53 protein-coding genes and 3 pseudogenes (1 of these 56 only partly in view) are annotated in these 57,354 nt (G+C 65.5%); 25 read left to right on the forward strand and 31 right to left on the reverse strand.

All coding sequences use genetic code 11. The annotated features are described in order from the left end of the window. The first annotated feature begins 443 nt into the window (after window positions 1-443). From ACLMAL_RS32620 to ACLMAL_RS32640, 5 genes are all read left to right on the forward strand, one after another. Window positions 444-827 carry a DUF488 domain-containing protein gene (locus ACLMAL_RS32620; protein WP_412002583.1) on the forward strand — a complete coding sequence of 128 codons (384 nt, stop codon included), beginning with the start codon at window positions 444-446 and terminating at the stop codon, window positions 825-827. Window positions 828-1,058: 231 nt separating this feature from the next. Beyond that, a complete protein-coding gene (locus ACLMAL_RS32625) occupies window positions 1,059-2,582 on the forward strand; it encodes a PucR family transcriptional regulator (protein ID WP_412002584.1) in 1,524 nt (507 codons plus the stop codon). A gap of 349 nt (window positions 2,583-2,931) precedes the next feature. Continuing rightward, a complete protein-coding gene (locus ACLMAL_RS32630) occupies window positions 2,932-3,414 on the forward strand; it encodes a GreA/GreB family elongation factor (protein WP_412002585.1) in 483 nt (160 codons plus the stop codon). Window positions 3,415-3,433: 19 nt separating this feature from the next. After that, a complete protein-coding gene (locus ACLMAL_RS32635) occupies window positions 3,434-4,021 on the forward strand; it encodes a CBS domain-containing protein (RefSeq protein ID WP_412002586.1) in 588 nt (195 codons plus the stop codon). A 708-nt stretch (window positions 4,022-4,729) separates the two neighbouring features. After that, a complete protein-coding gene (locus ACLMAL_RS32640; protein ID WP_412002587.1) occupies window positions 4,730-5,137 on the forward strand; it encodes a hypothetical protein in 408 nt (135 codons plus the stop codon). Window positions 5,138-5,608: 471 nt separating this feature from the next. On the opposite strand, the gene ACLMAL_RS32645 is transcribed toward ACLMAL_RS32640, so the two are convergent. Then, window positions 5,609-5,857 (reverse strand): hypothetical protein, encoded by a 249-nt coding sequence (locus ACLMAL_RS32645; RefSeq protein ID WP_412002588.1) that lies wholly within the window; start codon window positions 5,855-5,857, stop codon window positions 5,609-5,611. Between the two features lie 59 nt (window positions 5,858-5,916). Between ACLMAL_RS32645 and ACLMAL_RS32650 the strand changes: the two are divergent. Beyond that, a pseudogene (locus ACLMAL_RS32650) lies at window positions 5,917-6,860 on the forward strand (IS3 family transposase); the annotation flags it as partial. 111 nt (window positions 6,861-6,971) lie between these two features. Here ACLMAL_RS32650 and ACLMAL_RS32655 read toward each other — a convergent pair. Further along, window positions 6,972-7,976: a LacI family DNA-binding transcriptional regulator gene (locus ACLMAL_RS32655; RefSeq protein WP_328401864.1), complete on the reverse strand. Its 1,005-nt coding sequence runs from the start codon at window positions 7,974-7,976 to the stop codon at window positions 6,972-6,974. Between the two features lie 164 nt (window positions 7,977-8,140). On the opposite strand from ACLMAL_RS32655, the gene ACLMAL_RS32660 reads away from it, so the two are divergent. The 5 genes from ACLMAL_RS32660 to rbsD all read left to right on the forward strand — a co-directional run bounded on the left by ACLMAL_RS32660 (window position 8,141) and on the right by rbsD (window position 12,323). Further along, the gene (locus ACLMAL_RS32660) at window positions 8,141-9,136 is read left to right on the forward strand and encodes a substrate-binding domain-containing protein (RefSeq protein WP_328401865.1); all 996 of its coding nucleotides are present in this window, start codon (window positions 8,141-8,143) and stop codon (window positions 9,134-9,136) included. A 5-nt stretch (window positions 9,137-9,141) separates the two neighbouring features. Continuing rightward, a complete protein-coding gene (locus ACLMAL_RS32665; protein WP_412002589.1) occupies window positions 9,142-10,101 on the forward strand; it encodes an ABC transporter permease in 960 nt (319 codons plus the stop codon). A 9-nt stretch (window positions 10,102-10,110) separates the two neighbouring features. Next, complete coding sequence (locus tag ACLMAL_RS32670) at window positions 10,111-10,881, forward strand: ATP-binding cassette domain-containing protein (protein WP_412002590.1); 771 nt, start codon at window positions 10,111-10,113, stop codon at window positions 10,879-10,881. A 76-nt stretch (window positions 10,882-10,957) separates the two neighbouring features. Then, complete coding sequence (locus ACLMAL_RS32675; protein WP_412002591.1) at window positions 10,958-11,899, forward strand: ribokinase; 942 nt, start codon at window positions 10,958-10,960, stop codon at window positions 11,897-11,899. A gap of 34 nt (window positions 11,900-11,933) precedes the next feature. Next, window positions 11,934-12,323 carry a D-ribose pyranase gene (gene rbsD, locus ACLMAL_RS32680; RefSeq protein WP_328401871.1) on the forward strand — a complete coding sequence of 130 codons (390 nt, stop codon included), beginning with the start codon at window positions 11,934-11,936 and terminating at the stop codon, window positions 12,321-12,323. 82 nt (window positions 12,324-12,405) lie between these two features. Here the strand turns inward: rbsD and ACLMAL_RS32685 are convergent. Together ACLMAL_RS32685 and ACLMAL_RS32690 are read right to left on the reverse strand one after the other, a co-directional pair. After that, a pseudogene (locus tag ACLMAL_RS32685) lies at window positions 12,406-13,169 on the reverse strand (threonine/serine dehydratase); the annotation flags it as partial. A 576-nt stretch (window positions 13,170-13,745) separates the two neighbouring features. Beyond that, window positions 13,746-14,630 carry a helix-turn-helix transcriptional regulator gene (locus ACLMAL_RS32690; RefSeq protein WP_412002592.1) on the reverse strand — a complete coding sequence of 295 codons (885 nt, stop codon included), beginning with the start codon at window positions 14,628-14,630 and terminating at the stop codon, window positions 13,746-13,748. Between the two features lie 119 nt (window positions 14,631-14,749). Between ACLMAL_RS32690 and ACLMAL_RS32695 the strand changes: the two genes are divergently transcribed. The 5 genes from ACLMAL_RS32695 (at window position 14,750) to ACLMAL_RS32715 (ending at window position 21,371) form a co-directional block, all read left to right on the forward strand. Further along, window positions 14,750-16,198, forward strand: coding sequence for an MFS transporter (locus tag ACLMAL_RS32695; RefSeq protein ID WP_412002593.1), 1,449 nt, complete (start codon window positions 14,750-14,752; stop codon window positions 16,196-16,198). 150 nt (window positions 16,199-16,348) lie between these two features. Beyond that, window positions 16,349-17,953, forward strand: a complete 1,605-nt coding sequence (locus ACLMAL_RS32700) for a GMC family oxidoreductase (RefSeq protein ID WP_412002594.1) — start codon at window positions 16,349-16,351, stop codon at window positions 17,951-17,953. 423 nt (window positions 17,954-18,376) lie between these two features. After that, complete coding sequence (locus ACLMAL_RS32705; protein ID WP_412002595.1) at window positions 18,377-20,110, forward strand: CDGSH iron-sulfur domain-containing protein; 1,734 nt, start codon at window positions 18,377-18,379, stop codon at window positions 20,108-20,110. Window positions 20,111-20,237: 127 nt separating this feature from the next. Next, window positions 20,238-20,564, forward strand: coding sequence for a hypothetical protein (locus tag ACLMAL_RS32710; RefSeq protein ID WP_412002596.1), 327 nt, complete (start codon window positions 20,238-20,240; stop codon window positions 20,562-20,564). Window positions 20,565-20,603: 39 nt separating this feature from the next. After that, the gene (locus ACLMAL_RS32715; RefSeq protein ID WP_412002597.1) at window positions 20,604-21,371 is read left to right on the forward strand and encodes a 2-phosphosulfolactate phosphatase; all 768 of its coding nucleotides are present in this window, start codon (window positions 20,604-20,606) and stop codon (window positions 21,369-21,371) included. Window positions 21,372-21,607: 236 nt separating this feature from the next. On the opposite strand, the gene ACLMAL_RS32720 is transcribed toward ACLMAL_RS32715, so the two are convergent. Next, entirely contained in the window at window positions 21,608-21,955 is a 348-nt protein-coding gene (locus tag ACLMAL_RS32720; protein ID WP_328401889.1) for a DoxX family protein, read from the reverse strand. Window positions 21,956-22,090: 135 nt separating this feature from the next. On the opposite strand from ACLMAL_RS32720, the gene ACLMAL_RS32725 reads away from it, so the two are divergent. Continuing rightward, window positions 22,091-22,969 (forward strand): sigma-70 family RNA polymerase sigma factor, encoded by an 879-nt coding sequence (locus ACLMAL_RS32725; RefSeq protein WP_412002598.1) that lies wholly within the window; start codon window positions 22,091-22,093, stop codon window positions 22,967-22,969. A 13-nt stretch (window positions 22,970-22,982) separates the two neighbouring features. Here ACLMAL_RS32725 and ACLMAL_RS32730 read toward each other — a convergent pair whose 3' ends face one another. Further along, window positions 22,983-23,333, reverse strand: a complete 351-nt coding sequence (locus ACLMAL_RS32730) for a DoxX family protein (protein WP_328401894.1) — start codon at window positions 23,331-23,333, stop codon at window positions 22,983-22,985. 124 nt (window positions 23,334-23,457) lie between these two features. Beyond that, on the reverse strand, window positions 23,458-24,219 hold the full coding sequence (locus ACLMAL_RS32735) for a trans-aconitate 2-methyltransferase (protein ID WP_412002599.1): 762 nt from the start codon (window positions 24,217-24,219) through the stop codon (window positions 23,458-23,460). Between the two features lie 576 nt (window positions 24,220-24,795). Here ACLMAL_RS32735 and ACLMAL_RS32740 point away from each other — a divergent pair. After that, window positions 24,796-25,134: pseudogene (locus tag ACLMAL_RS32740) on the forward strand (transglycosylase family protein); the annotation flags it as partial. A 151-nt stretch (window positions 25,135-25,285) separates the two neighbouring features. Then, a complete protein-coding gene (locus ACLMAL_RS32745) occupies window positions 25,286-25,732 on the forward strand; it encodes a nuclear transport factor 2 family protein (protein WP_328401898.1) in 447 nt (148 codons plus the stop codon). 164 nt (window positions 25,733-25,896) lie between these two features. Here ACLMAL_RS32745 and ACLMAL_RS32750 read toward each other — a convergent pair whose 3' ends face one another. Continuing rightward, window positions 25,897-26,232, reverse strand: coding sequence for a hypothetical protein (locus ACLMAL_RS32750; RefSeq protein ID WP_412002600.1), 336 nt, complete (start codon window positions 26,230-26,232; stop codon window positions 25,897-25,899). A 245-nt stretch (window positions 26,233-26,477) separates the two neighbouring features. On the opposite strand from ACLMAL_RS32750, the gene ACLMAL_RS32755 reads away from it, so the two are divergent. Together ACLMAL_RS32755 and ACLMAL_RS32760 are read left to right on the forward strand one after the other, a co-directional pair. Beyond that, window positions 26,478-27,728 carry a PucR family transcriptional regulator gene (locus tag ACLMAL_RS32755; RefSeq protein ID WP_412002601.1) on the forward strand — a complete coding sequence of 417 codons (1,251 nt, stop codon included), beginning with the start codon at window positions 26,478-26,480 and terminating at the stop codon, window positions 27,726-27,728. A 77-nt stretch (window positions 27,729-27,805) separates the two neighbouring features. Further along, window positions 27,806-29,200, forward strand: a complete 1,395-nt coding sequence (locus tag ACLMAL_RS32760; RefSeq protein ID WP_412002602.1) for a pyridoxal phosphate-dependent decarboxylase family protein — start codon at window positions 27,806-27,808, stop codon at window positions 29,198-29,200. A 290-nt stretch (window positions 29,201-29,490) separates the two neighbouring features. Here ACLMAL_RS32760 and ACLMAL_RS32765 read toward each other — a convergent pair whose 3' ends face one another. After that, window positions 29,491-30,744, reverse strand: a complete 1,254-nt coding sequence (locus ACLMAL_RS32765) for a serine hydrolase (protein ID WP_412002603.1) — start codon at window positions 30,742-30,744, stop codon at window positions 29,491-29,493. A gap of 149 nt (window positions 30,745-30,893) precedes the next feature. On the opposite strand from ACLMAL_RS32765, the gene ACLMAL_RS32770 reads away from it, so the two are divergent. Then, entirely contained in the window at window positions 30,894-31,169 is a 276-nt protein-coding gene (locus tag ACLMAL_RS32770; protein WP_412002604.1) for a YggT family protein, read from the forward strand. A gap of 595 nt (window positions 31,170-31,764) precedes the next feature. Here ACLMAL_RS32770 and ACLMAL_RS32775 read toward each other — a convergent pair. Next, complete coding sequence (locus tag ACLMAL_RS32775) at window positions 31,765-32,238, reverse strand: hypothetical protein (RefSeq protein WP_412002605.1); 474 nt, start codon at window positions 32,236-32,238, stop codon at window positions 31,765-31,767. A gap of 223 nt (window positions 32,239-32,461) precedes the next feature. Between ACLMAL_RS32775 and ACLMAL_RS32780 the strand changes: the two genes are divergently transcribed. Then, window positions 32,462-33,415 carry a GlxA family transcriptional regulator gene (locus ACLMAL_RS32780; RefSeq protein WP_412002606.1) on the forward strand — a complete coding sequence of 318 codons (954 nt, stop codon included), beginning with the start codon at window positions 32,462-32,464 and terminating at the stop codon, window positions 33,413-33,415. Between the two features lie 4 nt (window positions 33,416-33,419). Here ACLMAL_RS32780 and ACLMAL_RS32785 read toward each other — a convergent pair whose 3' ends face one another. The 18 genes from ACLMAL_RS32785 to ACLMAL_RS32870 form a co-directional block, all read right to left on the reverse strand. After that, window positions 33,420-34,181 (reverse strand): DUF6390 family protein, encoded by a 762-nt coding sequence (locus tag ACLMAL_RS32785; RefSeq protein WP_412002607.1) that lies wholly within the window; start codon window positions 34,179-34,181, stop codon window positions 33,420-33,422. Next, on the reverse strand, window positions 34,181-35,248 hold the full coding sequence (locus ACLMAL_RS32790) for a HoxN/HupN/NixA family nickel/cobalt transporter (RefSeq protein WP_412002630.1): 1,068 nt from the start codon (window positions 35,246-35,248) through the stop codon (window positions 34,181-34,183). The genes ACLMAL_RS32785 and ACLMAL_RS32790 overlap by 1 nt, the downstream gene beginning before the upstream one ends. Before the next feature lie 95 nt (window positions 35,249-35,343). Further along, entirely contained in the window at window positions 35,344-36,429 is a 1,086-nt protein-coding gene (gene hypE, locus ACLMAL_RS32795; RefSeq protein ID WP_328401916.1) for a hydrogenase expression/formation protein HypE, read from the reverse strand. Beyond that, window positions 36,422-37,534 (reverse strand): hydrogenase formation protein HypD, encoded by a 1,113-nt coding sequence (gene hypD / locus ACLMAL_RS32800; protein ID WP_328401918.1) that lies wholly within the window; start codon window positions 37,532-37,534, stop codon window positions 36,422-36,424. Before hypD ends, hypE begins: the two co-directional genes overlap by 8 nt. Beyond that, window positions 37,531-37,872: a HypC/HybG/HupF family hydrogenase formation chaperone gene (locus ACLMAL_RS32805; protein WP_328401920.1), complete on the reverse strand. Its 342-nt coding sequence runs from the start codon at window positions 37,870-37,872 to the stop codon at window positions 37,531-37,533. Before ACLMAL_RS32805 ends, hypD begins: the two co-directional genes overlap by 4 nt. A gap of 18 nt (window positions 37,873-37,890) precedes the next feature. Continuing rightward, the gene (hypF, locus tag ACLMAL_RS32810; RefSeq protein WP_412002608.1) at window positions 37,891-40,221 is read right to left on the reverse strand and encodes a carbamoyltransferase HypF; all 2,331 of its coding nucleotides are present in this window, start codon (window positions 40,219-40,221) and stop codon (window positions 37,891-37,893) included. Continuing rightward, window positions 40,218-40,460: a HypC/HybG/HupF family hydrogenase formation chaperone gene (locus tag ACLMAL_RS32815; protein ID WP_328401923.1), complete on the reverse strand. Its 243-nt coding sequence runs from the start codon at window positions 40,458-40,460 to the stop codon at window positions 40,218-40,220. The genes hypF and ACLMAL_RS32815 overlap by 4 nt, the downstream gene beginning before the upstream one ends. Window positions 40,461-40,463: 3 nt before the next feature. Then, a complete protein-coding gene (locus ACLMAL_RS32820; protein ID WP_412002631.1) occupies window positions 40,464-40,925 on the reverse strand; it encodes a hydrogenase maturation protease in 462 nt (153 codons plus the stop codon). A gap of 46 nt (window positions 40,926-40,971) precedes the next feature. Then, window positions 40,972-41,091, reverse strand: coding sequence for a DUF6893 family small protein (locus ACLMAL_RS32825; RefSeq protein WP_406230613.1), 120 nt, complete (start codon window positions 41,089-41,091; stop codon window positions 40,972-40,974). Further along, entirely contained in the window at window positions 41,073-42,473 is a 1,401-nt protein-coding gene (locus ACLMAL_RS32830; protein WP_412002632.1) for a hypothetical protein, read from the reverse strand. The genes ACLMAL_RS32825 and ACLMAL_RS32830 overlap by 19 nt, the downstream gene beginning before the upstream one ends. An 8-nt stretch (window positions 42,474-42,481) precedes the next feature. After that, window positions 42,482-43,132: a DUF6084 family protein gene (locus ACLMAL_RS32835; protein WP_412002609.1), complete on the reverse strand. Its 651-nt coding sequence runs from the start codon at window positions 43,130-43,132 to the stop codon at window positions 42,482-42,484. Further along, a complete protein-coding gene (locus ACLMAL_RS32840; protein ID WP_412002610.1) occupies window positions 43,129-43,764 on the reverse strand; it encodes a DUF5947 family protein in 636 nt (211 codons plus the stop codon). The genes ACLMAL_RS32835 and ACLMAL_RS32840 overlap by 4 nt, the downstream gene beginning before the upstream one ends. After that, a complete protein-coding gene (locus tag ACLMAL_RS32845) occupies window positions 43,761-44,606 on the reverse strand; it encodes a NifU family protein (protein ID WP_412002633.1) in 846 nt (281 codons plus the stop codon). Before ACLMAL_RS32845 ends, ACLMAL_RS32840 begins: the two co-directional genes overlap by 4 nt. 121 nt (window positions 44,607-44,727) lie before the next feature. Then, window positions 44,728-46,524 carry a nickel-dependent hydrogenase large subunit gene (locus ACLMAL_RS32850; RefSeq protein WP_412002611.1) on the reverse strand — a complete coding sequence of 599 codons (1,797 nt, stop codon included), beginning with the start codon at window positions 46,522-46,524 and terminating at the stop codon, window positions 44,728-44,730. Between the two features lie 11 nt (window positions 46,525-46,535). Continuing rightward, window positions 46,536-47,591, reverse strand: coding sequence for a hydrogenase expression protein HypE (locus ACLMAL_RS32855; protein ID WP_328401933.1), 1,056 nt, complete (start codon window positions 47,589-47,591; stop codon window positions 46,536-46,538). Between the two features lie 88 nt (window positions 47,592-47,679). Continuing rightward, window positions 47,680-48,495: a hydrogenase nickel incorporation protein HypB gene (gene hypB, locus ACLMAL_RS32860; protein WP_412002612.1), complete on the reverse strand. Its 816-nt coding sequence runs from the start codon at window positions 48,493-48,495 to the stop codon at window positions 47,680-47,682. After that, window positions 48,453-48,827: a hydrogenase maturation nickel metallochaperone HypA gene (hypA, locus tag ACLMAL_RS32865; protein ID WP_412002634.1), complete on the reverse strand. Its 375-nt coding sequence runs from the start codon at window positions 48,825-48,827 to the stop codon at window positions 48,453-48,455. The genes hypB and hypA overlap by 43 nt, the downstream gene beginning before the upstream one ends. 85 nt (window positions 48,828-48,912) lie before the next feature. Next, a complete protein-coding gene (locus tag ACLMAL_RS32870) occupies window positions 48,913-49,641 on the reverse strand; it encodes an SDR family oxidoreductase (protein WP_412002613.1) in 729 nt (242 codons plus the stop codon). A gap of 174 nt (window positions 49,642-49,815) precedes the next feature. Between ACLMAL_RS32870 and ACLMAL_RS32875 the strand changes: the two genes are divergently transcribed. Further along, on the forward strand, window positions 49,816-52,962 hold the full coding sequence (locus ACLMAL_RS32875) for a BTAD domain-containing putative transcriptional regulator (protein ID WP_412002614.1): 3,147 nt from the start codon (window positions 49,816-49,818) through the stop codon (window positions 52,960-52,962). A gap of 51 nt (window positions 52,963-53,013) precedes the next feature. After that, window positions 53,014-54,228, forward strand: coding sequence for an FAD-dependent monooxygenase (locus ACLMAL_RS32880; RefSeq protein WP_412002615.1), 1,215 nt, complete (start codon window positions 53,014-53,016; stop codon window positions 54,226-54,228). 15 nt (window positions 54,229-54,243) lie between these two features. Here ACLMAL_RS32880 and ACLMAL_RS32885 read toward each other — a convergent pair whose 3' ends face one another. The 3 genes from ACLMAL_RS32885 to ACLMAL_RS32895 all read right to left on the reverse strand — a co-directional run. Continuing rightward, the gene (locus ACLMAL_RS32885) at window positions 54,244-54,834 is read right to left on the reverse strand and encodes an NADPH-dependent FMN reductase (RefSeq protein WP_412002616.1); all 591 of its coding nucleotides are present in this window, start codon (window positions 54,832-54,834) and stop codon (window positions 54,244-54,246) included. Between the two features lie 120 nt (window positions 54,835-54,954). Continuing rightward, window positions 54,955-56,316 carry an NtaA/DmoA family FMN-dependent monooxygenase gene (locus ACLMAL_RS32890; protein WP_412002617.1) on the reverse strand — a complete coding sequence of 454 codons (1,362 nt, stop codon included), beginning with the start codon at window positions 56,314-56,316 and terminating at the stop codon, window positions 54,955-54,957. Beyond that, on the reverse strand, window positions 56,316-57,354 hold the 3' portion of the coding sequence (locus tag ACLMAL_RS32895) for an LLM class flavin-dependent oxidoreductase (protein ID WP_412002618.1). Its footprint extends 56 nt past the window's final position; only the last 1,039 of its 1,095 coding nucleotides appear in the window; its start codon lies beyond the right edge, outside the window — the gene reads right to left on this strand; its stop codon occupies window positions 56,316-56,318. The genes ACLMAL_RS32890 and ACLMAL_RS32895 overlap by 1 nt, the downstream gene beginning before the upstream one ends.

A 57,354-nucleotide genomic window follows, 5' to 3' on the forward strand; every position in this document is an offset into this window, starting at 1 on the left:
GGTTGCCTCCGAGAGCAGCACGATCGAGGCCTGTGTCGAGATGATGAGATCGGTGATCAGCTGAATGCCATTGGAGATTTTGCTGCCGCTGTGCCACGTGTTCAATGCGAGCACCCGGATCTCTCGTACCGCAGGTGCAGCATGCCAGGAGAACCTCGGAAAAGGGGGTAGAGATGGAGCTGCACCTACCGGCATCGCCAAGGTTGCCGGAAACACACAGCTCAGGAGGCGTGTTCTCCGGGCTGCTACGCCGCACAGACGCCCGAATCGGCGTATAAGCTCTTTACAGGCCGACCTCACCAGAAACTCTATGGCCGGATCGGCTCTCGTTGAGTTCGACGCTTACTCCTCGCTGCGACGCGGGTGCTGGCAGGCTCGGTGTTGCGTCTATCGCCCAACTGCGCTGCACCGACTCGCCCAGCGATAACAACCGGAGGTCGATGATGACGACTCGACGCACTGTGCAAATCCGCAGAATCTACGACGACCCAACTCCTCGAGACGGCACCCGCGTCCTGGTGGACCGTCTCTGGCCCCGTGGCGTCAGCAAAACCAGAGCCCACCTCGACGAATGGTGCAAGCAGATCGCTCCATCCACCGAACTGCGCACATGGTACGGCCACGACCCGGAACTCTTCGATGAATTCGCCCGCCGGTATCGCGACGAACTGACCGAGCCAGACCGCGCCACCGCCCTCACACACCTGCGCGAACTGGCAGGCCAGAACAAACTCACATTGCTCACCGGCACCAAGAATACCGACATCAGCGAAGCAGCCGTACTCGCCGATCTCGTCGCACAATCGAACAGATCCCTCGAAAAGTGATAGACGGCAACGCAGGTTGGCCGTGGAAGCAAAGAGCCCTCGCCGTACACATCGCACGAGGCGCGGCACCGGAGATCTCATCTGATGGATGCGGCGCGCGGGGTATTGATGGCGTCCATCCTGATGCACCAGTGTCGCGAAAGCTGGACCGACTTCCTTGTCCACCAACGTCTACTGGTCGCGTCGGGCGCTTGATCGCGCTGCACCGTCGATTCGACACAGGAGCGGCTCATGGTGACGTTGGACCGGTTGGCGAACGTACTGGGTGGCTATGGGATCCGTTTGCGGTTGTGTTCGGTTCCCCGGTCCACCCAATTGCGCAGTGTGGTGATCCGCGGGGCCGATCAGGACCCCACTGAAGCGGGAGATGTGCTGCTGGGCATCGGGGCACGCTCGGTGCAGGAGGTGGTGGACTGGGCAGTGTCGACGCGGGCTGTCGTCGCGCTCATCCGTGGGGGTGAGGAGATCGGGGATGAGCCGGAGATCGAGGGTGTGGCGGTGATGGTGGTCGATCCTGCGGTGGCCTGGAGCGAGGTGGCCGCGGTGGTCTACGGGTTGGTGCTGGAAGGACGCGAGACCGAGGCCGGTCGCGGCCCGACCGATTTGTTCGCTTTGGCCGACAGTCTGGCCGACGCGGTCGGGGGTGCGGTGACGATCGAGGACCGGCTGTCTCGGGTGCTGGCGTATTCGAGGCCGCAGCAGCACCTCGACCCCGCACGGGTCGAGACGATCCTGGGCCGGGAGATGCCGCAGTGGTTGCGGGCGGTGTTCGATGCGCACGGTGTTTTCACGCACTTGGCGGTCTCGGAGGAACCGTTGTTCGTTCCCGCGCAGGCAGAACAGGGTGTGACGGGGCGGATGGTCGTGGCCGTGCGCGTGGGCCGGCAACTGCTGGGTTCGGTATGGGTGTCGTGCCCAGCGCCGTTACACGGGGCTCGACGGATGGCCTTGGCCGACGGCGCGCGCACGGTGGCCCTGCACCTGTTGCGGTCAAGGGCCAGCGCGGACCTGGAACGTCAAGTGGAATCCGAACTGGTGATCAGTTTGCTGGAGGGCGCCGCGGACGCGGCGACGGTGGCCAGCAGGCTGGGGTTGGCGCCGCAGAGTTTGCGGGCGATCGCGCTGCGCGCACGGATCGCCGACGAGCAGCACGCCGCGCTGCTGCTGATCTTCGAGCGAGCAACAACCGGATTCGGCTGGTCCCGTTCGAGCCGCAGCGCCCTGGTCGGCGACACCATTTACACCGTACTGCCCGCAGATCAGGCGGCGACGGCACGCCACTGGATCAGCGAGCTACAGGCGGCGCTGCCCGCGCAGATGACGGTGTTGGCCGGCATCAGCGGTGGGGCCCGGGCCACGGAATTGGCGTTGGCGCGCCAAGAGGCCGAGGAATGCCTGGCGCTGCACGAGGCCCACTCAGCGGATGCTGCGCCCCCCGCCTATGACGAGTCGTGGGACGAGATCCTGCTGCAACGGTTGCGCGCCGCAGGACTTTCCGGACGCACCCCCGCACGGGGGCCGGTGTCGCAGTTGCGACGCCACGACCAGGCAAACTCCACCCACTACGTAGCAACGCTGCGCGCCTGGTTGCAGGCCCAAGGCGACCCCGCCCAGGCAGGCGCACAGCTCGGCGTGCACGAGAACACCGTCCGTAACCGGCTGCGCAAGATGGCAGAGGTGACCAACCTGGGCTTGGACGACCCCCGCAAACGGCTCGCCATGATGATCGAACTCGCCATCACCGACAACGAATGACTGCGCTGTGCCATCGCCACAAATCTCGACGCCTAGATTGTCGGATCGGCGCAACTGATCACCTCGACAACCACGCCATCATGGAGTTGACAAGAACGCCCCAGGTGGCAGGAGCGACATGGTGAGCATCGATCGGCCCGACAACCGACCATAGCCAGCCATATTGTCGCCGAAGACGCGGCTACGGACCGGACGCGCCGCGCGAATCGATTCGGCACGACCCGTGGGTCCCAGCGACTCAGACCCGGCCCAACATCAGGGCCTGCGCGTTGTCAGGGGCGGCACCGCCGCCTTGGCCCGCCCCTGACGACAATCTCCAACCCAGCCAGAAAGGAAGGGGTACAAACACATGACCAGTACCGCAGGCGTCTGGATGACATCACAAGCCCATGATCGGCTTCAGACCGAATTGCACGAGCTGCTCACCCGAGGCGACATCGAGCCCGATGAGGACAGTGGCGAATACGCACGCAACCAGGCTCTGCATTCCGCACGCCAGGCGCGCATCCGCCGGATCCACCACCTGCTCAGCAACGCCCTCATCGGTCGCAACCCACCCGACGACGGAATCGCCGGGCCCGGCATGGTCCTGACCGTCCGCTACGACGACACCAGAGCGGTCAAGACGTTCCTGCTCGCAGTACGCGAAGCCGAACGCACCGAGACGGAGGTCTACTCCGTGCAATCGCCACTAGGGCGCGCCATCACCGGGGCTCGACCGGGCGAACGCCGTACCTACCGCGGCCCCAGCGGCGCGACCATGGCAGTGACGCTGCTACACGCGGTCCCCTACGGGGCTGACGGACCCAGCCCCCAGCCGGTAACTAGCTAGCTGAACGGAGTTGAACGGAATGAAGAACATGCGGGTATGCGAGGTCATGCAACGACCGATCATCGCCGTGCGGCACAACAACACGGCACGCGAGGCGGCGCTGATGCTCGCCAAACTGGGCTACGCAGCGTTGCCCGTTCTCGACCAGAACGATCGCCTCATCGGGGTACTCACCAGCGGCGACCTCTTGCGGGCAGGCGAACTCAACGACACGGTCAGTTCAGTGATGACCACACCGGCGGTCTCGGTCCCCGACAACGCCGCACTGGCCGAGGTCATGAGCAGGCTGATAACGCACGGACTGCGCAGTCTGCCAGTCGTCGATGGCGACAGCCGCGTGATCGGCATGTTCAGCCGCGGCGACGCGTTGCGACTCATGCTCACCCCCGACGACGCACTCGTCGCCAATGCACAGAACCTGCTGGATCAATACACCGGCGCACGGCGCTGGCATGTCACCGTCCACGAAGGCGACGCCACCATCTCCGGCCGGTTCGCCGACGAATCCGAGCGGCGAATCACCATAGCCCTCACCCGTACAGTGCCCGGTATCCGCACCGCGACCATCGCGACCACGCCGGCCGCCGCGGCCGCAGCCGCGCACTGACCCGGCCACCGCAACAGTCCGAATCCAACCTTCGACATAAGCGGCGTACCGCCACATCGGTGGATTCAGCCGTGTGGCGCCGAACGTGGACAGATTGTGGCCACTGAACGAGATACGCCGGGTATTGGCGCACCTGGTCGCAGCTCGCGTTATCACACAGCCCTGGGGCATGTCGGTCCGCGCACACATCGCCGCCGAATAGCCCACCGCGCTGCTGGTGGCCTCCGCTCCGGCGACCACTGGGTTCGACTTGTTCACGCCCGGCTCGCCCGCGACAATCGGCTCGGCGTTGTCGGGACCGTCCTCACAATGCTGCGAGCAGACCGCTGGTCACGACGCCGGTGGACAAGCGGTTCACAGAAGCGTAGAACCTGTCCGACGGCTACCTCATCCGGACCATCACCGGGCCGCTCGGATCCTGTCGCTGACGACCGCCACCCGACTCGCCCATCCACCTGCTGTCGCACTTCCCGCTTGGTGTGCTGTCGAAACGGACCCAGGGATGCGAGTGGAGAAATCAAACAAGCGGTGCACCCGCAATTGTCGCAGACGGACAAGCGCAGCCGTTCCATGTAAACGATCCTGGCCTTGTCAGCGAATATTCGGATGGCGTGGTGGTGATACAGGGGCCGCTGGCAGGGCGGCCCATCCCTTCTCACTCGACCGCATCGCGAACCACATTCCCACCACCAGTCCTGGAGACCCCGGATGACCCCCGCACACCCCGTCCCACGCACACGTCTTACCGACCGCCTACCCGCACTGCGAGCCACACTGCACCAGCAACGCCGCTTCCGCCTGCAGCAGTTGGCCGAACTCGAAGCCGAAATCGACCGCCCCGCCGCACCCGCCAACGCGGCTGATACGGCCAGACATGAGGTCACCATCAAGTTGGCCGCGGCAGCACGACAAGCGTTGGCCGACCTCGATGAAACCCTCATGCTCATCACCACAGGCCGTTACGGCCGCTGTCGCCGCTGTTATGTCGAGATCCCGATCCACCTCCTGCAGACCATTCCCACTTCACGGTGGTGCCTGAATTGTAGGCAGCATCTCACCCCCGCCGGCCCGAAGCCGGTTCCAACCGATGCGCATCCCGCTTCTGACCGCCGATAAGGTGAACGCACCGCCGAGTCAGGCTGTGCCGCAAGCTATATCGCCTGCAGGCGACGGTGTTTGTCCTCGGACACGACAGGATCACGCCTTCGTCCTCGACGTCGCTGATGCGATCGGCCACGGCGGCAGGTCGCTGGCCGATCGGTTCGGAGGTTTGTCCAGCTCCCCCGCCTGTCGGGCAGCGGTAGTGTCCGGATCCGTGAGTGAGGCAGATCGGTAGCCGCCTGCGGCGGGTCAGGCTACAAAGTATGCGAAGAACTCGCCGGTCCGCCGACCGAACGCCAACTCACACTTCTGCGGTACTGTGGAACGGCGGCGACCGCAACAGTTCCGACTAGGCACTCGATCACATGTCGATCAACCGTATCCGGCGCCGCGCCGCGCGTCCGCCCCGCTTCCTCTGGTGGCACTATTGATAGCCCCTTTCGAGCCCATTTTCGCGGCTTTGCTCGTACCGGACCCAAACCAGCCTCAGCCCACCACCAGGTGAACCTGTTCGCGATGCTCCGCCCAAGGACGCTGCCGCTCCTCCACACTCATCGCCAACAACTCCCGCAGCTTCGACCACGCCACCTCATCAGTCGGGGTATAAATCTGCATCCACGCATGCGGAACCGACGGCAGAGACATGCTCGTCAAAAACATCTCCAACTCCCCCACCGCCAGATTACGAACCTGCTTGGTACGACTGACCACGGCCACATCGTTACGCGCCCACAAAGCCTTGAATCGCCCTGGGTTTGGTGCCCACCTTCTTTCTTGGGAAGGATGGGCAGATCATGCCTGCCAAGTACGACGAAGCGACCAAAGCCAAGGCTGTCCGGCTGGTCGTCGAGCATCGTGACGACTACAACAGCGAATGGGCCGCGATCACCGCGGTCGCGTCCCGGCTCGGGATGACCGGCGAAACCCTGCGTAAATGGATCCGGCAAGCCGCGATCGACACCGGGGCCGCCGAGAGTGTCTCGACGGAGTCGGCGAAGGTGATCCGGGAGCAGAAACGCAAGATCGCCGAGTTGGAACAGACGATCGAAATCCTCAAGGCAGCAACAACTTTCTTCGCGCGGGAGAGCGACCCGCGACACCGATAGTGTGTGCGTTCATCGCCGAGCATCGCGCTCGGTTCGGGGTCGCTTCGATCTGCCGTGCGCTCACCGCACACGGATGCAAGATCGCCCCGAGAACCTTCCACGCCTGGGTGCGGCGAGCACCGTCCAAACGTGCCCTGTGGGATATCTCGGTCACCGAGATTCTGGCCGGGTTCTACGAACCCGGCCAGAGCGGCCGGCGCGCGCCGGAGTCGCTCTACGGTGCCGAAAAGATGTGGGCGCACCTGCAACGCCAAGGCATCGCGGTCGCTCGATGCACGGTGGAACGGCTGATGCGTGAGCGCGGCTGGAGTGGTGTCACACGCCGCAAGAAGGTCCGCACGAGCGAGCCGGACCCGGCAGCGTCGCGAGCGCCGGACTTGGTCGATCGCCAGTTCCGGGTGCCTGCGCCCAACGTGCTGCTGGTCGCGGACTTCACCTACGTTCGCTTAGTCACGGGCGTGTTCGTCTACACGGCGTTCGTGATCGATGCCTACGCCAGCCGGGTTCTGGGTTGGGAATGCTCGACCAGCAAAACTGCCGCGTTTGTCGAATCAGCGATCCGCCAGGCGGCAGCGATCCGCGACCGCGAGGGATATCCGTTGTCGGGCAATACCATTCACCATTCCAATGCATTGGTCTATGCCGAAGGACAGACCGGGCCTCCGCCCTCCAGACGATGGGAATCGCGAAGTCGTTCGAGTGCACGGTAGCGTGCAGGCGCCGCACCGGCGGACCGGGCGCTTTCAGAACTCGTCGGGACAGCCACACGACCCCCTGGTGTGCAGGACCGCCTCGAGGTTCACCACACCGGGCCGGGGCGTGCGGTCCTCGATCTGTTCGAGCAGCAGATCGACCGCGGTCTCGCCCATGCGCCGGGTGGGCTGCACCATGGTGGTCAGTCCGGGCCTGGTGTAGCGGGAGTACTCGATTCCATCGAAGGCGACGACCGCGAGGTCGTCGGGCACCCGCAGCCCGGCATCGTAGGCCGCACGCAGCATACCGATCGCCTGGAGGTCGCTGGTCACGAATACCGCTATGGGGCGGCGCGAGTCGGCCATGAGGTCGGCCAGTGCGCGGTAGCCGGCGGCGCCGCCGAAATCCGTTCGCACGATGCGCCCTTCGGCCAATCCAGCGGCCGCCAGCGCGTTGCGGTAGCCCTGCACGCGGTCCTCGGCGGTGGACACATGCGGGCCGCTCAGACAGGCGATATCGCGGTGACCGTGCTCGATTAGATGTGCGACGGCCTGCTGTGCGCCCGCGACCGAATCACACATCACATGCGCGCAACGCGCCGGATCGATGACGCGGTCCAGCGCGACCAGCACCATTCCGGCCTCCTCGCACGCGTCGGCGACACCGGTCTCCCATGACGACGAAATCGCAATCAGCCCTTCGACTCTACGATCGATAAAGGTGCGCACATAGGCGCGTTCGCGTTCCTGGTCGCCGGCCGCATTGCCGACGAACAGCGGATATCCCCGCGCGAAGGCGGCTGCCTCGATGACCGCGGACAGTTCGGCGAAGAACGGGTTGGCCCCGTCGGGGATCACCATGCCGAGCGCGTGCCCGCGATTCATGCGCAGGCTGCGCGCGGACATGTTGGGCCGGTAGCCGAGTTCGGCGATGGCGGCCTCGATGCGGGCCCTGGTCGCGGGCGCGACCTGCCGCGGACCTCCATTGAGCACGTAGCTCACCAGCGCCGGTGATGTACCGGCGAGCCGCGCCACGTCGGCTCGTGTGACTGCCATCCGAATTCTCTCCTTGCTCCGACCGTCCATCCAAGCACTCCGCATTAGCACTTGACAGCCGGTGACTCGGGTCACACACTACTCATCAACTCGCGTTGATCAACACGAGTTGATACCGAAACGGATAGGTCGAACTCACGATGAATGCTCGATTCAGGTGTGCAATGGTGCCGCTTGTCCTCATCGGCGCGCTCGCCGCCGCCGCCTGCGGTCGCGGCGGTCAGGACGCGGGCGACGGCGATTTCAAGATCGCCATCGTCACCCGGAACTTCACCAACCCCTACTGGGCGGCCCTGCGCGACGGTGCCCTCGCGGAGGGGCAACGGCTCGGTGTGAAGGTCACGGTGCAGGCCGGGCAGTCCGAGACCGATGCCGACGGTGAAAACGCCCAGATCTCGACCTTGGCCGCGCAGGGCTATGACTGCTTCGGTGTGGTGCCGGTCAACGCGACGAATGTGATCACGCCGCTCACGCCGGTGGCGCGCAAAAATATCCCGATCCTCGACCTCGACACCCAAATCGACGCGAAGGCCTCTGAGCAGGCCGGGGTGTCCTACGCGAGCTTCATCGGTTCGGACAATCTCGATGCCGGTCGCATCGCCGGTCAGCATATGCTCGACGCGCTCGGTGGCACCGGCAAGATCGCCATCCTGCAGGGCATCGCGGGCGAGCAGAACGGCATCAACCGCGACAAGGGCTTCACCGACACCGTCGCAGGCAAGCTGGACATCGTGCAGAAGGCGCCCGCCGACTACGAACAAGATAAGGGTTTGCAGGTCACCGAGGCGATCCTGAAGGCGCACCCCGACATCACCGGTATTTTCGCCGCCAACGACACTATGGGCTTGGGCGCCGCACAGGCGATCAAGAACGCGGGCAAGACCGGCCAGATCAAAGTGATCTCCGTCGACGGCATCCAGGCAGCCCTCGACGCCGTCAAGGCGGGCACCCTGACCGGCACAGTGACCCAATACCCCTATGCCGAAGGACAACTCGCGGTCCAGAGCTGCCTGGCCCAACACCAGGGCAAGAAGCTGCCCGAGCGGGTGGTCTCGCCCATCGCCTTCATCGGCAAGGACAATGTCGAGCAGCAGATCTCGGCGTTCCCGCGTCCGATTGTCGCATTCGACAACCCAGTGGAAGGGCTGCTGAACAAGTGACAGCCGTGGCACCCGCCGAGTCCCGTGCGTGTGAGGGGCGCACGGAGATCCTCGCCAAGTTAGCCGAATTCGCGGCACCGCTGGCCCTGGTCGTGCTGTGGGTGGCGTTCTTCATCGCCACCCCGGACTTCCTGACGACGGACAATATCGGCGATCTGCTGGTCGCCTCAACGATCCTGACCGTGCTGGCACTCGGACAGCAGTTCGCGATCACCGTGGGCGGCATCGATCTGTCGGTCGGCGCCAACCTCCCATGGGCAGCAGCCGTTCTCGGCTACCTGGCAAGCCACGGCTACCCGATGGCGGTCGCCATTGCGGCGGCCATCCTCAGCGGGCTGACGGTCGGCGTCGTGAACGGTGTGCTGATCGGCCGACTGCATATGACCGACTTCGTCGTCACGCTCGGCATGCTCAGCGTGCTCAATGGCATCACGCTACTGCTGACGCACGGCAATACCGAGGCCGTGAGTTCCCGCTTCCTGCAACGGCTCGCGCTAGATGGCATCGGACCGGTGCGCTGGTTCTGGCTCATGGCATTGGTGGCGGCGCTGGTCGTGGCCGGCATCATCTTCCGCACCCGGATCGGCACCCACCTGCTCGCCACCGGCGGGCGCCTGGAGGCCGCGCGCGACACCGGCATCTCGGTGAACCGGATCCGGCTGTTCGCCTATGCCATGTCCGGATTGCTGTGCGGCATAGCCGGTGTCATGCTGGTCGCCCGCAACGGCGGCGCGGATCCGTCGCTGCAGACCACCTACCTGCTGAGCTCGATCGCCGCAGTGGTGCTCGGCGGTTCGTCGCTGTCCGGCGGCAAGGCGTCGGTGCTCGGCACCGTCTGCGGTGCGGTGCTGTTCACCTCGCTGATCAACGGGTTCACCATTCTCGGCATCTCGCAGTACTACCAGCCGGTCGCCGTTGGCGCGGTGCTGCTGCTGGCCGCCGGGATCGCCCGATTCCGAAAGTAGGCCAAGGACATGACGATTCCACTGCTCGAGGCGCACGAGCTCACCAAGTCATTCGACTCGGTCCGCGCGCTGGCCGGGGTCACGCTGACGATTCCGGAGGGTGAGGTCACCGCCCTGGTCGGCGATAACGGCGCGGGCAAGTCGACGCTGGTGCGCTGCCTCACCGGCGTGCAGGCACCGGATACCGGGCACATCCGGTTCAAGGGCGAACCGGTGCGCCTGCGTTCGCCCGAGGACGCGCGCAAAATGGGCATCGAGACCGTGTACCAGGATCTCGCTCTCATCGACGATCTGGCGGTGTGGCAGAACCTATTTCTCAACCGGGAGTTGATGTATCAGCTCGGCATTGTCAACCGCAGGGCAATGATCGCCCGCAGCGGCGATATCCTACGCGACCTGGATGTCGACGTGCCCTCGGTGCGCACCACCGTACGCAGGATGAGCGGCGGCCAACGCCAGAGCATCGCCATCGCCCGTGCGGTGGCCTGGGGCAAATCCATGGTGATCATGGACGAACCCACCGCCGCGCTCGGCGTGCGGGAGACCGCCGCGGTCGAGAAGCTGGTACGTGGCCTGCGCGACCGCGGAATCACCGTGTTGATCATCAGCCACGACCTGGCACAGGTCATGCGGATCTGCGACAACGTGGTGGTGCTGCGACGCGGCAGATCCGTTGCCGCGCACCGGATCGACGAGGTGGACGGCGACCGGCTGGTCGCACTGATCACCGGTGCCGCACCCGGCAATCTGGAGGTCGCCGGGACCGGCGCCGAATCATGAGCGAGCGACAGCGAGTGAACCATGAACACAGTGCGCCTTCGCGCACGACGGAGCCGAGCGCTAGCGAGGCGCAGTCGTGAGCGTTGTCGTCCTCGGATCGGTCAACCAGGACATCGTGTGTGAGGTGGAACGGCTGCCGCGCCCCGGCGAAACCGTGCTGGCACTGCGCGCACGAACCAATCTGGGCGGCAAGGGCTCCAATCAGGCCGTCGCGGCAGCCCAAGCCGGCGGCCGGGTCGAGTTCATCGCCAGGATCGGCCGCGATGCCGATCCCGGGCTACGGAAGTCGTTGCGCGACTATGCTGTTGGGCTCGCCACTCTGCGCGAGGTCGAGGACGCGCGGACCGGCACCGCCTACATCACCGTCGCCGACGGCGAGAACCAGATCGTGGTCGACTCCGGCGCCAACTTCTGCTGGGAACCCGAACCCGAGCTCGACACCCTGAACGAGGTCGAGTTGCTGCGGTCGGCGGATGTGGTTGTCGTGCAACTGGAGGTGCCGCTGCGCGTCGTCGCTTGGGCCGCGCGGCATGCTCGCCGGCTCGTGCTCAACGCTGCGCCGGCGACGGTGCTGCCAGATGAGCTGCTGCTGCGTTGCCACCCGCTGGTCGTCAACGAATCCGAGCTGTCGGCGTTGACCGGGTCCACCGCGCGGACACCCGAGCAGGCATTCCACCTGGCCCGCTCCTTATGCCTGCGCGGGGTGGCCTCCGTCGTCGCCACGCTGGGCGCCACCGGCTCGGTCTGGGCGCACCGCTGCGACGTGCCACCGGTCGCTGGCGGGTATCAGGCTGCGCCACAGGTGAATTCGGTGGATTCCACCGGTGCGGGCGACGCCTTCGTCGGCGCCCTAGCCACCGCACTCGCTGATGGCAGGCAGCTGGGCGCCGCCGTGGCCTACGCCACCGCGGCCGGTGCCCTCGCCGTTCAGACGCCGGGAACCCATGCCTCCTACCCCACCGCGGACCAGATCCGCACCGCGCTCGCGACCATCCCGGCGGCCAGGCCACTCGTTTGACCGGGGCTTCACCCTCTTCGATAAGGACCGAACCTTGCGCACTAGCGGACTAATTCACGCCGAATTGCTATCGGCGCTCACGGCATTGCGCCACACCGACCTCTTCGCCGTCAGCGACTCCGGTCTGCCGACACCGGCCGGGGTGCCGGTCATCGACCTGGGTATCAGCTACGGATTCCCTCGGTTCGAGCCCATCCTCGACCTGATACTCGACGAGGTCACCATCGAAGCCGCCTGGGGTAGCCGCGACGTCGCGGACCAGAACCCGGAAGCGGCGAACCTGCTCCGCCACCGCCTGCACGCGGAGTTGATCGACCACGACGACTTCAAGCAGCGCATCGGGGCCTGCCGGTTCGTGGTGCGAACCGGTGAGGCCCGGCCCTACGCCAATGTGCTGCTCCGAGCCGGGGTGCCGTGGTTGTAGCCCACCGCGCCCGGCAGGGCGAAATCCGGCAGAGCGAAATATTGATACCGGCGATATTGAACTCCGCGACCTCGCCGACACGATTGCCGCACGAGACTATGGCCACCTTTTTTCCGGGCGGTAGTTCGTGGCTGCGGAAGAGGTAGGCCGCGGTCGTTACGGCGCCGCTGGGTTCGGCGATCAGGTGGGCTTGGCGTGCGAGAGCCCGGACCGCCGCACGGACTCGTCTTCGCTGACGGTCAGCATGCCGTCGAGAACCTTGCGCAGGTGGGCGAACGTCAGTTCAGACGGCTGTGCGCGAATCCCATCGGCGATCGTGCGGGCCCGGTCCGCTACCGGCAAGTCGACCTGCTAACCCAGACGCAGACCCTCGGCAGTGTCCGCAGCCAACTCGGGCTCGATGCCGATCACCTGGGTTTGCGGGCGAAGCGCCTTGACCGCCACACCGACCCCGGATGCGAAACCGCCACCGCTGACCGGGACCAGCACCACGTCCACGTCCGGAAGGTCTTCCACGATCTCCAGCCCGACCGTGCCCTGGCCTGCGATGACCTCGCCGTCGTCGTACGGCGGGATCAGAGCGAGCCTGTGCTCGGCCACCAAGGCGTGAGCCTTCGCGGTCTGCTCGCCGATGGGTACCTCGACCACCTCTGCGCCATATGCCCGGGTGGCCTCGATGGCGTTCATCGCGCCGCGCAACTTGAACGACCCAATCGGCTGAAGGCTTTCCGGCTTGAGCCACAACGGTTGGCTCGTGTCGGAGAACGGCAGTAACGGCGTCCGCAGCACGATGCCCCCGAGCCGCTCAGCCGCCGCCCGAACATTCTCAAACGTCACAAACTCCATACCCACTATCCCGGCCATCCTGGACCAGGATGAGGATTGAACCACCCAATACACGCGAAGTGTTAAGAACACCAATCTGCGCGACCTCTAATTCGAACGTTTGACCTTCGTCAGGTGTCTCCCCAACCGAACGACCGTGCGATAGGCGGTGCGGGTTCCGGACGTTCGTTCGGGCGGGATGCCACGGCCGCAGCCTCATACCGCCGGTGCTCGTGGACAGCCAGAGCTGATCGTCGCGAACACCCACCACGGGCTGACTACGGTTCGGGCCCACGGCCGGGTGGGTGGCCGGCGACCGAAGCTCACCGCAGACCAGGCTGCCACCGCGCAAAGACTCTACGACGAACGCCAGCGCACGGTGCAGTAGATCGCCGACATCCTCGGGGTGAAGCGCTCGACCCTCTCCGGACACCTCCGTCAACCCTCGTGACCGCTGAGTTCGAGGGGCTGGTGCCCGATTCGCATCCTCGAATGAGGGCCTGTTTCCGGACGTCGAACAGAGCCACGCCGGGGCCACCTATCTCCCAACAAATTCACTCGACGCATGCTGCACCGCTTTACTCCGCGGCTGGTCACCTACCCCGCTGCCGGGTGGAGCTGTTGGCGATGCTCCACCCAAGGACGCTGCCGCTCCTGCTCCGACATCGCAAGCAACTCACGCAACTTCGCCCACGCCACCTCATCCGTCGGGGTATAAATCTGCATCCACGCATGCGGCACCGACGGCAACGACATACTCGTCAAAAACATCTCCAACTCCCCCACCGCCAAATTACGGACCTGCTTCGTACGACTCACCGGGACAGCGACATCGTTACGAGCCCACAAAGCCTTGAAATTCGGGCTCTCCGAACACAACTCGACGATGAACTCCTCCCAATACGGATCACCCAGATTCTTCGCATACGCACCACGCAAATAGCCGACCATGCGACGCAGGTCATCCCAATTGTGTTGATAGGTATTGCAACACTCCGGAGTAAGAAACACCCGGCGAGCCACGTTACGTTCACCGGTCAGAAAGCCAGGACACAACGCCTCATACGCCTCGTTATGAGCCAACACGTCATACCGCGCACTCAACACCACCCCCGGCAACGGCTCCAAATGATCCAAAATCACCTGCAACTCCTCCGGCAGCGCAGAACCCGCATGCGCCGTCGGCACCGTCGGCACATCCGCCAACCGATACAAATGCGCCTTCTCCGCCGCATCCAGCGACAACGCCCGCGCCACCGAATTCAACACCTGCACACTGACATTGATACTGCGGCCTTGCTCGAGCCACGTGTACCAGGTGATCCCGATCCCGGACAGCTGGGCGACCTCCTCACGCCGCAGGCCGGGCGTGCGCCGCCGGGGCCCGGGCGGCAGGCCCACGTCCTCCGGCGAAATCCGCGCACGCCGTGACTTCAGAAAAGAGCCCAGCTCGGCACGGCGCGCCTTGCGCAAGGTGCGCATGTCCACAACATCGGTCATCTTGTGATCGTCCCCGAAACCCTGGACCTTATCCAGGTGCTGCCAATACCAGTTTTATTGGGCTCCTGTTACTGGTGTCGAATCGGCTGCAAGCTCAGTGCATGACCCACACGTTGTCACCGGGTTCGGCCAAGACGACACCCGCCACGCCGACTCCCCCAGCATCTCCCGCGTACGGCGCGCGGCGCACCATTGCGATCCTCGCCGTCATCCTGACCGGGCAGTTCATGGCGGTGCTCGACGCCTCCATCGTGAATGTCGCTATTCCCTCCATCCGCACCTCGCTGCACACAAGCGGATCGGCGCTGCAGCTGATCGTCGCTGGATACGTCATCGCCTACGCCGTGCTGCTGGTCACCGGCGCCCGGCTGGGTGACAGGTTCACTCAGCGTCGTACCTTTATCGTCGGCCTTGCGGTGTTCACCGTGGCCTCATTCGCCTGCGGGCTGGCGTGGAACGAAGTCACCTTGATCGTGTTCCGATTCCTGCAGGGCGTCGGCGCGGCGGCCATGGTCCCGCAGATCATGACCCTGATCCAGCGGAATTTCACCGGCAATGCCAGGGCCAAGGCGCTCAGCACATACTCTGCGATCATTTCCGGCGGCATGGTTGTCGGTCAGGTCGTGGGCGGTCTGATCGTCAACGCCGATCTCTGGGGTAGCAGCTGGCGTGGCGTGTTCCTGGTCAATGTGCCGATCGGTGTGGTGCTGCTGCTGGTCGCGCCGCGGGTACTGCCTTCGGACACGGCACGATTCGACCGCAAGCTCGATCTGGCCGGACTGGCGATGCTGACCGTTTCGGTGCTGCTGCTCGTCCTTCCGATGGTGCTCGGCCACGAACAGAACTGGCCGCTGTGGACATGGATCACCCTGGGCGCCAGCGTGATCGGTGTCGCGGTATTCATCGCCATCGAACGAGCGGTCGCGGTGCGCGGCGGCGAACCACTGTTCGCGCAGCGGGTATTGCGAGCCCCCGGGTTGGTGCTCACCGCGGCGACACTGTTCGTGATCATGGCGACCTTCGGCGGCTGGATGTTCGTGATGGCCATTCACCTGCAGAGCACCCTCGGCTACAGCGCACTACATGCGGGGCTGCTGTTCATCCCGATGGGTGTCACGTTCGCACTGGCCAGCCTGAACTGGGAGCGCATTCCACACCGCTTCCATGCCGCCATGATCCCGTTGGGGCTCGTACTCGGCGCGGCGACGATGGTGACGCTCGGCGTGTTGCTGCGCAACGGCGCCGACTTCGGCCCGCTGCCGCTGACGATTTTCGGCATCCAGGGCATCGGCTTCGGACTCGCGTTCAGCCCATTGATGACCAGGACCCTGGCCAAGATCCCGATGTCGCTTGCCGCGGACGCGAGCGGCATCCTGGTCACCAGCGTGCAGTTGGGCATCGTCGTCGGCATCGCCTGCTTCGGCACCATCTTCCTCGGGCTACTCGGCACCACCGCTTTGTCGGCGGCCCATGCGCTGGGCAGCACGGCGATCGCCGAGGGTGCGACGGTACTGGCCGCCGCCGCGCTCGCAACCCGGGCAGCGCGCTGAGCACCGTCCACTTTTGATTCACCGGGGACCCACCGCTGAGCCGCAGCGGTGGGTTTCCGGCGGTTTGCTGTCCAGATTTCCAAGAAAGCGAACCCGCAGCCGCCGGATACTCGTATGTTTGCCCTACGCAGTGTGGATCGGAGTGGGACAGTGCAGACAGCTGGGATAACCGCGGACTATGTGATCGTCGGTTCGGGATCCGCTGGTGCGGTCCTCGCCAACCGGCTCAGCGACGACCCCGGCACCACCGTGGTGCTGCTCGAGGCAGGGCCGCCCGACAAGAACAAGTTTGCGCACATTCCTGCCGCCTTCGCGAAACTATTTCGCACAGAAGTGGATTGGGACTATCTCACCGAGCCGCAGCCGGGGCTGAACAACCGGCAGATCTATTGGCCGCGTGGGAAGATGTTCGGCGGATCGTCGTCGATGAACGCGATGATGTGGGTCCGCGGATTCCGCGCCGACTACGACGAGTGGGCGCTGCTGGCGGGTGAGGAGTGGGGATTCGCCGCCGCGGTAGAGCAGTACCGGCGCATCGAGAACGTCGAAGAAGCTCAGTACCCGGACGAGGGGGCAGCCGGGCCGCTGCACATCTCGCGGCAGCGCAGTCCGCGCGCGTCGACAGCGGCTTACCTGACCGCGGTGCAAGAAGCCGGGTTCGCGGTGGAACCGCCGAACCGGCCGCAGCCGGACGGGTTCAGCGAAACTATGGTCACCCAGCGGGGCGGTCGCCGATGGAGCACGGCAGATGCCTATCTGCGGCCTGCGCTGCGGCGGACAAATCTGACCATCCGGACCGAAGCGCTTGTCTCCCGTGTTCTTTTCGAACGTGATCCGGCAGGCGCACCGCGCGCAGTCGGCGTGGAATACCTGCAGGGCGCGGCCTCGCACGCGGTCACCGCGCGCCGCGAAGTGATCCTCTGCGGCGGCGCGATCAACAGCCCACAGCTGCTCATGCTCTCCGGCATCGGCGATCGGGACGAGCTCACCAGGCAAGGCATCGAGGTCGTGCACCACGCCCCAGAGGTCGGCGCGAATCTGCAAGACCATCTGGTCGCCGGCATCGGCTACGGCGTCGAAGCGGACTCGCTGTTCGCCGCGGAGAAGCCGCGCCAGCTGTTGGATTATCTGATCCGGCACCGCGGCATGCTCACCTCCAATGTCGGTGAGGCCTACGGGTTCGTGCGCAGCCGATCCGATCTCGACCTGCCCGACCTGGAATTGATCTTCGCGCCGGCGCCCTTCTATTACGAAGGGCTGCTCGACCCCACCGAGCACGGCGTCATGCTGGCGACGGTACTGCTGCGGCCGCACAGCCGCGGCCGCATCACCCTCGCCTCGGGCGACCCGGCGGCCAAACCGGTCATCGATCCCAGATATCTCTCCGACAGTGCGGGGGCCGACCGCGCCGCTCTCATGTCCGGACTGCGGACCTGCGCCGAACTGGCGGCATCGCCTGCGATGAAAGCGATACTCGGGCCCCTGATCTATCCGCCGCAAGCGCCGAGCGAGATGGAAGCAGCCCTCGAGCTGGCGCTGAACGGCTACTCACACACCCTCTACCACCCGGTGGGCACCTGCCGGATGGGCACCGACGAAGCAAGCGTGGTCACACCGCGACTGGAAGTCCGTGGCGTGCACGGACTTCGGGTCGCCGATGCGTCGGTGATGCCGCTGCTCATCCGTGGCCACACCCATGCCCCGAGCGTTTTCGTCGGCGAACAAGCGGCCAAGTTCCTCAGCGCAGGGCGCTGACCACTTCAGCACCAGGAAACTCGATTCTGCGCGGAGCATCCGCGTCCATCTCGGCAAACGAGCCAGAAGAACGTACCGACGTCCTCGACGAATAACTCTCCGAAGGCAGCGCCGCGGTCGGCGCGCGATGGCTTATTCCCGTTGGTCCGTGCCGAGAGTTTCTCGATGAGCAGGGCGGACAATGCCGCAGGCGAACCCACCGCGCCGCAGTCGGCGGCCTGCGGCCGAGTGGCGTGCAATCGGGAGTGCCCGATTTTCTGACCAGCGGCCTGCTCGAGAGGGCGCGTGCGCGGTATGAGGTCGGCGCTGGTGACGGAATCGCCGCCCATTCCCGGCGTCGGGGATTCCCCTTCGTGGACGAAACAACGTAATGAAGTAATCATTGTTCAGTTGGACCGCTAGACCGAGAAAACAGGAGCAGGAGTGCACAACGAACTGGAGTCCTTGCTGACCCGGGCCCTGACGCTCGACCGGCACTTCGCCAAGCTTATGGAAGGCCACCCGGCAGGAAGCACTGCGCCCCTGCAAGATTCGGTGATCCGACCACTGACGGAAGCGTTCACCGAGATGACCGGCCGGGCCCCCGACGTCAACGCCGACGACGAAACCGGAGCAGAAACCACAGACCAGGTGTGGCAGCTGGCGCGCGACATTACCCGATTCCGCGGCAACCCCGGACTACCGACCGGGGTCCAGGAGGCCACCGCCGCCCTTCAACACCTGGCTGTCCTGTCCGCCGACGACCCGGACGCTCGCGTGGCCGAGCTCACCGCGCTCCAGTCGGGCCTGGAATCCCAGATCCAGGTTGCCCCCGACGGGCCGTACCTGGTCACCAACGCCACCAAGATCACCGACTGGCTCGGGGTGGCCATCCGAACACTTCCACAGCTGGCCCTGTGCCGCTGTGGAGCTTCGGAGACCAAACCGCTCTGCGACGGCAGCCATGCCCGCATCGGATTCAGCGGCGCCAAAGATCCGCAGCGGGTGCCCGACAGCCGGGAAACCTACGAAGGCGTTGCGGTCACCGTTCTCGACAACCGCGGCCTGTGTGCCCACTCCGGGTTCTGCACCGATCGGTTGCCGAACGTATTCCGTGCTAGCGCAGAACCTTTCGTCGCACCGAGCGGCGGCCGGATGGACGAGATCAAACGGGCGGCACGAGCCTGCCCCTCCGGCGCTCTCGGTTACGCAATCGACGGTAAGGAGGGCGACGCCCCGGCCAGGGAACCCGCGATCGAAGTATCGAAGGACGGCCCGTACCGGATCTCCGGTGGCATCCCGCTGGTCGATTGCGGCCAACGCAACACGGGCGCGTCGAGCGAGCACTACAGCCTCTGCCGGTGTGGGCACTCGCAGAACAAGCCGTTCTGCAGTGGGATGCACTATTATGTCGGATTCGCCGATCCGGTGCCCTCCGAGGAGCCGACGCTGTTCGAGTGGGCGGGCGGCCTGCCTGCGCTCACCCGGATGACGCACATCTTCTACGGCAAGTACGTCCCCGAAGATCCGCTACTCGCACCGCTTTTCGCCAGCATGTCACCCGATCATCCCGAGCGCGTGGCCGCCTGGCTCGGCGAGACCTTCGGCGGACCGAAGCTGTACACCGAGATGTACGGTGGCTACGAGCACATGGTCGCCGAGCACGCGGGCAAGGCGCTCACCGAGGAGTGGCGGGCGCGGTGGGCGCAGCTCATCTCTCGTGCCGCGGACGACGCCGGGTTGCCGACCGACGCGGAATTCCGGGCCGCATTCGCCGCCTATATCGAGTGGGGATCGCGTATCGCACTGGAGAATTCGCAGCCGGGCGCAACTCCACCGCCACACATGCCGGTGCCACGGTGGTGGTGGGTATGCAACGCCACACCCGGGTCCCGGGTTTCCGCCCTCACACCTCCCGCCGAAGCCGACCACACCATCGAACTACCGAGCCCGGACGAACCGGTCAGCTTCGACCGGCACATTAAACCGCTGTTCCGGGCGATGGACCGCAAATCGATGAGCTTCGTCTTCGATCTGTGGTCGCACACCGACGTCGTACAGCACGCCGCCGGCATCCTCGACCGACTCCAGCAAGGATCCATGCCCTGCGACGGCCGCTGGCCCCAAGACCATATCGATGCCTTCGCCCGCTGGATCGCCGACGGCACTCCCGAATAACACTCGCGGCTGCACCGCTCTGCCCTACCGGGGTAGAGCGGACCGCGGCCGGTGCGGTCCGACCTCGAAAATCGGTGGTGTCGGGCTCGGGTTCCGCGCTAGCGTGACAGCCTCGAAGGGAGACACTGTGACGCTGCCGAAGAAGGGTGCCCGGCGCATCGTCGTCGATGGGACCACGTACCGATGGCGCGTCCGGCGACGGCCGACCTATATGCAAGGAATCGCGTTGACACGCTTGAACTTTGCCGTCGAGCATGCCGCCCATCCCGGCACCACCTTGGTCGTCGACACCGGCCACGCTCATCCCCGCAACTGGATGGACATCCCCCCGGTTTCCATCCGTCCAGCCGACGTTGCCACGAGCATACGTCTGGGACTGGCACGCGGATGGCAGCCATCTTCCCCTGGTTCACCTTTCATGCTGGCCCGGTCGAGCAGCGCCACCTCGCCCTGATCACGGGTCGAAGCGCTCGACACGGTAGAAAGGTCGGTCGTGTCGGGTGACGAGTGGTTCGGACAGCGATCATGGGGCGTGCGCTTCGAGTGGGGTGTGGCGGGTGCACTGGCTTTGGCGCCCGGGAGCGCGTGTGTGGTGATTGTCGACGTGTTGTCGTTCACCACATCGGTTTCGGTGGCCGTCGAGGCGGGCACGGAGGTCATTCCTTACCCGTGGCGCAACGACAGTGCTGCCGAATTCGCCGAGCGACACAATGCGGAAGTCGCCGTCGGGCGGCGTGCGGTCAGCGCACAGCAGCCTTGGTCGTTGTCGCCTGCCGCTTTGCGGCGCGCGCCGACAGCACGGCGCTTGGTGTTGCCCTCTCCCAACGGTTCGGCCATCGCGGCGGCGGTGGCGGGAGTGCCGGTGGTCGCCGGGTCGCTGCGGAATGCCGATGCAGTCGCTGCGTGGATTCACCGGCAGGGGTGGGGCACACCGGAGCTGCCGGTCACGGTGATCGCCGCGGGCGAGCATTGGCCGGGACAGCCGGTGCTCCGCCCCGCGGTCGAGGACCTGCTCGGTGCGGGCGCGATCATCCATGGGTTGAACCAGCGCGGTGCGAGCGCGCTGTCACCGGAGGCACTCGTCGCCGAGGCGAGCTACACCGATGTGGAGATCGCGACCATCGTCACCGAGTGTTCCTCCGGTCGTGAGCTCGCGGAAGGCGGGTTCGCCGAAGACGTCGCGATTGCCGCCGAACTCGATGCCACCGACGTAGTGCCGCTGCTCGTCGACGGCGTCTTCATTGATGGCCGGCACAGGTGATCACGGCGCAAATCGTCACCCGCGACTGCGTCGGCGCCGACGACTGTGTTCCTGGCGCCGGCCCTTCAGCCGGGCGTCGGGAAAGGCTCGCGCGATCTCCGTAACATCTCGGCATCAGCCTCAGCATGGATGCCGAATTGGCATGGCGTGCAACATTGCTCGCGCTGCGCCAGTGCGCAGCGCGCGTCTCCGCATCGGCCGCCTTTCGGGTTCCTACGTCGTTGTCGGCGGCGGGCTCATGCAGCCACGAAGAGGCCGAGAGATCCGGCTGCAAGCACGAGCCACGGCAGCGGGTAGGCGATGTCGGAGTACCAGCGGGCGCGCACGATGGTGACGACCGCGCCGAGGAAATACAGAACCAAGCCGATAGCGGCAGCCAAGCCGATGGGCGGGATGGCGAGGCCGACCAGCAGGCCGAGCGCGCCGATGGCTTTGATGACACCCAGCAGGCCGAGCACCTGCGCAGGGATGCCGTAGTTCTGCATGTTGTCCAGCAGCCACTGCGGCCGGACAACATCGATGGCTGCCGCGACCGCGGCTGCCACCGCGGCGAGAACGGTGACGACGATGTAGGCGATATGCACGGGAAATACTCTCCTGTTCGATGGCACCCGAGGTCTGCGATCGTGATGGGGCCCGCGAAGCGCCGCACCCGCGGTCACTCGGGCGGTGTTGAGTTCGTCATCCAGATGACGGATGGCGGCGAGGAAAGGTGACCGATGCATGCACAGGATTTGTTGGCGCGCCGATTCGAAACGCATCGCGGCCACCTGCGGTCGGTTGCCTATCGGATGCTCGGGTCTTCGAGCGAAGCCGAAGATGCGGTTCAGGAGGCATGGCTGCGGCTGGCGCTGTCCGACACCGGCGATGTGGAGAATTTGGCGGGTTGGCTGACGACGGTCGTCTCACGGATCTGCCTGGACATGCTGCGATCGCGAGCCGCGCGGCGCGAAGACCCCATGGACTCCATCGCCGATCACGGCGACACGGCCTACGACAACGACCCGGAACACGAAGCCGTGCTTATTGATTCAGTGGGGCGCGCGCTGCTGGTGGTGCTGGACACCCTCGGCCCCGACGAGCGGGTGGCGTTCGTGTTGCACGACATGTTCGCGGTGCCGTTCGATCAGATCGCGCCGATCGTGGGGCGCTCGACTGCCACCACCAAGAAACTCGCGAGCCGGGCCCGATCGCGCGCACGCGGTGACGCGACTGCGTCCAGCGCCGAACTCGCCGAGCAGCGCCATGTCGTCGAGGCTTTCCTCGCCGCCGCACGCAGTGGTGACCTCGGTGCTTTGCTGGCGGTATTGGCACCGGAGGTGGTCCGTACCGCTGATCCGGCCGCGCTGCCCGCCGGAATAGCCTTGGTTGCCCGTGGCGCGGATGCCGTGGCGAAAGAGACTCTGGTGCTTCGCAGCCGCTCGCAGGTCGCCGCCCTTGCCCTGGTCAACGGCGCAGTCGGCATCATTGTGGCGCCGCGCGGTCGGCTGTTGCTTGCGCTCACGGTCACTGTCGAAGGCGATCGGATCGCGGCCTACGAGGTGTACGCCGATCCGGCTCGCCTGCGGCAGCTCGAGCTGGCCGCGCTTCCTGACTGACCGTCGAACCGGTTCACGCAGTGGCGATACGCAGCACAAGTGCGACGATCGACAGGATCAGAATGGCCGCGGGCACGGGCATGCCCTTCCAGTCCTTGGACTTCACGTGGAAGCCGATACCGCCGAGAAAGTAGAGAATCAGCCCGACCGCGGCAGCAATCCCGACCGGCGCGAACCACAGGCCGATGAGCAGACCCGTCGCACCCGCGAGCAGCAGTGCGGCCAATGGATTCAGCCATCTCTCCGGCACCCCGATGGCGGCATACCCCTCGACGAACTGCGGGCGCCGAGTGATCTTGAAGAACGCCGACATGGACAACATGCCGGCAAGCAATACAGAAATAATGACGGTCGCAACGAACATAATGCGTCTCCTCGAATGTCACTCCCAGTGACTGCGTTCAATGTAGATCGTCGCGACGATCTACGGAACACGAATAGCGGTCGGCAAGCCACGGAATGCCTGTGCCGCCATACGGTCCGCTGCCCTACCCGGTCTTACGGCCGACGACGAACACTCGGCGGAAAGACAGCCAGGTGGTGCCGTCGGTGTGGCGCGGGTATTCCGCTCGCAGGAGTGGGGCGAGTTGTGCGGTGAATTCTTGCCATTCGGTGTCGTCGAGCACATCGCGAACGGGACGTAGGGCAGTTCCGGTGAGCCATTCCAGTACGGGGTCTTCACCCTCGAGGCGTTGGAGGTAGGTGGTCTCCCATGCGTCGACCTGACAACGTGTGAGTAGCCGGGCGTATCCATCTGGGTCGAGCACCGCTCGCGGTTCGAGGATGCCCGACGAGGCAAGTTCCGCGCGCCACCGATCCCGGGACGCCAGTTCGCGGATTGTTCGGTGGGACGGCGCGTCGAAGTTGCCGGGAACTTGGAAGGCCAGCCAGGCTCCCGAAGGCATGCGGTCGACCCATCGAGACAGCAGGGTGGTGTGGGTCGGCACCCATTGCAACACGGCATTGCAGATCACGACGTCGGTATCAGGGGCAGGGTGCCACTCCTCGACGGCGCCGAGGGTGGCGTCGACACCACGATCTCGTGCGGCCGCGACCATGTCGGGTGAGGAGTCGGATGCCTCGATGACCGCTCCCGGCCAGCGCTGGGCAAGTGCGAGGGTCAGATGACCCGGCCCGCATCCGAGATCAACTACCCGGCGCGGCTGTTCGGCGGCCACGCGGTTCAGCAGATCGAAGAACGCGCGTGAACGGTGGTCGTCGAACGCAAGGTACTTCTCGGGATCCCACATCGGACCTCCAAGTCATTGAATCGCGTCAAACCGTACGGACGTACTGTAAAGCACGGCGAGCGCTACGGCCAGCACCTACCGCAGGAACCCCGTCACATCAGCGCTCGTCGACGAGGCCTACCCCGACAGGATCGCCCCGAAGGCAGGCCGATCGATGCCCGACCAGGTGTTCACACTCGGCGTCGAACGGTTCCATCGGCGTCAGCATCGAAGTTCGAGAAGTTCGAGACCGCACGATCGAACACCGATCGACGCGACCCGAATCACTATTTCATAGTGATCCCGGACACATCACGTAACAATAACTGAAAATTGTAATATTGCATTTTCCCAGCGCCATCCCGGAAAACGAAGTCACTCTATCGATAGAGTTCAGGCAATTCGGACGTTATCTCGACGTGATCCTCCGCGACTTCTCGGTTAACGTCGCTGGCGGCCCGGATCAACATCCGGTTCTGACTCGAATCGCCGAACACCGGCAACCCTGCCCCACGGTTCGAGGATCCCCGACATCCCTGGGGGCAGGGACTCGTGTGCAGCTTCCACGGGCCGGTAGGGCGCAGGCAGGGAATCCATATGTTCAAGAACCGTAAGTTCACCACCCGCGCGCTTGGCACCACCGCCGTCATCGGCGCCCTCGTTGCCGTCCCGTTCAGTGTCGCCACCGCCACCGCCACCGCGTCGGCCGCAGGCCACAACTGGGACGGCGTCGCGCAGTGCGAGAGCGGCGGCAACTGGGGCACCGAGACCGGAAACGGCTTCTCCGGCGGCCTGCAGTTCACCCAGAGCACCTGGGAGGCCAACGGCGGCTCCGGCAGCCCGAGCGGCGCCAGCCGCTCCGAGCAGATCCGCGTCGCGGAGAACGTGCTCGCCACCCAGGGCCCCGGCGCATGGCCGGTGTGCGGCGCCTACCTGTAAGGCCACACCCCCCGTTCGACCAGCACGGCCCTGTCACGCGGATTCCGCCGACAGGGCCGTTCTGCGTCACCAGCCGGAACGCGCTCTTGCTTACTTGCTCCGACACTGATGGCATTACTGAAACCTGTGTCAATTCAAGGAGGCGCGCATGCTGTCGTTGCAGGAGATTTCCGATCGCCTGGAGATCCAGGATCTGATGGTCCGCTACTCGCACGCGGTCGACACTCGGCAGTGGGACCTGCTCGACGACGTCTTCACCGCGGACGCGCACATCGACTACTCGGCAATGGGCGGTGCGATCGGCGACCTCACGTCGACGAAAGCCTTTCTCGCCCAGGTGCTCCCGAACTTCCCGGCATTCCAGCATTTGGTCGGCAATTCGTCGATCACTGTCCACGGCGACACCGCGACCGGCCGCACGATGTGCCACAACCCGATGCTTGTCGAGAACGGCGACGGACAGCAGAGCGTCATGTTCTGCGGCCTGTGGTACCTGGACACCTTCGTCCGCATCGACGGCCGATGGCGCATCAAGCAGCGCGTCGAGGAGAAGAGCTACATGTATCTCACGCCTGCGACGCCGAGCATGGGCTGAATTGCCGAGGACATCGACGCAAGCGGCAACAGTGCTACCGAGCTGGCGCTGCCCCGCCTGGTTAGAGCGAACCGGCGGGGCAGCTGCCGTCATTCAACGGGTCGGTCCTGAGATCAGAGCGCGGATTTGTTGAGAGTTTCCTGAGAACGCCTGCGCGACATCGCCTATTGCGCATAGGCCCGCGTCACCGCGGAGGTCAACATATCGACGACTCCGCCGGCGCCGGGCTCGACCCCGCTTTCCCAGGTGCACGCCACCGGCTCCTCGACCGGACCAGCCTGGGCCAGAGCGATTTTCACGCTGTCACGCACAGCGTCGTGTACCGCTTCGATGGGAATTCCCGCCGCGGCGCAACGGGCGGCGGCGTGCTCGAACCATGACATCACCATCGAACCCGAGGCCTCGGCCGCATCCACGAGGACGAGTGCGAGCTCGAAACCTGCCTTGAGCAGCGCGTCGGGGCCCGTCGCCCAGGCCTCGTCGTGTGGGCGCATCGTCATGGGACTCCCTCCGCGTAAAGCCCTTATCGGATTTCGACGCTACGGGCTGACGTACCGGCCTTCGAGCTGACGGGCCCGTTTCGGCGAATGGACGAACTCGGGTGCGGATTGATTGTGAACCCTCACAGGCATGCCCTCGCCAGGTTCGGAACATGCCCGGAACCGACGACGGCCCCCTTGTTCTGCGAGGTCGCCGCGTTACCGTGGGGTGCTTCGCCACGTTGCGACGCCGGAAGGGAGTCACGATGACCGTCACCAGTTCGGATCGACCGGATCTGACCGTATCGGGCAGGCCGGTGACGTCCTCACTGCAGGATGTCCGGGCATTGTCACAGCAGATGGTCGGGCACTTCGTCGAGAACGTCGTCCCATGCCGGACGCTGCCGGGCGAGGCGCTCAACGGCGACATCACCACTGTCACCCGGGTCTGCCTGGAGTTGGCGGTGAGCATGTTCGACGGCACCGATATTCCGGAGAAGACCCAGCAGCTGCAGAAGGTCGCCGCAGGGTGGGCCCGCGAGGGCATCCCGATCGACACGATCCACCACGCCGTGCACGAGGGTTTCAAGCTCGGTTTCGATCTCATCCTGGCCAATGCCACCGCCGCCGACTTCGACAATCTCAAGCAGATCAGCCGGCGATTGCTCGAAATCCTCGACACCATCACCTCTACCGTCTCGCAGGCCTATGTCCGGGAGCTGCGGGCGGTGGTCAGTGAGCACCACACCGCCGCACACACTCTCACCTCGGCACTGCTCGGCGGCCACCCCACCTCCACCATGGCGCGCGAATGCGGGATCGAGATCGCCGAATCGTATTCCGTTCTCGCCGTGTCGATTCCGCAACACCCCGAGGAATGCAATCCCAGGGTCGACAGCACCGTGGTCGCCCGGCGCAAGTTGCGCCGCGTACAGGCCGAGCTCGCGACCCGATGTGGCGAGGGCGCGCTGTCCCTATTGAGCGTCGACGGCGGCACCATCCTGCTTCCCGCCGCACTGTTCGAGGACGACACCCTCGACTCGCTCGTCGACCAACTCTCCCACGCCGCGCAGGTCCCGATCACCGCCGCGGTCATGCCCGCGACCCCGCCCCAGGTGCCCGCCGCAGCTGATCAAGCCCACGAACTGCTCGACATGGTGGCCCGACTGCACTGCGCCCACGGCCTGTATCGCTTCGACGATCTCGCCCTGGAATACCAGCTCACTCGGCCGGGCCCCGGCCTCGACCACCTACGCACCCTGCTCGACCCGCTCGACGAGCACCCCGAACTGCTCGAAACCCTGCAACGCCATATCAGCAACAACCTCAATCGTCAGCGCACCGGACGCGCCCTGCACGTGCACACCAACACCGTCGACTATCGACTCAAGCGCATCGGTCAGCTCACCGGCTTCGACCCCGCCCAAGCCTCCGGCGTCTGGTACCTCAGATCCGCGCTGATCGCCCGCAGCTACAAGCAACCGAGGCCAGGGGGCCCACAGCGCGAAGCGAGCTAGGCCACCGCGCCCGGAGGTCCAGTTCCTTCCGACTGGACCAGGACAAGTTGGGTGGCGCCCTCGTAACGTCTGCAGATGTGGACCAGAAACTTGCCGACGATCTCGCTGAGCTACCCGCGCTGCTCGAGGTAGTCCGCCATGCTGCCGAACAGGTGTTGACCGGAATCGCCGAACGCCCGGTGGCGCTGCCGCAGGATCCGGTTCCGGCGGCACTCCTGCCGGAACGGGGAATCGGTCTGCGCCAAGCGCTTTCGGAGTTCCAGCACCGTTGGGAACCGAACTTCTCCGGCAGCGCGGGCCCGCGCTACCTCGGCTTCGTCACAGGTGGCGCGACCCCTGCGTCGATCGCAGGCGACTGGCTGACCAGCACATTCGACCAGAATGTGATGTCCGGCGGTGATTCCACGGCGATCGATCTGGAGCAGGAGACCGTCGGCTGGATCGGGCAGCTCTTCGGGTTGACGCAGCACACCGGCGCATTCGTGAGCGGAGCGACCACCTCGAACCTGGTCGGGTTGGCAATCGCGCGGGAATGGCTCGGCGAACAACTCGGGGTTTCCGTGGCCACGGCCGGGGTCGGCGCGCTCGGGCCCGTCCATGTGTTGTCCGGGTCGCCGCACTCGAGCGTCACCAAGTCGTTGTCGATGCTCGGCATCGGCCGCGATCGGCTCCAGCGGATACCCACGCTGCCGGATCGGGAAGCCGTCGACGTGGACCAACTCGCCGCGGCACTCACCGCATTGGACGGTCGACCCGCCATCGTGGTCGCCAACGCCGGAACCGTGAATACCGTCGACTTCGACGACCTGCGTGCCATTGCGGCATTGCGCGAACGATTTCCTTTTTGGCTGCACGTCGATGGCGCTTTCGGAGCGTTCGCCGCGCTTTCGCCGCAGCATGCGCATCTGGTCGACGGTCTCGCCGAGGCCGATTCGGTGTGCGTCGATCTACACAAATGGCTCAACGTGCCCTACGACGCCGCGGTCCAGTTCACCCGGCGCCGCGACCTACAGGCCAGAGCCTTCCAGAACTCCGGCGCCGCCTACCTCGGCGCACCGACCGAAGAACCGGGATTCGGGGATCTGGTACCGGAGAACTCGCGGCGACTGCGTGCGCTCCCTGCATGGTTCACCCTGTCGGCCTACGGCCGCGACGGACACCGAGAGATCGTGCAGCGCAACATTTCCTGCGCAGGCCGCCTCGGCGATCAGCTCGCCGCGACCGGCGTGATCCGGCTGCTCGCCCCGGTCCGTCTGAACGTCGTCTGCTTCACTCTCGCCGACCAGCCCACCTCCGAACGGGTGCATGCACTGGCCGAGGCGATTGCCGCGAGCGGGAAAGCGTTCGTCACCCCGACGGTCTACGACGGGCAACCTGGCCTGCGCGCCGCCGTGAGCAACTGGCGCACCACCGACTCCGACATAGACCGGGTGTGCGATGCCATCACCGCCGCCACCCGCGGGCTCCCCTAGATTCTGCGGTTCTGCCGGCGGCCCCACCTTGCGGTGGGGCCGCCGCAGCCGAACCAATCGGTGCCCGAGTCGATGCTCACACCCCGATCTCGAGAAGCAGGTTGCCACATCCGAACCGCTTCGTCGACTCGGGAAGCATCGATGCGTTCGTGCAAGCGCCCATGCTGTTGTGCGTTCGCAAGAGTGCGCGCCAACCAGGCAGATCACGGCCGAACCGCATGCATCGATAACGAAAAGGCATCGAGCATGGCCCGTTGTTTCCGAACTGTTCCCGAATGGAAGGAATCCGATCAGAGGCTGAACACTCGGTCAGCGGTGTCCAGACGACCGATGGTGCGGGAGATCTGAGCGCACAGCTGCCACGGCCGCTTGGTATCGGTGGTCGCCTTGCCACTGGTCAGAATCGCCCCGGACAGCCCGCGGGCCGGATCGGCCCAACCGTATTGGGTCGTCAATCCGCTACGCCCGAAATGAGATTCGGTGTTGCGGCCGAACTTCGACCGCCGTCCACCCAGTTCGAAGCCCGCTCGGCTTACCGCCCCGGCCACACCCGGCATCCGATTCGCCGGCTGCACCGCCTGTCGCAACGTGTCCGGTTCGATGATTCTGATGCCATCCAGTTCGCCACCGCGCGTGAGGATTTCATAGAACCGCGACAGCTCGTACGCCGTGGTGACGAGATTGCCCGAGGGAAGCTCCGCGGTGAGGAGGGCTCGCGTTGCGGCATCGGACACCCGACCGTCCATCCGGCCACCGAGCGCTTTGCGCGCCAGGAAGGTCGACATGCGGGACGCCCGGGGCCCGGTCTTCACGCTGGGGACCACCTTGTCGACATCCTCGGGTGCCACACCGAAGTTCGTCCACCGGAACCCGAGCGGGTCGAGCACCTGCTCGGCCAGATGCTCACGCATTCGTTTTCCTGTCGCCCGCTGGACAAGCAGTCGTTGGATGAGTCCACCGGTCAGCGCGTGATAGACCCGGAACCGGCCCGGCGGCCAGCTCGGGACGAGATCGGTCAGCCCCCGCACCGCCAGCTCCTCATCGACCACCAACTCCATGCCCTTGTACGGCGGCGTGACGAAGGGGACGCCCGCCGAATGAGACATGACGTCACCGATCGTGATGGCCGCCTTGCCGTTGGCGGCGAACTCCGGAATGTACTGACACACCGGATCATTCAACGCGAACGCGCCCTGCTCGATGAGCATGAACATCAGCGCCGCCGACACACCCTTCGCTGTGGAGAACCCGCAGAACGGCGTCTCCGGCGTGACGAGCACCTTCGCTGCGCCGGGCCCGTCGGCCGGCGCGTTCCCCCAACCGTGTCCGATGGTCCGATTCAACACGACCTTCTCGTTGCGTCGCAGACACACCTGGATCGCGGGAGTGGTTCCCAGCCGGTACCACCCCCGCACCGACTCCCACAGCGACTCGACCGCACCACGAGTCAGACCGGCGTCGGCCGGATCGTCCTCGTTCCCGACCGTCGTCACCGATTCCATATCCTCGGCGACCATCACCAACGAGCCAGACGATGTACCCATCCACCCACCATAGGTGCGTTCACACCGTTGCCCCTTGCTGGTCGGACCTGATAGTCCACTGAGAACATCGCAAAGGTGACACTTTGGACCTCACCGGGCACGTTGACACCAATAGGACGGCCGACCCGGCCACTACGAAGGAGTTCGTCATGCCCCTCATCGGAACGCTGATCGGGTACGCGTTGACGGTGTTCGTACTCCTGCTGCTCGCCAGGATGGTGCTGGACTGGGTGGGGGTGCTTGCCAATGCTCCGTCGTGGACGAACCGCGCCCGCACGCTGACCTATAACTGGACCGAGCCGGTGATCGCACCGGCGCGCCGGGTGCTGCGACCAGTGCGAGCGGGCGGGCTGTCGATCGACCTGGCGTTCACGGCAGTGTTCGTCGTTGCGCTGATTCTGCGCACAATCGCCTTCAGCCTGTAGCTCGATGGGTCGGCGACGCCGGCACATCGACCGACAGTCCCATCGATTACTCGGCCTTACCAATGTCGGGAATGCCCGATAATCGAGGCCATCCCGCACAGCAAGGGCGGCTTCGCGAGTGTCGTCCATCCGCCCGCCGGCTTCAGGTCTCCAGGTGTGGGAAGTCAGCCGGAAACTCGAGTTTGATTCCCCAGCTACGGTCCTCGCACGTCGTCTTCACTGAGGCGGCCGCGACGCTGAGTCCCATGGATCGAGCTCGCCGACATGTGGCGAACCCGCCCATTGACGTCGCTTCACCTACCAGGATCCGCGATCTCAGCGCGGATCCCCCGAAAAGAAGAGTGAGCAATGGATATGCAAGGAATCCTGGGTCTGATCCTCGGTGCGGGCAGCAGCGTGCTCAGCCTCGGTAGCAGCTTGATTCGCTAAGGCTCCGACTACAGGCACGCAAACGCTCACCTGGCGAATGCACGCCGATGCGGAAGACCGGGCGCTCGCTCGAGCGTCCGGTTCGCCAATCGGCAAGGCATCCGCCGATAACGAATATGATTGCCATACAGCAATATTCGGCTTGTCCGCCGAAGCAGGTGCGATGTCACGCCCCGGTTGTGGACCCGGGACGAATGATCATCAGGACCGTCACAGTCGCCCACAGCAGGTTGAATGTTCCGGTGTACATCGCCAATTGACTGATCATGGTGCGCGCTGGCGCAGTGGGATGCGGCATCCCGGTGAGTCCGGTGAGAATCTTTGCCTGGTCAGGAAGCACCATCAGCGCAAGGGCCCCCGCCGCAGCGGCGGTCAGGGCAATCGAGATCATCAACCACGTATCCCCCAGCACGCCGAGGCTGATCGCAGTGGCGATTCCGAACACCGGGACGACGATCCCGACGGCCGCGTACACCCGGCAGATGCGATGCAAGGTCCACAACACCACAACGGGTTGTCCAGCAACGGGTTCTGCTGCCGCGCGGCGGGCGAAGGCGGGGAACATGCTGGCGGCGACGGTGACCGGTCCGGCCGCGATGATCGCGGCGAGGACGTGGACCGAGAGCAGGAACTCGGTCACGACGCGACGACCCCTGACGACACGAATCCTGCGGACACAAGCATCGGCATTCGTTCCTCTCTGTTGGCGCTTCCCGCCGACGGTAGCCAGTGCGCGCGATCATCGGAATCGGCTGGATTGCCATATCCCAACGGATTCTCGCCAACTTGCTGAACTCCTGCTTTCAGGCCAACCCCAGGCCGGAATGCTTGGCAGGAATTGTGGTCAGGCCTAGTTTGTAGCCATGCATACCGTCGCCGTCCTGGCGCTGGACAAGGTGATCCCCTTCGACCTGTCCACACCGATCGAGGTGTTCACCCGCATCCGGCTGCCCGACGGACGCACGCCCTACCGGGTCCGCGTCTGCGGTGCGACGCAGACGGTCGACGCGGGCGCGTTCACTCTCCAGCCACGCTGCGGCATGGAAGCGCTGACCAGCGCCGACACGATCATCCTGCCGGGCTGCTCCGACCCGACCGCCCCGATACCGCCCGAGGTCATCGACGCGCTGAAACTGGCGGCGCACAACGGAACCCGCATCGCCTCGATCTGCTCGGGCGCGTTCGTTCTCGCCGCCACCGGGCTGCTCGACGGACATCGCGCCACCACACATTGGCTCGCCGCCGAAGAACTCGCCGCACGCTATCCGCTGATCGAGGTCGATCCGAATGTGCTCTACGTGGACAATGGCCACATCCTGACCTCTGCGGGCGCCTCGGCCGGAATCGACCTGTGTCTGCACCTGATTCGCCGCGATCACGGCTCCGCGGTGGCCGCCGGCGCGGCACGTCTGTCGGTTATGCCGCTGGAACGTGAAGGCGGACAAGCCCAGTACATCGTCCGGGACAACCCGCCCGCACCGCGCGGCTCGGTTCTGGAGCCGGTGTTGCACTGGATGGAAGACAACGCGGCGCGGGAACTCACCCTCGACGACATCGCCCTCCGCGCAGGTATGAGCACCCGCACCCTCAACCGCCACTTCCGCGAACAGACCGGCACCACACCGTTGCAGTGGCTGCACCGCACGCGCGTCCGCCATGCCCAATACCTGCTGGAGGCCACGACACACCCGGTCGACCGGATCGCGGGCCAGGTCGGGTTCGGCTCGCCGACGGCCTTTCGTGACCGCTTCAAGCGCATAGTCGGCACCAGTCCGAACGCTTACCGGTCAGCGTTCCACAATGCCGAAAAGGCGTGATGGTTCAGGAGTTTTCCGTTGATTGTTTCCGCCGAGCGGACTCGGCGAGCCGAAGGTTGGTTACCTTCAGCTGGTGGGCGGTACTGGCCGCCAGGTCTCGAGCCTGTTCCGGGGTGAGGCGACCGCACAGGCGACCCCAGTGCACGCCGACCTCGTCGCCGACCTCGACGTCAGGCACCGAGCTGTATCCATCGGACCAGATGTCCGCGCGCAGTATCGACGGCGTGGACAGCTCGAGCGTCTGCCCATTCCGCACCAGCGTTCGACATCGCAAGGCGACGCCGGTTCGGTCACGGGAAACGACTGTTCCCCAATTGATCCGGCAATTGTCGAGGACGCTCACCGGATGCTCGTCCATCCCCCTGCCCAACAGTCGCGACCACGGGTACACACCGAACACATGGAAACAGTGGTTGGCGGCGGCTTCCACGGCCAGTTCCGGGGTGAGGTGCGCCCAGTAGGCTCCTGCCACCGGACCGATCACCGAAAGCAGTTCGGTCATGAAGGCCCCTGCGTCGAGCTGAGCGCCGATTCCGCCACCATGCCAGTAGGATTCGACGAGGCGATGGTCCAGCGGATCGTCGATCCCGGTCAGCCGGGACATCACCTGTAGGTAGGGCCACACGCCGGAAAAGCGGGTAGCGACCGCCCGAATCTCGGCACCGGAGCCGGCGCGCAATGCCGCCGCCTCCGCAGGGCCGCAATAGCCGAGCCGGTTGGGCGCGTAGGTGTATCGCGCGAACATGTCCGTGCCACGTGCGTCCATCACCTCTGCGGCTTTCCGGCCGGGTCGGCCTGCCAGCGATGCTCGACATCGCCGATGCGCCACACCGCAAAGGCCGCGATCCAGGTGAGCGCGAACAGTCCGACGATGATGAAACCCATCGCACCGAGATCGAGGTTCCCGACCCAGGCCAGCGGCCCCGTGGTGACATCGAGCTTCTCGGTGAGAATCGAAATCATCTCCTGCGCACCGATCAGCAGGGCGACCGCCACCGACAGTCCCGTCACGACGATGTTGTAATAGATCTTGCGGATCGGCCTGGCGAATGCCCAGCCGTAGGCAAAGTTCATGAAGGTCCCGTCCAAGGCGTCGAACAGCGACATACCCGCCGAAAAGAGCACGGGCAGAACCAGAATCGAGTACCACGGCAGATCTGTCGCCGCGGCCCCGCCCGCGATCACCAGCAGACTCACCTCGGTGACCGTGTCGAAGCCGAGGCCGAAGAGCATCCCGACCGGATACATCTGCCACGGCGTGCGCACCGCACGCGTCATCGGTGCGAAGAGTCGATTCAGTGCGCCCCTGGATTCCAGTTGCGCTTCGAGCTGCGTCTCGTCGTAACTACCCCGGCGCATAGTGCGGAAGACGCGCCAGATCCCGATCAACGATACTGAATTCAGGAGCCCGATAAGGATCAGGAAGGTGCCCGAGACGCCGGTGCCGAACACGCCGGTCCATTGTTGCAGGTCGGAGTTCTCGTTCTGGATATTGGCGGCCAGCGCTTTCACACCCAGCGCGAGCAACGCCACGAGAACGAACACGATCGTGGAATGCCCGAGCGAGAACCAGAATCCCACCGACAGCGGCTGCTGCTTGTCGGCCACCAGCTTTCGAGTGGCGTTGTCGATCGCGGCAATGTGGTCGGCATCGAAGGCGTGCCGCATGCCGAGGGTGTAGGCGGTGACCCCCAGCCCGACACCGAATACCGTGCCCTCTACAACATAGTTGTTCGGGACGACAAGGAAGAACAACGTGGCCCAGCCGACGATGTGCAGGGTGAGGATGGTGGCGACCATTCCGACAATGCCGACCCGTTGCCGAGATTCCATTCCGATCCACGCAGGCCGCAACGCCCTCGGATAGTTGGTGATCGACACGATGACGTGGACCTCGCTATCTCTCCAGCGGCGAATCACCGCCCTGCTCAACAAATCCGCGGCAGCTGCTCTCCGGCCGGCAGGGCGACCACCCTCGTTCCACCCAATGCGGTGCGCGCGACCACCATGCCCGGATGCTCCGCGACACACACACCGATCGCCTCCGCCCGAGCGCCGAGCGGATGATCGCGCATCGCGGCCAGCACTCGATCCGCGTCCTGTGGTGCGACGAAGGCGATCAGCTTGCCCTCGTTGGCGACGTACATCGGGTCCAATCCGAGTAGGCCGCAAGCATCGCGCACCTCGGCGGGCACGGGAAGATTCCGTTCGTCCAATGAGACACCGACTTTCGCCACGCTCGCGATCTCGTTGAGCGTCGCCGCCACACCACCGCGGGTGGGGTCGCGCAGCACATGCACATCCGCGCCGGTCGCGAGCATCGCCGCGACCAAACCGTTGAGCGGCGCGGTGTCACTGACCACGGTGGTCCCGAATTCGAGCCCTTCGCGACAGCTCATTACCGCAACCCCGTGCACACCGATGTCACCGCTGACGAGCACGACATCGCCTGGCGCGGCGCGCTGTGGACGGATGTCGACGCCCTCATCGACGATGCCGATCCCCGCGGTATTGATGAAGATGCCGTCGCCGTGCCCGGCATCGACCACCTTGGTGTCACCGGTGACGAGCGTGACCCCGGCAGCGAGCGCCGCTGTGCCCAATGCCTTGGCGATGTGCGCGATATCGGCAAGCGCGGTGCCCTCCTCGAGGATGAACGCGGTCGAGAGCACCATCGGCCGCGCACCAGCCATCGCCAGGTCGTTGACGGTGCCGTTGACGGCGAGGTCGCCGATCGAACCGCCGGGAAACACCAGTGGCTTCACCACGAACGAATCCGTCGAGAAGGCAAGCCGAGCGCCGCCGAGCGTGATCACCGCGGAGTCGCCCATGCCTGCCTCGGCGGCGGACCCGAACGCGGGCAGGAAGAGGTGCTCGATCAACTCGCCCGACATCGCGCCGCCGCCGCCGTGCCCCATCACAATATTCGGTGAGTCCCGCAGGGGCATCGGGCACACCCAGCTCTCCATGTCGATCGTCGGAGCCGGCGAGGGCATTCCGATCTGGTCAGGCATGAGCCACCTCCGCGGGTTGATCGAGGCGCCGGTAGAGGTAGTAGGCCGCGCACGCGCCCTCCGACGACACCATGGTGGCGCCCAACGGGTTTCGCGGTGTGCACTCCTTGCCGAATGCGGCGCACTCGTGCGGTTTGATAAGACCCTGCAGCACCTCACCGGAGCGGCAGATCGATGATTCCGCAGTGTGCAGGTCGCCCACCGAGAACCGCTGCTCGGCGTCGTAGTCGCGGTATCGCTCCGAGAGCCGCCACCCGCTCTGCGGTATCACCCCGATGCCACGCCAGGCACGATCGGTGACGTCGAAGACATCCCGCAGCATCGCTTTCGCAGCGGTATTGCCCTGGGCCATCACCGCGCGGGGATACGCATTCTCCAACTCGTGTCTGCCTTCTTCGAGCTGAATCACGGTGCGGCGGATGCCCTCCAGGATGTCGAGCGGCTCGAAGCCGGTGACGACCATCGGCACCCGATACTTCTCGGCGAGCGGCGGATATTCCTCGGTGCCCATCACGCTGCACACGTGCCCGGCCGCGAGGAACCCCTGCACTCGGCAGCTCGGTGACTCCATGATCGCAGCGATCGCGGGTGGCACCAGCACATGCGAGACGAGCAGCGAGAAGTTCTCGATGCCGAGCCGCTTCGCCTGATAGACGGTCATGGCGTTGGCAGGCGCGGTCGTCTCGAATCCGATACCGAAGAACACCACCTGGCGATCCGGGTTCTCCCTGGCGATATTGAGCGCGTCCAGCGGTGAATAGACCACTCGGACGTCGCCGCCCTCGCTCTTGACGTGGAAGAGGTCCTTCTTGCTGCCGGGCACGCGCAGCATGTCACCGAACGAACAGAAGATCACACCGGGTCGTGCGGCGATAGCCAATGCTTTGTCGATCACCTCGAGCGGGGTCACACAGACCGGGCAGCCCGGTCCGTGGATCATCTCGATCTGATCGGGAAGCAGTTGGTCGATACCGTGCCGGATGATCGAATGGGTTTGGCCGCCGCAGACTTCCATGATGGCCCAGCGTTGTGTGGTGGCCCCGCGGATCTTGTCGAGCAGCTTCTTGGCCAGCTCCGGATTGCTGAACTCGTCGAGATACTTCATGGCGCCACCTCTGTGTCGTGTTGCGGCTTTGTTGGTTCGGCCTCTTCGGCCGTGGGGTCGGCAAGACCGGCTTGTCTGGCTGCCAGCGCGAACCCGTCGCCGAATTCCTCGTTCAGCACGCCGAGGTGCTCGAATTCGGCCAAGGTCCGCAGCGCGGACTCCTCGTCGAGACGCTGGATGGCGAAGCCGACGTGGACGACCACGTAGTCACCGACAGCCGCGTCCGGGATGTATTGCAGGCACACATCTTTGTGCACGCCGCCGAAGTCGACGACGGACATCAGCGTGCCGTCGCGCTCCTCGAGGCTGAGCACCTTTCCTGGGACTGCCAGGCACATCGTCGGCTCTCCTTTCGCTCAGCCCGCGCCCGCGGCGAGTATCTGCCCGAACGCGAGACCGCCATCGTTCGGCGGCAGCCGACGATGACACAGGACGTGGAATCCGTTTCCCCGCAGCAACGTTCGCGACTGCGACAACAACAAGGCGTTCTGGAAGACCCCGCCCGACAGGGCGACGGTCGTCGATTCGCTCGCGTAGGCGAGCGCCAGTTCGAGGACAAGTCGCGCGACGGCCCGGTGGAATCGCGCGCCGATCACAGCGGGTGCGACGCCGCGCGTCGAGTCGGCGACCACGGCCGCGACTACCGGCGCCGAGTCGATCACAACGGGCTCGACGTCGTGATCCAGCGCGAACCGGTAGGTGTGCGGGTCGATGGCGTCGGCAGCGACGTCGCGGGACAGGCCTTCCAGCTCGATCGCGGCCTGCGCTTCATAATCGGCGACGTGCCGCACGCCGGCCAACGATGACACGGCGTCGAACAGCCGCCCCATGCTCGAGGTCGGCACACAGCCGAGGCCGGTCTCGAATTGATGAGACAGCACACCTCTTTCGTTTACCGGGCATGCCGCGACCGACGCGATGGACGGCGACCACTCGATACCCGCCGCTCGCAGGTGTGCCAGCGCCATCCGGTACGGCCGCTGGACACTCGCATCGCCACCGGCCAGCGGCACGTATTTCAGGTGCGCGAGTCGCCGGAACCCCTTGTAGCCGGCGAGCAGCACCTCACCACCCCAGACTGCCCCGTCGGGACCGAACCCCGTCCCGTCGAAGGCAAGACCGACGACCGTCGCCGATTCGCCGAGCCCGTGCTCGCCCATCACCGCGGCGATGTGGGCGTGGTGGTGCTGGACCGTCCGGATGGGCCGGTCACCCGCGTGCTGCCGCGCCCACGCGGTGGACCGGTAGAGCGGGTGCGCGTCGACCGCAAGCTGCGTCGGGCGGACGCCGGTGAGGTCCTCCAGATGCTGTTCGGCAGCGCCGAACGCGCGCAGGGTCGCCAGATCGTCCATATCCCCGATGTGCTGACTGAGCCACGCGTAGCGGCCATCGGCCACCGCACAGGTGTTCTTGAGGTCGCCGCCCACCGCGACGGTGGGCGGCACGGGGACCGGTAGCGCCAGCGGCATCGGCGCATAGCCACGCGATCGCCGGATCGGGAGTTCGATCCCGTCGACCAGCCGCACCACCGAGTCGTCGCACGGTACGAGGATGCGACGGTTGTGCGAGAGCCAGCCGTCGGCGAGATCGGCGAGCCGCTCGCGGGCATCGGCGTCGTCGTAGCAGATCGGCTCGCCGCCGAGGTTGCCCGAGGTCATCACCAGGGCCTGCGGGCTGGGTGGATCGCCGGGCAGACCGAACAGCAGCACGTGCAGCGGAGTGTAGGCGAGCATGATGCCGAGATCGGGGTTGCGCGGCGCGACGGATTCGGCGAGCACGCGGTCAGCGCGGGCCAACAGCACGATCGGTCGTTGCGGACAGGTCAGCAGGGCGGCGCCGGTCTCCTCGACATGGACGATCGAGCGCGCCGCAGCCAGATCCGCGACCATGACGGCGAAAGGCTTGTCGCCGCGACGCTTTCTCCTGCGCAACTCGGCAACAGCGGCCTCGTTCCCGGCATCGCAGGCGAGGTGGTAGCCGCCGATGCCCTTCACCGCGAGAATCCCACCCGTGCGCAGCAAGTCCCTTGCGGCGGTCAACGGATCGCCGGGATGGCAGCGCACATCTTCCGAGATGCTCTGTGACACAGGTACATTCGTGTCCCCCGCACAATAGTCGAGGGTCGGACCGCAGTCCGGGCACGCGATCGGCTGGGCGTGGAAACGCCGGTCGGCCGGGTCGGCGTATTCGCGAGCGCAGCGCTCGCACATCGCGAAATCGGCCATCGAGGTTTGTGCGCGGTCATAGGGCAGACCGGCGATGATGGTGAACCGTGGACCGCAGTTGGTGCAGTTGATGAAGGGATGGCGGTAGCGGCGGTTCTGTGGATCACGCAATTCGCGAGCACAGTCCGCGCACATCGCGACATCGGGCGAGGCAAGGGTGCGTCCGCCGCCGTCTCGGGTGGTGTCGGCAATGTGGAATCCAGTGCCACCGCGCACCGCGACAGCGACCTCGTGCACCGATTCGACTACGGCGAGCGGCGGGGGGCGATGTCGAACCCGGCGCGTGAACTCGTCCAGATCCGCAGGCGCGCCTTCGACTTCGATTATCACACCGGAACTGTTGTTCGACACCCTGCCGGACAACGCCAGTTCGGCCGCTGTGGTGTAGACGAACGGACGGAATCCGACGCCCTGCACCACGCCGCGGACGATCAGCCGCCGCCGTGCTCGCGCGCCGGTCACGGCTCGCCACCGCTGCCGAGCAGGCGAAGTCCGTCCAACGCCTGCGCCGCGCCTGCCTCGTCGGTCTTCTCGATCACGAAGCCCATGTGAATGATCACCCAGTCGCCGGGTTGCACCGGATCATCCTCGAGGAGGCCGACATTCACCTTCCGCTTCTCGCCGGAGACATCCACCAGCGCGATCTGGTTGTGGTAGCCGTCGAGAATCTCGACGACCCGGCCCGGGATACCGAGGCACATCGTTCACACCTCCTGTCGTGTATTCAGCAGGTCTGCGACGACCCGATCGACGGCGTCCACCGCCGCGTCCACCGCCGCGGCGACCGGCCCGGACAGGCCGATCCCCTCCGCAACGGACTCGACCTGACAGCCGACGACGACTGTCGGCGGCACTGTCCCGCCGAGCGCTCGCACACCCGCGAACACGGCATCCGGATTCATGGCATGGGCATCGAGTGGCGCCGCGCTCGTCGGATCGGGCTCCGTGTGAAAGACCACGAGCGCACCCGGAGTGCCGCGATTCGGCACGGCGTCGATCAGCACCAGTGCGTCCCACTGGTCGAGCAGGTCGTAGGCGAGGTGCATGCCACGGATTCCGTAGTCGACCACGCGCACGGCACTCTCGGGATGCGGCGGCAACCGCCGCACCACCTCCGGTCCGAATCCGTCGTCGCCGAAGAAGATATTGCCGATCCCGGCGACCAGTAGTTTGGCCGTCTGCTCGCTCCTTTCCCGGTGCGCTTCCCGTCGGCTACATGTGCCGAATCTTCAAATAGCGCTTGAGGTCCGGTATCGACCGGACACCGAGGTAGAGACCGCCCACTACTATCAGCGCGACCACTCCTGTCGCGATCAATCCCACCGTTTCCATGGCAGACCTTCCTTTCCGTTCTCCGGGCTGCTGAGTGGTTCGATTTCCTCCGGCGCGAAATACAAATAGCGGCCATACCATTCGTGCAGGTCGGCAGCTGGGTCGTCCGCGATGACGACCCCGACATGGGCCTGACCATCGACGTCTTCGTGCACCGAGGTGACACGCGCGAGCTTGCCGTCGAAGAACAGATCCTGGGCGTCCGCACGCCGTGCGGGATGCAGCCGGACCAGGCTGCCTCGGCTCACGCGAACACCCTGAACCGAGACCGCGTCCGATTCCGGTGCAACGGCGTTGTCCGCCAATGGATCCCACCAGTCGACGCCTTCGGGGATTTCCGGCACCAGTCGCGGTAGCGTAGCGCCCGAATCGATGGGGTCCAGTGGACCGGGATCCGGTCGCCCCAGGTGTGGGTCTCGCAGCACACCGTGCAGTAGCTGCATCGCCTCCGGAGTCATGCCGTCACAGCGATCGATGATCTGGGCCGCGCGCGCATCGGTGGCGCGGGCCTGCGCTTTCTCTTCGTCGGTCATCGTCATCACACGCAAGGTGAGGATCTCGTCGATCTCGGTCGAATCGAACAGCGGTCCCTCGCTCTGCTCGGCGATCTCGGGGTGGTCGTAGAGAATGATCGGGGAGATCAACAGCAGGCTGTCGTCATCGGGCGGGCCCGCCAGCACCGGAAAGCAGCGGTGCTGGTGGCAGCGCGCGATGGCGTCGGTCGCGTCCGAGGGCGGTTCGAGTAGCGAAATGAACCGCGCGCCATCGACTTCGGCGATGACGTGCGCCCCGATCAGTGAGCGCGCGATGGCATCGTCCTTATCAGTTGCGGCCGGGCCGACATTCCGGACCTCGACCGTGAGGCGCAGGTAGCCCTCATCGCGCTGCACCGACATCGCCAGCCGGCCTTCCACCGGCAGACGGGTGCGTACCAATCGGCCCCCCGCCCGGCCCTCGGCGTCGACGATCTCCTCCACATCGAAGCCACCGGGAATGTGCACCGGCTGTGTCGTATCGGTGGCCGGAAGTGGGCCGAAGGTCAGTTCACGCTCGACGGCTTCGTCCCACGTGATCCAGGATCGCGCGCCGACCACGAGTTCGTCGACCGAGTGACCGTCGGCATCCACCACGAGGCGGTGTTGCAACTGCAGAAAGCGGACGGTCAGCGTGATCAATGCCGCGTCGCCCGCGGTGAGCAGACATTGCGCCGACAGGCTCGACTCCTCGCCGAGACCTTCCTGCGCCGCGCCTTCGGGCCCCAGCACACCGAACTGCCAACGGGATTGGTTCTTGCTGGAATTCGCCCGGTAGGGGTAGAGCAGATAGCCCTCGTAGAGCACAGCATCGGCGACCGCACGGGCCCGCGCTGCGCCGGGAGATATGGCGGCGCTCATGGGATCTCCTCGGTCGAGGAAGCCAGCAGGTGCGTGACCGCGTCGTCGAAGCCGAGCATGCCGTGGCCGGACTTGTACGTGGCGAGCGCATCGAGGGTGTCCCTGCTCAAGCGCACCCAGCCGGAGTTCGGGAAGTGCGCGGCCACGAGGTCGTGCCAGACCGAAACCGGCATATCGAACTTGTCCTCGCGGTCCCATGGAATCTGCTGGATGGCGAAACCGGTCTGCCCCTTGAAGAAAACGGTGCCGCTGAACAGGAAGATCAACGGCACGGTGCCACCGCGCAGCGCGTGCAGATACTTGGACCCTGTCACCTCGAAGTCGTAAGTGCACGGCATCGGCAGGTCTACCTCGGTGCCGCCATTGAATCCGGGAATCATGGTGGCGCAATGCATCCAGAGAAACGAGCGCTGCGTGTCCTGCCACCGCTCACGCGGACCGAACAGGTCGGCCAGACCTGCGCTCTCCTCGTCGGTATAGGTACGGCGGTACGGCTCGATGCGCACCTGCGCTCGCAGTGCGATCGCATGCACCGGGTCTTCGCCGAGCGCCGCGATGCCGACGCGCGCGGACAGGATCGGCGCCACCGCGTAGGGCTCCGGCTTGATCCCGAGAACGGCGAAGGTGGTCGAGTAGACGGGGCTCATCGCACACCACCCGGCCGTGCACGGGCCGACATCTCGGTGAAGAATTCGTCCATATAGCGGCGAACATCCTGACCGCCATCGAAACCGCGCCACAGCATCCGCATCCGGCCGACGAATTCGTAGCACGCATCGATCGGCAGCAGCAGGCATACAGCGTCGGTGGTGCCGCGCTCGGGCACGCGAATCAGCAATGCCTCGACATCGGCGGCGAGCACGTCGAGTTCCGGATGTCGCTCCAGCACCGAACGCCACTGCTCCAGCGGCAGTTCCGATTCCGTCGCTCCCGCCGGACCCGGATAGAACGCGACGGTCTTGGCGAGCGCGGAGTTGCGGAAGAAGAACGCCAGGCCCACCGGGATCTCGAGCGCGTCCCACTCACCCTGGCTGATGGTGAAGTCGGGGAAGAACAGATAGCGATTCGGCACCGCCCGGTACCGCAGGGCGGCGTTCTCAGCTGTGAACAGCAGGTAGCAGCCTCGGCAGACGCACATCAATTGCCTACCTTCGATATCCACCACGTGCTGATGGACATCGGCAATCGGCTCGGCGCACATTTCACACCGCTCGCCCGCACGTACCGCCGGTCTCCGGTCGGCGGTGATGCGCTGTAGGACATGGAACGGTGTCGTCACCCGTGCACCCCCACCGGCACCGCTACCGACAGCTCACCGGAGCGCACCAGCACGGGCAGCGGATCGAGGTGCCCGTCACCGTCGACTCGGGCGCCGGCGTGCACGACATCGAAATGGGCAAGGCAGGTCGGGCACCGCAGCACCGCGTCGCCGACCGGGAATCCGACCCGGCGCTGCAATGCCGCGCCCGCCAGCGATTTCCCACACGCCGGACACTGGTCCCGGTAGGCGAACAGACCCTCACCGACCCGGCAGGCCAAGATCGGCAGGCCGCCGACGGAGAACCCACCGACCTCGCCCGGCTGCAACTGCGCAAGCTCTGGCACGGCGATCCAACTGCCCGACTGGGATTCGTGCGCATGCACCCGGGCGAACAACGAGTCGGCCGAGATCAAGCTCGACGCCGACTCCTGTTGTGCGGCAACCACTTCGATGCGTTCGATCTCCGGTGCGGCCGCGCGCACCGCGTCCTCCACCGCCAGCTCGAGCGTCACCGACGACGACGGGCAGGTACGGCAGCTGCCCGCGAATTCGAGCCGCACCACCCCGTCGGCGACACCGAGCAACTCCACATCTCCGCCGTGCGACCCGAGGTAGGGCCGCACACTGTCCAACGCCGTCAGCACTCGCGTGTGCAGGTCATGCGGATGCAGGCCGTGCACGAGCAGCAGGCTGGCCACCAGGTCGTCACGCGCCAGCCGGTCGACGGCGGGGCCGTCGACCAGCTGTAATACGCGTGCCAACGCGGCGCCGTACAGATCCGCGACCTCACGCACCAATTGCTCGGCGCGTTCGCGCGCCGCCGTGCCGCCGACGGCGCTCGCTTCCAGCAGGGATTCGATGCGCTCGCCCGCATCTCGCCAGCGACCCGATTCCGCCTGCTCTGGTTCGTCCGCCGCAGCGACGTGCCGTTGCCCCGGGCGATCGTCCACTGTCGTCTCCTGTCGCGTCGCCCGGTTCGGCTCACTCAGCGGTGAGCGTTTGTGTCGGGGAGTGCAGCTTCTCCAGCGTCTTTCCGTTGCCGAGATACATGTGCACGCCGCATGGCAGGCACGGATCGAAACTGCGCACGGTACGCATGATGTCGATGCCCTTGAAATGCTCCCGATCGTTCTCCTCGAAAATCGGTTGACCCTGCACCGCGTCCTCATAGGGGCCGGGCGTGCCGAAGCTGTCGCGGGGGTTGGCATTCCACGGCGTCGGCGGATACGGATGGTAGTTCGCGATCTTGCCGTCCCGGATGACCATGTGGTGCGACAGCACGCCACGCACGGCCTCGGTGAAGCCACAGCCGATACCCTCGTCGGGCACCTCGAACTTCTCCCAGGTCTTGGTGCGGCCCGCGCGAATCTCCGCCAAAGCCTTCTCGGCGAAGTGCAGCGCGCTCGCCGCCGCGTAGGCCTGGAAGTAGGTGCGGGCGCGGTTGCGTTCGATGGTGTTGCTGCCGTAGGCGGGGATCTTCCATTCGAAGGTCACCGGGCCTTTGAGCGCGGTCTTCGGCAGGTTGATCTGCACACTGTGCCCCGTCGACTTCACATAGCCGTTGTCGACAAGACCGGCCAGCGCCGTCACCCACAGCCGGGCCAGCGGCCCGCCGCCGGTGTCGAGTGCGAGATGGTCGGTGCCGTCGAACCAACGAGGTGACATCACCCAGCTGTACTTGTCGTCCATGTCGCGCTTCTGCGGCTTGGGATTGGTGTGCTGGTTCCACGGGTGGCGACGATCGATCGGATTGCCGAGCGGGTCGGTTTTCACGAACATCTCCTGATCGGTCCAGTCCTCGTAATACGAACTGCCCAAGAGGATTCGGATGCCGAGGTTGATGTCGACCAAGGAGGTGGTGATCAGCTTGCCGTCGACCACGATGCCCGGGCTGACGAACATCTTGCGGCCCCACGCCTCCATGTCCTTGTAGGCGAAGTTGCAGACCTCGGGATCCTGGAACGAACCCCAGCAGCCGAGCAGAGTGCGACGCAGGCCCACTTGGTCGTAGCCGGGCAGTGCCTCGTAGAAGAAGTCGAACAGATCGTCGTGCATCGGCACGACCTTCTTCATGAACTCGACGTAGCGCATCAGCCGAGACATGTAGTCGGTCATCAGCTGAATCGTCGCGACCGTGCCGACACCGCCGGGATACAGCGTCGACGGATGCACATGCCTGCCCTCCATCAGGCAGAACATCTCGCGGGTGTAGCGGCTGACCTGAAGTGCCTCGCGATAGAACTCGCCGGTGAACGGGTTGAGAGCCCGCATGATGTCGGCGATGGTCCGATAGCCGTGTTCGTTGGAATGCGGTGACAGCGTTTTCTCCGCCATCGCCAGCACGCCGGGATTGGTTTCGGCGACCATCTTTTCGCAGAAGTCCACGCCGACGAGGTTCTCCTGAAAGATATTGTGATCGAACATGTACTCGGCGGCCTCGCCCAGATTGACGATCCACTCTCCCAGGTTCGGCGGCTTCACTCCGTACGCCATGTTCTGGCAATAGCAAGAGCAAGTGGCGTGATTGTCGCCGCAGATTCCGCAGATGCGGCTGGTGATGAAGTGCGCGTCACGAGGATCCTTGCCGCGCATGAAGATCGAGTATCCGCGGAAGATGGACGAGGTGCTGTGGCACTCGACCACCTCACGATTCTCGAAATCTATTTTGGTGTAGATACCTAGGCTGCCGACGATTCGAGTGATCGGATCCCACGCCATTTCGACGAGACTGTCGGGATCGATCTTTCGGTGCGACGGCTCCGGGATAATCTGTGTCATCGAAGATTCTCCTACCAGGTGCGCGACGCGCCGGATTCCAGCTTCTTACCCTTGTGGCGCCAGCGGGGTTCTTTGTCGAGTGTGTTGCCGGTGATGTGACGCAGGCTGCGAATCACCGACCCGTAGAGGCCTGATGCGGAGGAGGAGAGTTTTCCGCCCGGCGGCTCGTCCATGAACGGCATGAACTTGTCGGGGAATCCGGGCATAGTGCAGCCGATGCAGATGCCACCCACATTCGGGCAGCCACCGACGCCGTTGATCCAACCGCGTTTGGGCACATTGCATTTGACTACCGGGCCCCAACATCCCAGTTTCACAATACATTTCGGCGAACCGTATTCCGTGGCGAAGTCACCCTGCTCGTAGTAGCCCGCCCGGTCACAGCCCTCGTGCACGGTAGCGCCGAACAGCCACTTCGGCCGCAACGCTTCGTCGAGCGGGATCATCGGCGCCTGGCCGGTTGCCATGTACAGCAGGTACGTCAGTGTCTCCGATAGGTTGTCCGGCTGAATCGGGCAACCGGGAACGCAGACGATCGGGATATCCGCCTTGCTCTTCCAGGTCCAGCCGAGGTAGTCCGGCACGCCCATGGCGCCGGTCGGGTTGCCTGCCATCGCATGGATGCCGCCGTAGGTGGCACAGGTGCCGACCGCGACAACAGCGGTCGCTTTGGGTGCGAGGCGGTCGAGCCATTCACTGGTCGTCATCGGCTGACCGGTGTCGGGGTTATTGCCGAACCCGCACCAATAGCCTTCTTCGTGCAATTGCTCGTTCGGAATCGACCCTTCCACGACCAGCACGAACGGTTCCAATTCACCGCGATCCGCTTTGAAGAACCATTCGAGGAAGTCGTCGGCACCGCCCGTCGGTCCGCATTCGAAATCGATGAGCGGCCAATGAACCGCGATCTTCGGCAAGCCGGGGAGCGCCCCCAGTGCAATCTCTTCGATGCTCGGCTGAGTGGCCGCAGTTAGAGCCACCGAGTCACCGTCACAACCTAGGCCGGCGTTGATCCATAAGACATGGATCAGCGTTTCTTCGGCTCGGACTGCTTCCTGAGTTGGCACAAACGCCACCTTCCGAAGTCCGGACACCGGGTGACGGTCTCGCCCATTTTGAAGAACGTCACCGCTATGTGACCCTGATCACAAGAGTTTAGGCTCGCTCGACAACATGATCAAGACTGGCCGCACCGCGTTCCTTCGCAAGCCAGTCGTACCAGCGCGCCACGCCGTCGCCGGTGGTCACCGACATCGGCAGCATTTCGACGCCCGGATTGATCGAACGGGCATATTCGCGACATTTATCCAGATCGAAATCCACATAGGGCAGCAGATCGGTCTTGTTGACAATGACAAGCCCTGCGGCCGCGAACATATGTGGGTACTTGAGTGGCTTGTCGGTCCCCTCGGTCACCGAGATGACGACGACCTTGCTGCGCTCACCCAGATCGAACAGCGCAGGGCACACCAGGTTGCCGACATTCTCGATGAACAACAGAGTGCCCGGTGCAGGCGACAGGGCATCAAATGCGCGCCGCAGCATGTCGGCGTCCAGATGGCAACCGGCGCCGGTATTGATCTGCACCACCGCGCAGCCGGTCGCCTTGATGCGCTCGGCATCCAACAGGGTCTCCTGATCGCCCTCGATGACGGCGATCGGTACCTCGCCGAGCTCTCTGATGGTGCGCTCAAGAAGTGTTGTCTTGCCCGCGCCCGGCGAGCTGGTCATGTTGAACGCCACGATATTTCGCTGTTCGAGCCATTCACGATTATGGCGAGCCAGCAGGTCGTTCTTCGCCAGGATCTTCTGCTCGAGGGTGATCGTTTCGGTCACCGGCAGGTGCACATGATCAGCGCCGTGATCATGGTGGTGATCGTGACCATCGCCATGATCGTGGTGATGATCGTGATCGTGCGGGACGGTGATCATGGCTGTTGAGTCGTTACCACATCCGCAGGTTGCGCACATTCTTCGCTCACTTCCATCGACCGGATTCGCAGTTCCCGCCCGGAAATCACATCGACGTCGGCACTTCCGCAGTGACACAACACGATCAGGTCGGTCAGCGCGAAGTCCGCGCCGCAGGACCGGCAGCTCGCCCGGCCCGGTACCTGCTCGATCTCGAGCCGTGCCCCTTCCGCGACCGTGCCTTCGGCGGCTAGCTCGAAGCAGAACTGCATCGCGTCCGGAACCACCGCACAGAGCGTACCGACCACAACGGTGACACTGTGCACCTTCCGTCCCGCCGCGTGTCCACACACGGCAGCGATGACACTCTGCGTGATCGCCATTTCGTGCACGAAAGCCTCCCGCTCGGAGAGTGGACGGATAACGTTACTCCTGCCCATCAGCCGCTTCCAGGCATTCGATGTCCCGTCGTGGGTCTCAGACACGTATGGTGTCGATGCTGTCGGCCGAGATCCAGCCTGCATCGCCGGAGGCCAGGAACGCAACCACATCGGCGATGTCCGCGGGGCGGCCGGGCGCGGTCATCGGACCCACCGTCGCGGTGACATCCACGATGGCTGCGGTGGCGTCGGTCTCGGTTGCTCGGGGGGCGACCGTGTTCACCGTGATTCCGCGCGGCCCGAGTTCGACGGCGAGGGTTCTGCCGAGGACGTCGATGGCGCCCTTGCTCATCGCATAGGCCACCTGCGACGGTGCGGCCGAGCGGGGCGCACACGAGAAGATATTGACGATGCGACCGCCGTCGTTGAGCAGGCACAGCGCATGCTGGAGGATGAAGAACGGGGCGGCCACATTGACCGCGAAAAGCCGATCGAACTCCTCCGGCTCCACCTGGGATATCGAGCCACCAAAATCGCCACCGCCCGCGTTGATAACCAGAATGTCCAGCCGCTCGCCGAACGGTCCGGCCGCTAGTCCGGCGAACAGGGTGTCGACGCCGTCCGGAGTGCCGAGAGCGGCGCGCACTGCGAACGCCTTTCCGCCGCCGGCCTCGATATCGGCCACGGTCTGTGCGGCAGCCGACTCGCTACCGTCGTAGTGGACGATGACGCTCGCGCCGTCGGATGCCAATCGCATCGCGACGGCCCGACCGATGCCTCGCGACGCCCCGGTGACCAGTGCGGTCCTACCGTGCAGATTCGACATATCGAGTCCCGAGCCCTACTTCCGAAGTGATGGATTGCGGTTCGGGACAAGCCTCGGCCGAGGTGCTCACCACATGCTCACCGGCGGCTCACCGCTTGGTGTCGCAGAGATCGGTGCTGGCATATTCTGCGGCATGGTTACCCCAGGTAGAGTTGCGATTTCGGGCGATGCCTGATGCTCTTCGGAATTCTGGGACCGATCGAGGTGTGGCGCGAGGACGGTAGCCCGGGCGTGGTCGGGGGGCCGCAGGTTCGCGCACTGTTGGCATTGCTGCTGCTGGATGCCGGACACGTCGTCGGGCGTGAACGGCTGATCGACGGGTTGTACGGCGAAGAACCGCCCGGAGGCGCGGCGCACGCTCTGCAGTCGCAGGTTTCGCGGCTGCGACGTGGATTGCGTGACGTGACGGCATCCGGCACAACCGTCGAGCACAGTTCGACGGGGTATCAGCTCGCCGTCGACCCGGAGCTGGTCGACGCGCACCGCTTCGGCTGTTTGGCCGATCACGGGCGGCGGGCGCTTGCTGCCGGGGATCCGGCCGCCGCGGCGACGCTGTTGACCGAGGCGCTCAGCCTGTGGCGCGGAGAGGCCCTCGCCGATGTCGTGGACGCCCCATTCGCGCGGCCGCATGCGGCACGCCTTGCCGACGCACGGGCCGCCGTGCTGGAGGATCGCGCTGCGGCACTGCTCGCGCTGGGCGACCACCGTGCCGTCGCGGCCGAGTTGCCCGAGTTGCTGGCCACCGACCCGCTGCGTGAACGAGCCGTCGCACTGCTGATGCGGGCGCTGTATGCGGGCGGGTGGCAGGCTGAGGCGTTTGCCGTGTACGCAAAGGCCAGGCAGCTGCTCGCCGACGAGTTCGGCGCCGAACCAACTGCGGAGCTCACGGCGGCACACCTGGCCATCCTGCGGGCCGAGTCTGCGGCAACCCCGATCGCGCGTCACATGCCCGCCCAGCTCACCAGCTTCGTCGGTCGCGACCGTGAGCTCCGCGAAGTGACGGCCCTGCTCTCGCAGGAACGACTGGTGACCCTCAGCGGTCCGGGCGGCACCGGTAAGATCCGCCTCGCCGTCGAGGTCGGTGCCCGCGCGCGTGGCGAGGTGTGCTTTATCGATCTGTCGCCGTCGGTTGACGGTGCGCAGGTGGTACGGGCCATCGCCGGGGCATTCGGGGTGCGCGAAACAGGGCTGCTGCCTGCGGCTTCCGGCCCGGCAGACGCTGAATCCCGACTCCTCGACGCACTCGCCGACCGTGCGCAGCTGATCATCCTGGACAACTGCGAGCAGGTGATCGACGTCGTCGCTGCGCTCGCTCATCGGCTACTCGCGGCCTGTCCCGGCCTCCGAATTCTGGCCACCAGCCGTGAAGCACTGAATATCACCGGTGAAACCTTGTTCCCAGTTGGGCAATTGGCCGTGCCTACACCAGATGTGGAGCTTGCTGAGGCATCGGGCGCTCCCGCAGTGCGGCTGTTCGCCGACCGCGCGGCAGCGACGCGGCCAGGGTTCATCGTGGACGCGGGTACCATCGGGCCGGTTCGGCGGATCTGCGCGGACCTCGACGGTCTGCCGCTGGCGATCGAACTGGCTGCCGCCAGGCTGCGCACGCTCACTCTCGAAGAGATCGAAACCCGTCTGGCCCAACGATTCCGGCTGCTGTCACGCGGCAGCCGGACAGCCGCACCGCGACACCGGACACTGCGCGCCGTGGTCCAGTGGAGCTGGGGCATGCTCGACGTCGACGAACAAGCGCTCGCACGGCGGTTCACGGTATTCGCGGGTGGCGCCACACTGACCGACGCCGAGCGCGTGTGCGGCTCATCGAACGCCGACGATCTGCTGGCGAGTCTCGTGGACAAGTCCTTGGTCGACGTCGACGCAGGCCGATACCGCATGCTGGCGACGGTGCGCGAGTTCTGTGCAGAGCGGCTCGCCGAAGCCGGTGAGACAGCACAGCTGAACCGGCGTCACGCCGAGTACTTCGTAGCATTGGTCGAACACGCAGACCTCCGGCTGCGCGGGCCCGAGCAACTCGAATTCCTGGCCCGGCTCGCCGCCGAGCATGCCAATCTGCTCGCCGCCCTACGCTGGGCCGTCGGCGCGGGCGCAACCGTCTCCGACCTCGATGCGCCGCCGGACCCCGGCGACGCGAAGTTGGCTGTACGACTCATCGCGGCGTCATCATGGTTCTGGTGGTTGCGCGGGCTGCGCGCCGAGTCCGCGCCGCTGGCCACCCAATTGTTGGACCGGCTCGGTTCCGACACTCCTGCTGAGGAATACGCCCTGTGCGTCGCGACCGCCGCCCAAGATCACGGCGATCCCGGCTACCACCTCGCGCACGCCGCGACCGCGATCGCGAACCAGGACCGGCCGTTGCAACGACCATATCTCTTGCTGCTCTTGATGATCGGCGGCGGCAAAATCGACATGCCCGCCGAACAACAGCGCACCCTCTTCGGTGCCGATCGGTGGTCGCAGGCGTTCCTGCGCGTCGGACAGGGGCTCGAACTCATCTTCGCCGGACAGCCGTCGGCGGCGGAGCGCGAATTCACGTCCGCGCTGGACGGTTTCCGCCCGCTCGGCGACCGGTGGGCGATCGCGACCGCGCTGGACAAGCTGGCAGCGATCGCCGACTGTCGCGGCGAACCTGCGCGCTCGGTGGAGTTGATGGATGAGGCCATCGCGCTGGTCGAACAGCTCGGCACGGTCGAGGACACCGCAGACCTGCTCAACCGCCGGGCAGATGCCAGGGTCCGATGCGGCGCATTCGACGCGGCTCGCTCGGATTACCAACGTGCCGAGGAGCTTTCACGCACAGTCGGATGTCCGAGCATGCGCGCCAACGCGCGCAGAGGACTCGGCGATATCGCTCGGATCGAAGGCAACTCCGCGCTGGCGGCCCGGGAGTACGCGCTGGCGCTCGAACTGAGCGAGCACATCTCGTTCAGCGCGCAGGAGACGCGGGCGCGGATCCTCATCGGATCGGGTTGGGTCGCCGCGGCGCACGGCGACGTGGCGCAGGCCAGGTCGGCACACCTGGTCGGTCTCGCCGCCGCCATGGCCAGCGGCAACCTGCCCGTCGCCGCGGGCGCGGTGGAGGGCTTGGCCGACACTTGTCTGCTGGCAGGCGACGCTGAGCGCGCAGCCCTGCTGCTCGGCGCCGGAGCTGCCCTGCGCGGTGCGCCACCGTCGGGCGACCGCGATGTCGCGCGGGTTGTCGCCGAAGCCGAGCGGCTGCTCGGGCCGAAGCAGTACCTCGATGCCCGGCAGCGCGGCAGCGCTCTAGCCCGTCATGAGGTGCTGCAACTGGCGGGTGCGTGACGGTCGGCAGAGGGTGAGCGTTCGGTGACCGCCGACACCGACGCTTGCCATATGACAAGGACACAGCGCTTCGCCAATAAGACCGTCTTGATCTCCGGCGCCGGCGTCGCAGGCCCGGCCCTCGCCTACTGGCTACACCGATACGGGTTTACCGTCACCGTCGTCGAACAAGCTCCTGCCCTTCGGGAGGGCGGCTACAAGGTCGACCTGCGTGGCGTCGCAATGAATGTCATCGAGCGGATGAGGCTGCGATCCGAGATCCGGAAAGCGAGCACCCAGATGCGCGGCGGCGCGTGGGTGAACAGGTCGGGCAAGACGCTCGCGACACTCGGCCCCGATCTGATCGGCATGCGCGCCCCCGGTGACGAGGAAGTACTGCGCGATGATCTCGCCCGAATCATGTTCGACGCGAGCAAGAGTGGGGTCGAGTATCTGTTCGGGGACTCGATCATCGATATCGCCCAGGTGCCGCACGGGGTGCACGTGAGTTTCGAGCATGCCCCGACGCGAGTGTTCGATCTGGTTGTCGGTGCCGACGGATTGCATTCGACCGTGCGGCGCCAGGTGTTCGGGCTCGAAACCGAGTTCGTCCGCCACACCGGGATGCACGCGTGCGTATTCAGCGTGCCCAATCACCTCGATCTGGACCGCTGGGAGCTCATCTATCCCACGCCGGGCAGAGTAGTGCAGGTCTACAGCACCCAGCAGTCCGCCGCGAAGGCCCAGTTCGTCTTTCCGACACCGAAAACCCTGCCCGACCGCCGGGATATCGCCGGACAGCAGCGCCTGGTCACCGATACGTTCGCCGACGGCGGATGGGAGACCGCGACGCTGCTGCAGGCGATGCCCCACTCCCCGGACTTCTATTTCGACTCGGTCAGCCAGGTCCGCCTCGACCAGTGGTCGCTGCGGCGCGTTGCCTTGGTCGGCGACGCTGCCTACAGCCCGTCGCCATTGTCCGGCCAGGGCACCAGCCTTGCCGTGGTCGGCGCGTATGTCCTTGCGGGGGAACTGAACTCGGCCGGAGGCGACCACAACGTCGCTTTCCCGAGATACCAGGAAAAGATGCGCGACTATGTCGAGCTGAACCTCACCCTCGGCTGGAACAACGCCGGCCAGATGGTGGCGGGCAGCAAGAGCGCCATTCGGATGCAGACCACCATGATGCGGATGCTGCGCTACCTGCCGTGGCAGGACCTCGCACTGCGCCCGATCATGAAGCCGCTCAACCACGCTGCCAACGCCATCACCCTCGAGGACTACTGAATCGAACGTCGCGGGTCAAGCGACATAGGGCTGCTCGGACCTGGCCGATCGGAGGGCTTCGCCGAACCAGACAAGTTGGTCGAGCAGCTTGGTAGCGGCGGCCTTGCTCGGTGCGGGCTCGATCGGCAGGCCCAGAGCATCGAATTGCTGTGCGGCGCCGTGGAAGCTGACGGTGTCACGCACAGTGACCGCGTGCAGCTCCGTAAAGACCTGCTTCAGGTGTTCGACAGCACGTAAACCGCCCGAAATGCCTCCATAGGACACAAATCCGATCGGTTTCGCCTGCCACTGGGTGAAATGCCAATCGATCGCGTTCTTCAGCGGCGCGGGATAGCTATGGTTGTACTCCGGTGTCACCACGACGAACGCGTCCGCGTTCGCGAGGCGGGCACCCGTCTCCGCCAGAGCCTGCGCGCCATGCTCACCCGGGTCGTCGGACATGTGCGGCGGCAGCTGTATGTCCGCGAGGTCGATGAGGTCGATGGAGAGGTCCTGGCGCTGTGCGGCGAGTTCGACGAACCACTTGGCGACGGTCGGGCCGAATCGCCCGGAGCGGGTGCTTCCGACGATGACGGCGAGCTGAAGCGGACTAACTGTTGGGGTCATACACAGAGCATCAAACGTCAACGAAGGTTGAGGTCAAATCGGCAGCGAGCCGAGGCGCCGCGGCTCTCGAACAACGCTCACCGCACACCACCCGCGCGGCCCGAGTCGAATCCGGCGCGCTCAGCGCCTGGTCAGCGGTGGGCGGAGGCCGAGGTGATGGCGGAGTGTCGTTCCGGTGTATCCGGTGCGGTAGGAACCACGTTCCTGGAGTTCGGGAACCAGCCAGTCGACGATCTCGTCGAGGCCGGTCGGCACCAGGTAGGGCGAGATATTGAAGCCGTGGGTTGCGCCGTACCGGACCCAGCGAGTGAGTTCGTCGGCAACCTGGCCGGGCGTGCCCTGGAATCCGGATCGCTGCGAGGTTTCGATTGCCACCTGCCGCAGCGACAGGTTCTTCGCCTCGGCCAGTGCCCGCCACTGCCTGGCAATCGCCACCGGGTCCTGGCCGTCGCGCTGTGCGCCACGGGCTCCCGAGATCACGGTCGACACCGGGTCCTCCGCGGGCAGCGGACCGTCCGGATCGCGATCGGAGAGGTCGCGGCCCCACACCTGTCCGACCAGTGACAGCGCGGTCTGGCCGGTGAACTGGCTCTCCAGCACCCAGCGGGCCTTCTCTTCGACCTCGGATTCCCGCTCCGCCAATACGATCTGGGTGCCGGGCAGGATCTTGATGTCGTCGTCGGGGCGTCCGACGGTGCGCAGCCTGGCCCGGATGTCGTCGGCGAACGCGAGCGCGGCATCGAAATGCGTTCCGTGCCTGGAGAAGATGACATCGGCGTGCGCGGCGGCGAACTCGCGACCGGCGGGTGAATCGCCGGCCTGGAAGATGACCGGATGCCCCTGCGCGGAGCGCGGCAGTGTCGGGGTGATCGAGACCTGGAAGTGTTCGTTGTCGCGTGCCACGGTGCGCACCGCGCCAGGCTCCAGCCAGGCGGTGCCATCACGTCCGGTCGCAATAGCGTTGTCCGACCAGGCATCCCACAGTTCGCGGGCGATCCGGATGAATTCGCCCGCGCGCTCGTAGCGCTGAGCGTGGTCGAGGTATCCGCCGCGCCGGAAGTTCTCGCCCGTCCAGGCATTGTCGGTGGTGACTGCATTCCAGCCTGCGCGTCCACCCGAAAGCAGATCCAGTCCGGACAGGCGGCGCGAGAGGTCCGCCGGTTCGTTGTAGGTGGTGTTCTGCGTGGCGACCAGCCCGATGTGGCTGGTGATTGCGGCCAGCGCCGCGAGTTGGGCAATCGCGTCGGGACGGCCCGCGATGTCCAGGTCGAGGATCTTGCCGTTCTGCTCGCGCAGGCGCAGACCTTCGCCCAGGAAGAAGGCGTCGAAGAGTCCCCGTTCGGCGGTGGTGATGGTGCGTCGGAAGGTCTCGAAGTCGATCTGGGACCCGCTGGTGGGGTCCGACCAGATGGTGGAGTGGTTGACGCCCTGGAAGAAGACGCCGAAATGCACCTGTGCGTCGGGGAACGGAACGTCGGTCATCAGTGCTGATCCTTCGCGTATCGATTGTCCGGCCGGGCAAGTCCGAGGTTGGCACGCAGTGTCGAACCAGGCACGGGACGGTGGGCCAGGCCGGATCGGAACAGAGCGGGCAAAACATAGTGCGCGAGCACCGGCAGGTCCTCATCGATGACCGCCAGGTGCAGGCGCACGCCGTCGACGTGGTGGGCGAGTTCGGTCAGCAGCGCGACCAGATCCTTCGATTTGCCCGAGAACCCTAGGCGAGCAGCATGTTTCGCGGTCGCGTAGCGGTCCAGATCGGCGAGCCGCTCCGCCGCAGACACCAGCGGAAGGTCGAGGGCGACATCGAGTTCCACGAAAACCAGCGCACCGGACTCATGAGCTCGATCGGCGGCCGCCAGGGTCTGGGCGAGATCCACACCCGACACCAGTGCTACATCCGCTTGCCCGGGTTCAGCGGCGCCCTCGGAGAAGACAACCACTTGGCCCTGCGGCGGGCGTGGCACGATCGCGGGGCCCTTCACCGAGAAGCTCTCGCCGACGAAGTCGACGTAATGCAGCTTGTCGCGGTCGAGGAATTTGCCTGTCGCATAGTCGCGAACGACCGCGTCGTCTTCCCAGGAATCCCACAGGCGGCGCGCGACCTCGATCGAATCACGGTGTTCCTGAGCAAGTTCCGCCTCGGCGGTGCGTGCCGGTCGGCCCCAGGTCGCCGCCGCGGCGGGGTCGGCGATCGTCGTCGCGATCCAGCCGCCGCGACCGCGCGAGGTGTAGTCGAGAGTGGCCAGTTGCGAGGATGTGTGGAACGGCTCCGCATACGTGGTCGCCACCGCGGGAACAAGGCCCAGGGTGCTGGTCGTCGCCGCAACGAAAGAGGCACGGGTCACGGCATCGATCCGCCCCGCGGGTTGATCGCTCGGCGCCAGGATCGAATCGTCGAAGGTCGCCAGCGTGAAGCCGGCATTTTCGGCCGCTGCCACGCGCGCCTGCACCGTGCGGCCGGTCAGGAACCGATCGGGTTCGTGCGTGGCTCGGCGCCATGCGGCCGGGTGGTAGCCC

It is taken from the genome of Nocardia sp. CWNU-33 (assembly GCF_046764895.1).
Taxonomy (GTDB): domain Bacteria; phylum Actinomycetota; class Actinomycetes; order Mycobacteriales; family Mycobacteriaceae; genus Nocardia.

Coding starts and splice junctions, on each gene's coding strand:
- ACLMAL_RS32850 (WP_412002611.1), bottom strand. CDS start 46,524: ATGACACAGATTATCCCGGAGCCGTCGCACCGAAAGATCGATCCCGAC.
- ACLMAL_RS32750 (WP_412002600.1), bottom strand. CDS start 26,232: ATGACGATGCGCCCACACGACGAGGCCTGGGCGACGGGCCCCGACGCG.
- ACLMAL_RS32670 (WP_412002590.1), top strand. CDS start 10,111: ATGACGATTCCACTGCTCGAGGCGCACGAGCTCACCAAGTCATTCGAC.
- ACLMAL_RS32640 (WP_412002587.1), top strand. CDS start 4,730: ATGACCCCCGCACACCCCGTCCCACGCACACGTCTTACCGACCGCCTA.
- ACLMAL_RS32805 (WP_328401920.1), bottom strand. CDS start 37,872: ATGTGCCTGGCAGTCCCAGGAAAGGTGCTCAGCCTCGAGGAGCGCGAC.
- ACLMAL_RS32690 (WP_412002592.1), bottom strand. CDS start 14,630: ATGCGCACCTTGCGCAAGGCGCGCCGTGCCGAGCTGGGCTCTTTTCTG.
- ACLMAL_RS32655 (WP_328401864.1), bottom strand. CDS start 7,976: ATGGCAGTCACACGAGCCGACGTGGCGCGGCTCGCCGGTACATCACCG.
- ACLMAL_RS32780 (WP_412002606.1), top strand. CDS start 32,462: ATGCATACCGTCGCCGTCCTGGCGCTGGACAAGGTGATCCCCTTCGAC.
- ACLMAL_RS32660 (WP_328401865.1), top strand. CDS start 8,141: ATGGTGCCGCTTGTCCTCATCGGCGCGCTCGCCGCCGCCGCCTGCGGT.
- ACLMAL_RS32695 (WP_412002593.1), top strand. CDS start 14,750: ATGACCCACACGTTGTCACCGGGTTCGGCCAAGACGACACCCGCCACG.
- ACLMAL_RS32620 (WP_412002583.1), top strand. CDS start 444: ATGACGACTCGACGCACTGTGCAAATCCGCAGAATCTACGACGACCCA.
- ACLMAL_RS32725 (WP_412002598.1), top strand. CDS start 22,091: ATGCATGCACAGGATTTGTTGGCGCGCCGATTCGAAACGCATCGCGGC.
- ACLMAL_RS32835 (WP_412002609.1), bottom strand. CDS start 43,132: ATGAGCCCCGTCTACTCGACCACCTTCGCCGTTCTCGGGATCAAGCCG.
- ACLMAL_RS32785 (WP_412002607.1), bottom strand. CDS start 34,181: ATGGACGCACGTGGCACGGACATGTTCGCGCGATACACCTACGCGCCC.
- hypB (WP_412002612.1), bottom strand. CDS start 48,495: ATGTGCGCAACCTGCGGATGTGGTAACGACTCAACAGCCATGATCACC.
- hypD (WP_328401918.1), bottom strand. CDS start 37,534: ATGAAGTATCTCGACGAGTTCAGCAATCCGGAGCTGGCCAAGAAGCTG.
- ACLMAL_RS32635 (WP_412002586.1), top strand. CDS start 3,434: ATGAAGAACATGCGGGTATGCGAGGTCATGCAACGACCGATCATCGCC.
- ACLMAL_RS32770 (WP_412002604.1), top strand. CDS start 30,894: ATGCCCCTCATCGGAACGCTGATCGGGTACGCGTTGACGGTGTTCGTA.
- ACLMAL_RS32880 (WP_412002615.1), top strand. CDS start 53,014: ATGACAAGGACACAGCGCTTCGCCAATAAGACCGTCTTGATCTCCGGC.
- hypE (WP_328401916.1), bottom strand. CDS start 36,429: ATGCCTGACCAGATCGGAATGCCCTCGCCGGCTCCGACGATCGACATG.
- ACLMAL_RS32745 (WP_328401898.1), top strand. CDS start 25,286: ATGCTGTCGTTGCAGGAGATTTCCGATCGCCTGGAGATCCAGGATCTG.
- ACLMAL_RS32875 (WP_412002614.1), top strand. CDS start 49,816: ATGCTCTTCGGAATTCTGGGACCGATCGAGGTGTGGCGCGAGGACGGT.
- ACLMAL_RS32735 (WP_412002599.1), bottom strand. CDS start 24,219: ATGTGGGATCCCGAGAAGTACCTTGCGTTCGACGACCACCGTTCACGC.
- ACLMAL_RS32825 (WP_406230613.1), bottom strand. CDS start 41,091: ATGGAAACGGTGGGATTGATCGCGACAGGAGTGGTCGCGCTGATAGTA.
- ACLMAL_RS32815 (WP_328401923.1), bottom strand. CDS start 40,460: ATGTGCCTCGGTATCCCGGGCCGGGTCGTCGAGATTCTCGACGGCTAC.
- ACLMAL_RS32870 (WP_412002613.1), bottom strand. CDS start 49,641: ATGTCGAATCTGCACGGTAGGACCGCACTGGTCACCGGGGCGTCGCGA.
- ACLMAL_RS32755 (WP_412002601.1), top strand. CDS start 26,478: ATGACCGTCACCAGTTCGGATCGACCGGATCTGACCGTATCGGGCAGG.
- ACLMAL_RS32730 (WP_328401894.1), bottom strand. CDS start 23,333: ATGTTCGTTGCGACCGTCATTATTTCTGTATTGCTTGCCGGCATGTTG.
- ACLMAL_RS32765 (WP_412002603.1), bottom strand. CDS start 30,744: ATGGGTACATCGTCTGGCTCGTTGGTGATGGTCGCCGAGGATATGGAA.
- ACLMAL_RS32625 (WP_412002584.1), top strand. CDS start 1,059: ATGGTGACGTTGGACCGGTTGGCGAACGTACTGGGTGGCTATGGGATC.
- ACLMAL_RS32630 (WP_412002585.1), top strand. CDS start 2,932: ATGACCAGTACCGCAGGCGTCTGGATGACATCACAAGCCCATGATCGG.
- ACLMAL_RS32885 (WP_412002616.1), bottom strand. CDS start 54,834: ATGACCCCAACAGTTAGTCCGCTTCAGCTCGCCGTCATCGTCGGAAGC.
- ACLMAL_RS32790 (WP_412002630.1), bottom strand. CDS start 35,248: ATGGAATCTCGGCAACGGGTCGGCATTGTCGGAATGGTCGCCACCATC.
- ACLMAL_RS32890 (WP_412002617.1), bottom strand. CDS start 56,316: ATGACCGACGTTCCGTTCCCCGACGCACAGGTGCATTTCGGCGTCTTC.